General features: G+C 72.1%; 42 protein-coding genes and 1 pseudogene. 24 read left to right on the top strand and 19 right to left on the bottom strand.

Annotation, left to right across the window (positions count from 1 at the left end; all coding sequences use genetic code 11):
• From ACSNN7_RS15245 to valS, 6 genes are all read left to right on the top strand, one after another.
• The coding region (locus tag ACSNN7_RS15245; protein WP_436681435.1) for a DNA-3-methyladenine glycosylase family protein at positions 1-488 on the top strand (488 nt) is incomplete at its 5' end.
• Entirely contained in the window at positions 485-994 is a 510-nt protein-coding gene (locus tag ACSNN7_RS15240; RefSeq protein ID WP_436681434.1) for a methylated-DNA--[protein]-cysteine S-methyltransferase, read from the top strand. The genes ACSNN7_RS15245 and ACSNN7_RS15240, both read left to right, overlap by 4 nt.
• A 37-nt stretch (positions 995-1,031) precedes the next feature.
• Complete coding sequence (locus ACSNN7_RS15235; protein WP_436681433.1) at positions 1,032-2,837, top strand: ABC transporter ATP-binding protein; 1,806 nt, start codon at positions 1,032-1,034, stop codon at positions 2,835-2,837.
• The gene (locus tag ACSNN7_RS15230; protein ID WP_436681431.1) at positions 2,834-4,708 is read left to right on the top strand and encodes an ABC transporter ATP-binding protein; all 1,875 of its coding nucleotides are present in this window, start codon (positions 2,834-2,836) and stop codon (positions 4,706-4,708) included. The genes ACSNN7_RS15235 and ACSNN7_RS15230 overlap by 4 nt, the downstream gene beginning before the upstream one ends.
• Positions 4,709-5,025: 317 nt before the next feature.
• A complete protein-coding gene (locus tag ACSNN7_RS15225; protein WP_436681430.1) occupies positions 5,026-6,567 on the top strand; it encodes a trypsin-like serine protease in 1,542 nt (513 codons plus the stop codon).
• A gap of 56 nt (positions 6,568-6,623) precedes the next feature.
• Positions 6,624-9,188 carry a valine--tRNA ligase gene (gene valS / locus ACSNN7_RS15220; protein ID WP_436681429.1) on the top strand — a complete coding sequence of 855 codons (2,565 nt, stop codon included), beginning with the start codon at positions 6,624-6,626 and terminating at the stop codon, positions 9,186-9,188.
• 79 nt (positions 9,189-9,267) lie between these two features.
• On the opposite strand, the gene ACSNN7_RS15215 is transcribed toward valS, so the two are convergent.
• The 4 genes from ACSNN7_RS15215 to ACSNN7_RS15200 are packed head-to-tail and all read right to left on the bottom strand — an operon-like array spanning position 9,268 to position 12,722.
• Positions 9,268-9,978: an ABC transporter permease gene (locus ACSNN7_RS15215; RefSeq protein WP_436681428.1), complete on the bottom strand. Its 711-nt coding sequence runs from the start codon at positions 9,976-9,978 to the stop codon at positions 9,268-9,270.
• A complete protein-coding gene (locus ACSNN7_RS15210; protein ID WP_436681427.1) occupies positions 9,978-10,937 on the bottom strand; it encodes an ABC transporter ATP-binding protein in 960 nt (319 codons plus the stop codon). The genes ACSNN7_RS15215 and ACSNN7_RS15210 overlap by 1 nt, the downstream gene beginning before the upstream one ends.
• Positions 10,934-11,815 carry an ABC transporter permease gene (locus ACSNN7_RS15205; protein WP_436681426.1) on the bottom strand — a complete coding sequence of 294 codons (882 nt, stop codon included), beginning with the start codon at positions 11,813-11,815 and terminating at the stop codon, positions 10,934-10,936. The genes ACSNN7_RS15210 and ACSNN7_RS15205 overlap by 4 nt, the downstream gene beginning before the upstream one ends.
• Complete coding sequence (locus tag ACSNN7_RS15200) at positions 11,808-12,722, bottom strand: ABC transporter ATP-binding protein (RefSeq protein ID WP_436681425.1); 915 nt, start codon at positions 12,720-12,722, stop codon at positions 11,808-11,810. Before ACSNN7_RS15200 ends, ACSNN7_RS15205 begins: the two co-directional genes overlap by 8 nt.
• A 178-nt stretch (positions 12,723-12,900) precedes the next feature.
• Between ACSNN7_RS15200 and ACSNN7_RS15195 the strand changes: the two genes are divergently transcribed.
• The 4 genes from ACSNN7_RS15195 (at position 12,901) to galT (ending at position 17,093) form a co-directional block, all read left to right on the top strand.
• Positions 12,901-13,479 carry a DM13 domain-containing protein gene (locus tag ACSNN7_RS15195; RefSeq protein ID WP_436681424.1) on the top strand — a complete coding sequence of 193 codons (579 nt, stop codon included), beginning with the start codon at positions 12,901-12,903 and terminating at the stop codon, positions 13,477-13,479.
• A 97-nt stretch (positions 13,480-13,576) separates the two neighbouring features.
• Positions 13,577-15,106 carry an adenylyl-sulfate kinase gene (cysC, locus tag ACSNN7_RS15190; protein ID WP_436681423.1) on the top strand — a complete coding sequence of 510 codons (1,530 nt, stop codon included), beginning with the start codon at positions 13,577-13,579 and terminating at the stop codon, positions 15,104-15,106.
• 107 nt (positions 15,107-15,213) lie between these two features.
• Positions 15,214-16,020 carry a DeoR/GlpR family DNA-binding transcription regulator gene (locus ACSNN7_RS15185; protein ID WP_436681421.1) on the top strand — a complete coding sequence of 269 codons (807 nt, stop codon included), beginning with the start codon at positions 15,214-15,216 and terminating at the stop codon, positions 16,018-16,020.
• Positions 16,017-17,093, top strand: coding sequence for a galactose-1-phosphate uridylyltransferase (gene galT, locus ACSNN7_RS15180; protein WP_436681420.1), 1,077 nt, complete (start codon positions 16,017-16,019; stop codon positions 17,091-17,093). The genes ACSNN7_RS15185 and galT overlap by 4 nt, the downstream gene beginning before the upstream one ends.
• Before the next feature lie 57 nt (positions 17,094-17,150).
• Here galT and ACSNN7_RS15175 read toward each other — a convergent pair whose 3' ends face one another.
• Complete coding sequence (locus tag ACSNN7_RS15175) at positions 17,151-18,194, bottom strand: hypothetical protein (protein ID WP_436681419.1); 1,044 nt, start codon at positions 18,192-18,194, stop codon at positions 17,151-17,153.
• Between the two features lie 503 nt (positions 18,195-18,697).
• Here ACSNN7_RS15175 and ACSNN7_RS15170 point away from each other — a divergent pair.
• On the top strand, positions 18,698-19,111 hold the full coding sequence (locus ACSNN7_RS15170; protein WP_436681418.1) for a hypothetical protein: 414 nt from the start codon (positions 18,698-18,700) through the stop codon (positions 19,109-19,111).
• A 467-nt stretch (positions 19,112-19,578) separates the two neighbouring features.
• On the opposite strand, the gene ACSNN7_RS15165 is transcribed toward ACSNN7_RS15170, so the two are convergent.
• Positions 19,579-20,796: an NADP-dependent isocitrate dehydrogenase gene (locus ACSNN7_RS15165; protein ID WP_436681416.1), complete on the bottom strand. Its 1,218-nt coding sequence runs from the start codon at positions 20,794-20,796 to the stop codon at positions 19,579-19,581.
• Between the two features lie 135 nt (positions 20,797-20,931).
• On the opposite strand from ACSNN7_RS15165, the pseudogene ACSNN7_RS15160 reads away from it, so the two are divergent.
• Positions 20,932-21,696, top strand: a pseudogene (locus tag ACSNN7_RS15160) (MBL fold metallo-hydrolase); the annotation flags it as partial.
• Here the strand turns inward: ACSNN7_RS15160 and mdh are convergent.
• Entirely contained in the window at positions 21,681-22,631 is a 951-nt protein-coding gene (gene mdh, locus ACSNN7_RS15155) for a malate dehydrogenase (protein ID WP_436681414.1), read from the bottom strand. The pseudogene ACSNN7_RS15160 and the gene mdh sit on opposite strands and share 16 nt — an antisense overlap.
• Positions 22,632-22,732: 101 nt before the next feature.
• The gene (locus ACSNN7_RS15150; RefSeq protein ID WP_436681412.1) at positions 22,733-23,593 is read right to left on the bottom strand and encodes a bifunctional methylenetetrahydrofolate dehydrogenase/methenyltetrahydrofolate cyclohydrolase; all 861 of its coding nucleotides are present in this window, start codon (positions 23,591-23,593) and stop codon (positions 22,733-22,735) included.
• Positions 23,594-24,006: 413 nt separating this feature from the next.
• On the opposite strand from ACSNN7_RS15150, the gene ACSNN7_RS15145 reads away from it, so the two are divergent.
• The 5 genes from ACSNN7_RS15145 to ACSNN7_RS15125 all read left to right on the top strand — a co-directional run bounded on the left by ACSNN7_RS15145 (position 24,007) and on the right by ACSNN7_RS15125 (position 29,572).
• Complete coding sequence (locus ACSNN7_RS15145) at positions 24,007-25,611, top strand: peptide ABC transporter substrate-binding protein (protein WP_436681410.1); 1,605 nt, start codon at positions 24,007-24,009, stop codon at positions 25,609-25,611.
• 79 nt (positions 25,612-25,690) lie between these two features.
• Entirely contained in the window at positions 25,691-26,629 is a 939-nt protein-coding gene (locus ACSNN7_RS15140; protein WP_436681409.1) for an ABC transporter permease, read from the top strand.
• Positions 26,622-27,515 (top strand): ABC transporter permease, encoded by an 894-nt coding sequence (locus ACSNN7_RS15135; protein WP_436681407.1) that lies wholly within the window; start codon positions 26,622-26,624, stop codon positions 27,513-27,515. Before ACSNN7_RS15140 ends, ACSNN7_RS15135 begins: the two co-directional genes overlap by 8 nt.
• Positions 27,516-27,519: 4 nt before the next feature.
• Entirely contained in the window at positions 27,520-28,557 is a 1,038-nt protein-coding gene (locus ACSNN7_RS15130) for an ABC transporter ATP-binding protein (protein WP_436681405.1), read from the top strand.
• Entirely contained in the window at positions 28,541-29,572 is a 1,032-nt protein-coding gene (locus ACSNN7_RS15125; protein ID WP_436681404.1) for an ABC transporter ATP-binding protein, read from the top strand. Before ACSNN7_RS15130 ends, ACSNN7_RS15125 begins: the two co-directional genes overlap by 17 nt.
• A gap of 120 nt (positions 29,573-29,692) precedes the next feature.
• On the opposite strand, the gene purH is transcribed toward ACSNN7_RS15125, so the two are convergent.
• Together purH and purN are read right to left on the bottom strand one after the other, a co-directional pair.
• Positions 29,693-31,264 carry a bifunctional phosphoribosylaminoimidazolecarboxamide formyltransferase/IMP cyclohydrolase gene (gene purH, locus ACSNN7_RS15120; protein WP_436681402.1) on the bottom strand — a complete coding sequence of 524 codons (1,572 nt, stop codon included), beginning with the start codon at positions 31,262-31,264 and terminating at the stop codon, positions 29,693-29,695.
• Positions 31,261-31,881, bottom strand: a complete 621-nt coding sequence (gene purN, locus ACSNN7_RS15115; RefSeq protein WP_436681401.1) for a phosphoribosylglycinamide formyltransferase — start codon at positions 31,879-31,881, stop codon at positions 31,261-31,263. Before purN ends, purH begins: the two co-directional genes overlap by 4 nt.
• 178 nt (positions 31,882-32,059) lie before the next feature.
• On the opposite strand from purN, the gene ACSNN7_RS15110 reads away from it, so the two are divergent.
• Both ACSNN7_RS15110 and ACSNN7_RS15105 read left to right on the top strand, forming a co-directional pair.
• Positions 32,060-32,365: a CD225/dispanin family protein gene (locus ACSNN7_RS15110; RefSeq protein WP_436681400.1), complete on the top strand. Its 306-nt coding sequence runs from the start codon at positions 32,060-32,062 to the stop codon at positions 32,363-32,365.
• 26 nt (positions 32,366-32,391) lie between these two features.
• Positions 32,392-33,018, top strand: a complete 627-nt coding sequence (locus ACSNN7_RS15105; RefSeq protein WP_436681399.1) for a DUF4190 domain-containing protein — start codon at positions 32,392-32,394, stop codon at positions 33,016-33,018.
• A gap of 217 nt (positions 33,019-33,235) precedes the next feature.
• On the opposite strand, the gene ACSNN7_RS15100 is transcribed toward ACSNN7_RS15105, so the two are convergent.
• Complete coding sequence (locus tag ACSNN7_RS15100) at positions 33,236-34,618, bottom strand: cell division protein PerM (RefSeq protein ID WP_436681398.1); 1,383 nt, start codon at positions 34,616-34,618, stop codon at positions 33,236-33,238.
• A gap of 156 nt (positions 34,619-34,774) precedes the next feature.
• Between ACSNN7_RS15100 and ACSNN7_RS15095 the strand changes: the two genes are divergently transcribed.
• Positions 34,775-35,041: a DUF4190 domain-containing protein gene (locus ACSNN7_RS15095; protein WP_436681397.1), complete on the top strand. Its 267-nt coding sequence runs from the start codon at positions 34,775-34,777 to the stop codon at positions 35,039-35,041.
• A gap of 138 nt (positions 35,042-35,179) precedes the next feature.
• Here ACSNN7_RS15095 and sucD read toward each other — a convergent pair whose 3' ends face one another.
• The 3 genes from sucD to ACSNN7_RS15080 all read right to left on the bottom strand — a co-directional run bounded on the left by sucD (position 35,180) and on the right by ACSNN7_RS15080 (position 38,160).
• A complete protein-coding gene (gene sucD, locus ACSNN7_RS15090) occupies positions 35,180-36,067 on the bottom strand; it encodes a succinate--CoA ligase subunit alpha (protein ID WP_334449308.1) in 888 nt (295 codons plus the stop codon).
• 2 nt (positions 36,068-36,069) lie between these two features.
• Positions 36,070-37,248, bottom strand: a complete 1,179-nt coding sequence (gene sucC / locus ACSNN7_RS15085) for an ADP-forming succinate--CoA ligase subunit beta (protein WP_436681394.1) — start codon at positions 37,246-37,248, stop codon at positions 36,070-36,072.
• A 507-nt stretch (positions 37,249-37,755) separates the two neighbouring features.
• A complete protein-coding gene (locus ACSNN7_RS15080) occupies positions 37,756-38,160 on the bottom strand; it encodes a cobalamin B12-binding domain-containing protein (RefSeq protein ID WP_154941907.1) in 405 nt (134 codons plus the stop codon).
• Positions 38,161-38,547: 387 nt separating this feature from the next.
• Here ACSNN7_RS15080 and ACSNN7_RS15075 point away from each other — a divergent pair, with 387 nt between their 5' ends.
• Both ACSNN7_RS15075 and ACSNN7_RS15070 read left to right on the top strand, forming a co-directional pair.
• The gene (locus ACSNN7_RS15075) at positions 38,548-39,264 is read left to right on the top strand and encodes a M23 family metallopeptidase (protein WP_436681393.1); all 717 of its coding nucleotides are present in this window, start codon (positions 38,548-38,550) and stop codon (positions 39,262-39,264) included.
• Between the two features lie 261 nt (positions 39,265-39,525).
• Positions 39,526-40,299 carry a M23 family metallopeptidase gene (locus tag ACSNN7_RS15070; RefSeq protein ID WP_436681392.1) on the top strand — a complete coding sequence of 258 codons (774 nt, stop codon included), beginning with the start codon at positions 39,526-39,528 and terminating at the stop codon, positions 40,297-40,299.
• 54 nt (positions 40,300-40,353) lie between these two features.
• On the opposite strand, the gene pcrA is transcribed toward ACSNN7_RS15070, so the two are convergent.
• On the bottom strand, positions 40,354-42,759 hold the full coding sequence (gene pcrA, locus ACSNN7_RS15065; protein WP_436681390.1) for a DNA helicase PcrA: 2,406 nt from the start codon (positions 42,757-42,759) through the stop codon (positions 40,354-40,356).
• A 201-nt stretch (positions 42,760-42,960) separates the two neighbouring features.
• On the opposite strand from pcrA, the gene ACSNN7_RS15060 reads away from it, so the two are divergent.
• Entirely contained in the window at positions 42,961-44,814 is a 1,854-nt protein-coding gene (locus ACSNN7_RS15060) for a bifunctional metallophosphatase/5'-nucleotidase (protein ID WP_436681389.1), read from the top strand.
• A 256-nt stretch (positions 44,815-45,070) separates the two neighbouring features.
• Positions 45,071-45,412: a chorismate mutase gene (locus tag ACSNN7_RS15055; RefSeq protein ID WP_436681388.1), complete on the top strand. Its 342-nt coding sequence runs from the start codon at positions 45,071-45,073 to the stop codon at positions 45,410-45,412.
• A 147-nt stretch (positions 45,413-45,559) separates the two neighbouring features.
• Here ACSNN7_RS15055 and ACSNN7_RS15050 read toward each other — a convergent pair whose 3' ends face one another.
• Genes ACSNN7_RS15050 through ACSNN7_RS15035 form a run of 4 tightly spaced genes read right to left on the bottom strand, consistent with a single transcriptional unit; the run spans position 45,560 to position 49,514 of the window.
• Positions 45,560-46,573, bottom strand: coding sequence for an ABC transporter ATP-binding protein (locus ACSNN7_RS15050; protein WP_436681387.1), 1,014 nt, complete (start codon positions 46,571-46,573; stop codon positions 45,560-45,562).
• On the bottom strand, positions 46,566-47,594 hold the full coding sequence (locus tag ACSNN7_RS15045) for an ABC transporter ATP-binding protein (protein WP_436681436.1): 1,029 nt from the start codon (positions 47,592-47,594) through the stop codon (positions 46,566-46,568). Before ACSNN7_RS15045 ends, ACSNN7_RS15050 begins: the two co-directional genes overlap by 8 nt.
• A gap of 26 nt (positions 47,595-47,620) precedes the next feature.
• Complete coding sequence (locus ACSNN7_RS15040) at positions 47,621-48,595, bottom strand: ABC transporter permease (protein ID WP_436681386.1); 975 nt, start codon at positions 48,593-48,595, stop codon at positions 47,621-47,623.
• A complete protein-coding gene (locus ACSNN7_RS15035; protein ID WP_436681385.1) occupies positions 48,588-49,514 on the bottom strand; it encodes an ABC transporter permease in 927 nt (308 codons plus the stop codon). Before ACSNN7_RS15035 ends, ACSNN7_RS15040 begins: the two co-directional genes overlap by 8 nt.
• Positions 49,515-49,666 lie beyond the last annotated feature (152 nt).

Genomic DNA, 49,666 nt, shown 5'->3' with positions numbered 1-49,666 from the left:
CCCCCCAACTCCCCGTCGATCATGAAGTTGACGGCGATGCCGATCTCCATGACTGCCGTCAACCTCATGATCAACCCGAGGGGTTGCGGGGGTTTCCGCGGGCCGAGGGGTTGCGGGGGTTTCCGCGGGCCGAGGAGGTTGCGGAGATGGGGGATGAGAGGTTCGGGATGCCGGTGGGGCGGCGGGAGACGGTGCGGGCGCTGGCGCGGGCCGTGGCCGCGGGGGAGATCGATCTTGATCCGGGTGGGGATCGGGAGGAGGTCGTGCGGCGGCTGACCGCGTTGCCGGGGATCGGGGCGTGGACGGCCGGCTACGTGGCCATGCGCGCCCTCGGCGACCCGGACGTCCTGCTCCCCACCGACCTCGCGGTACGCCGGGGCGCCGCCGCCCTCGGCCTGCCCACCGACCCGAAGACCCTCGAAACCCACGCCGAGCGCTGGCGCCCCTGGCGCTCGTACGCGGTGATCCGACTCTGGAGAGCAGCATGACCATCGACAGCACCGTCATCGACACCCCCGTCGGCCCGCTGAGCGTCCTCGCCGGCCCGGACGGGGCCGTCCGGGCGGCCGGCTTCACCCCGGCCCCGGAGAACCTGCTCCCGCTGATGCACCCGAGCCTGCGCGGGACGCTGCGGCACCGCGCCGACCTCGGCCCGGTCACCGTCGCCGTCCGCTCCTACCTGGACGGTGACCTGACCGCCATCGACGGGGTGCCGGTGCGGCAGCACAGCGGGGGTGTGTTCATGACCCACGCCTGGGAGGTGCTGCGCGAGGTGAAGCCGGGCGAACCGGTGACGTACACCGGGTTCGCCGGGCTGGCCGGGCGGCCCGCCGCCGTACGGGCGGCCGCCGCCGCCTGCGCCCGCAACGCCGCCGCCCTCTTCGTCCCCTGCCACCGGGTGCTGCGCACCGACGGCTCCCTCGGCGGCTACCGGTGGGGCCTCGATGTGAAGAACTGGCTTCTCGGTCACGAGCGGCGGTTGACGGCAAGCTGACAGCGGCGCGGGCGCCGGCTGACGCTACCGTCGGGTAGTGTCCGCGCAGCGCGACGGCGACCCGGCCCACCGGGTGCACGCCCGACCGCGCCCGCTGCACAATCTCCGCCGACTGCGCCGCTACCTGCGTCCCTACGCGGGCGAGTACTGCTGGCTGCTGCTCGCGGCGCTGGCCGCCACCGCGGCCGGCCTGGCGGTGCCGCTGGTGGTGCAGCGGGTCGTCGACGGTCCGATCGCCCGGCACGACGTGGCCGGACTGCTCCGCCTCGGCGGCCTGGCCCTGCTGCTCGGGCTCGCCGAGGCGGTGCTGATCTTCATCCGCCGGTGGACGCAGTCCTCCTCCTCGGTGGGCATGGAGGCGGCCATCCGCGCCGACATCTACGCCCACCTGCAACGGCTGTCCGCCGGCTTCCACGACCGGTGGCAGTCCGGCCAGCTGCTGTCCCGGGTCACCAGCGACCTGTCGGTGATCCGCCGGTTCCTCTCCTTCGGCCTGCTCTTCCTGGTGCTCAACCTGGTCACCTACCTGGCGGTGGTGGTGCTGCTGCTGAGGTTGCACGGCCCGCTGGGCCTGCTGGTGGCGGCCAGCGCGGTGCCGCTGTTCCTGATCAGCCGGCGGTTCGCCCGGCACTACCACGCCGCGTCGCGCCGGATGCAGGACCAGCAGGGTGACGTGGCCACCCTGGTCGAGGAGACCGCGCAGGGTCTGCGCACCATGAGGGCGTACGGGCGGGGGCCGGAGCTGGCCGCCCGGTTCGACGCGCGGGCGCGGGCGCTGCACGACACCGGCGTGGACAAGGCCCGGCTACTGGCCCGCACCTCCGCGCTGTTCGACCTGGTCCCCAACCTGACCCTCGGGGTGGTGCTGGTCTGCGGGGCGGCGCTCGCCGCCCGCGGCGTGCTCACCATCGGCGAGCTGGTCGCCTTCGTCAGCCTGCAACTGATGCTGATCTGGCCGGTGCAGTCGCTGGGCTGGATCATCGCCAACGCCCAGGAGGCGGCGACCGCGGCCGACCGGATCCAGGAGGTGCTGGACACCTTGCCTTCGATCGTGGACGCCCCGCACGCGGTCACGCTCGCCCCGGCGGCGGTCCGCGGCCGGCTGCGCTTCGAGGGGGTCTCGTTCCGCTACCCCGGCAACCCGGAGCCGGTGCTGCGCGAGATCGAGCTGACCGTCGAGCCGGGCGAGACGCTGGCGCTGGTCGGCGCGACCGGCAGCGGCAAGAGCACCCTGCTCTCCCTGGTCCCCCGGCTGCACGAGGTGACCGGCGGGCGGATCACCCTGGACGGGCACGACGTGCGCGACCTGCGGCTGGCCTCGCTGCGCCGGCTGGTCGGGGTGGCCTTCGAGGAGCCCACGCTCTTCTCCATGTCGGTCTGGGAGAACCTCACCCTGGGCCACCCGGACGCCGACGAGGAGGAGGTCCGGGCCGCCCTGGCGCTGGCCCAGGCCGACTTCGCGTACGACCTGCCGTGGGGCCTGGCCACCCGGATCGGCGAGCAGGGGCTGTCGCTCTCCGGCGGGCAACGGCAGCGGCTGGCGCTGGCCCGGGCGGTGCTCGGGCGCCCCGCGCTGCTCGTGCTCGACGACCCGCTCTCCGCGCTCGACGTGCACACCGAGGCACTGGTCGAGGGGGCGCTGAAGCGGGTGCTGCGGGACAGCACCGCGCTGCTGGTGGTGCACCGCCCGTCGACCGTCGCCCTGGCCGACCGGGTGGCGCTGCTGGACGGGGGCCGGATCGCCGCCGTGGGGCGGCACTCCGAGCTGCTCGCCACCGTGCCGGCGTACCGGGCGGTGCTCTCCGCCGAGCCGTCCTCCGCGCCCGGCCTGGTGCGCTCGTGACGCCCCGGGTGCCCCGGCAGCGGGCGGAGCCACCCGAGGAGTCCCGCTGGCGGGGGCTGGCCACCGACCCGGACGCCGACCGCAGTCGCGCCGAGGACACCGCACCCGAGGCGGTGGCCCGGCTGCGCGTCCGCAGCCGGGTGCTGCTGCGCGAGCTGCTGCGCCCGCACCGGGGCCGGCTGGGCCTGGCCGTGGCCCTGCTGCTCGCGCAGAACGCCGCCGCCATGTCCGGGCCGTACCTGGTCATGCTCGGCATCGACCGGGCCATCGCGCCGCTGCGGGCCGGCGACGCCCGCCCGCTGGCCGCCGTGGCCGGCGCCTTCGCCGTCGCGGCCGTGACCGAGTACGCCGCCCGGCGCGGCTTCCTCACCCTCTCCGCGCGGATCGGCCAGGCCGTCCTGCGGGAGCTGCGCCGCCGGGTGTACGGGCACTTCCTGCGCCTGTCGGTCGGCTTCCACGAGCGCTACACCTCCGGCCGGGTGGTCTCCCGGCTCACCAGCGACCTGGACTCCATCGCCGAACTGGTGGACGGGGGCGTCGACAGCTTGGTCACCGCCGCGCTGTCGGTGCTCTCCGTGGCCGCCATCCTGCTCTGGCTGGACCTGCCGCTGGCCGCGGTGACCCTGCTCGCCTTCCCCTTCCTCTACCTGCTGTCGCGCTGGTTCGCCCGTGCCTCGGCCGACGCGTACCGGCGCAGCCGGGAGGCGGTGGCGCTGGTCATCGTCCACTTCGTGGAGTCGCTGCGCGGCATCCGCGCGGTGCAGGCGTACCGCCGCGAGCCGCGCAACCAGCAGATCTTCGAGGCGGTCAACGACGGGTACCGGCGGGCGAACCTGCGGGCGTTCCGGCTGATCGCCACGTACTCGCCGGGGATCAAGGTGATCGGCAACGTCACCGTGGCGGTGGTGCTCGGCTACGGCGGCTGGCGGGTGCTCGACGGCGCGACCGAGGTGGGCGTGCTCGCCGCCTTCCTGCTCTACCTGCGCCGCTTCTTCGAGCCGATGCAGGAGCTGAGCCAGTTCTACAACTCGTTGCAGTCGGCGACGGCGGCGCTGGAGAAGCTGGCCGGGGTCCTCGACGAGCGGCCCGACGTGCCGGAACCGGCGCGGCCGGTGCCGCTGCCGGCCGGGCCGGGGCGCGGGACGGTGGCGTTCCGGTCGGTCTCCTTCGGCTACCGGCCGGACACCCCGATCCTGGTCGGGCTGGACCTGCACGTACCGGCCGGGCAGACGGTCGCGTTGATCGGGCCGACCGGCGCGGGCAAGTCCACCGTCGCCAAGCTGCTGGCCCGGTTCCACGACCCGGACAGCGGCACCGTCGAGCTGGACGGGGTCGACCTGCGCGACCTGGCCGACCCGGAGCTGCGCCGGGCGGTCGTGCTGGTGAGCCAGGAGAACCACCTGTTCAGCGGCACGGTGGCGGAGAACGTCCGGTTCGGCCGCCCGGACGCCGACGACGCGGCGGTGGAGGCCGCCGCGCGGGCGATCGGCGCGCACGACTTCATCGCCGCGCTCCCCGACGGGTACGCCACCGAGGTGCACCGGCGCGGCGGCCGGCTCTCGGCCGGGCAGCGGCAGCTCGTCGCGTTCGCCCGGGCGTTCCTGGCCGACCCGCGGGTGCTGATCCTCGACGAGGCGACCTCGTCACTGGACGTGCCGACCGAGCGCCTGGTGCAGCGGGCGCTCGCCACCGTGCTGCGGGACCGCACCGCGCTGGTGATCGCGCACCGGCTCTCCACCGTGGAGACCGCCGACCGGGTGCTGGTCCTCGACGGCGGCCGGGTGGTGGAGGACGGCCCGCCCGCCAAGCTCGCCGCCGACGGCGGCCGGTACGCCGACCTGCACCGGCGGTGGCGCGAGTCGCTGGTCTGACCGGCGCGGCCGGCGCGCTCCCGTCGGCGCGTCCGGCCGGCAGCGGACGCACAGCGTCGATGACGACCCAGGCGGGCCGTGGCCGACGCCGCGCCGCCGGTCGCCCCGGTCGCCGCCACCGCCGGGTCGCCGCCCCGGGTCGCGACGGGGCGCCGCGTGCACCGGGCGCCCCGCTAGACTGCCGCTCGTCGATCGGTCCCGGACCATCGCCCGCGGGGCGGCGTCCGACCGGTCGGGCACCGCCGAACACACGGGGAGGTTGCGGCGTGCAAATCCGACGACGAGTGGTTGTCGCGGCAGCGTTGGTCATCAGCACGGTGGGCGCGGGGACGGCCGCGCTGGCGCGGCAGGGCGACGCCGGTCCGGCGCCGGCTGCCGTGACGGCGGGCGCGGTCGGATCGGCCCCCGCGGACGCCGCCTCGGCCGATGCGGCGCCCAGCGCGGAGAGCGGGCTCGGCAGCCGAGCCGGCGCGCGCGGCTCCACCGTGGACGCCCGGCCGGTCAAGGCCGTGGCGCGGCCCGCCAAGGAGGTGGCGAAGGACGCCCCGGCCTCGGTGAGTTACCTGAGCGACCGCTACCGGATCACCCCGGACGAGGCGGCCCGCCGGGTCGCCCTCCAGGAGCTCTCCGCGCCGCTCGCGGCCACGCTGGCGGCCCGCTTCCCGGACGAGTACGCCGGCATGTGGCTGGACCAGGCCGGCGGCGGCGTGCTGACCGTCGCGGCCACCGACCCGGCCCCGGTCGCCAGGGCGGTCGCCGGGGTACCGGACGCCGCCCACGTCAAGGTCGTCCCGGTCCGCCACTCGCTGCGCGGGCTCACCGAGGCGGCGGCCCGGGTGGCCGGCGCGCTCGGGGCGACCGCCGGCACCGACGTGGTGGTCGACGAGCAGGCCAACGAGATCCTGGTCCTCACCGGGCACGCGATCGCGGCGGACGACGCCCGGCTGGCCGGTGCGATCGAGGCCGCCGGGGTGCCGGCCCGGGCCCGGCAGCTCCCGCCCTCCATCGAGAAGGCATGCGACCCGCGCTACTGCGCCCAGGTTCCGATGCGCGGCGGCATCCGGCTGGACGTGCCCCGGGACGACGGCACGGTCGGCGGCTGCACCAGCGGGTTCAACCTGCGAGCGAAGTCCGGGCGGTACTACGTGCTGACCGCCGGGCACTGCGTGGTCGGCGGGCGGCATCAGAAGCTCGACCGGACCTGGCACCAGTTCCTCGGCCCGAAGGTGCCGGTGGGCGTCGAGTCCACCAGCCCGGTGCTGGCCGAGAACGTTGCCGACACGCCGTACGACTACGCGGTGATCCCGTACCAGGACGGCGCGATCGGCCGGTGGGCGTACCCGCGGCGCAGCGGCGGCGACCAGGCCAGCCTGGTCAACTACTGGTGCGTGACGGGCAACCCGGCCCCGGCCTGCGCCACCAGGGGCAGCCGCGACGTGAAGATCACCGGACACACCCCCTACAGCGCAGTGCAGGTCGGTTGGGTCGTCTGCGCGACCGGCTCGGCGTACACGCCGAAGGCGGGCGAGGTCTACGTCGACTCGGGGGCGGGCGCCGGTTACGTTCCCGGCACCCGCTGCGGCACGGTCAGCAGCAAGACCGACGGCCGCATCAACGTGCGGGTCTGCGCCCGTCCCGGTGACAGCGGCGGCCCGCTCTTCACCGAGTCCGACGGCCGGGCGCTCGGCATCCTGCACGACGGCGACCCCGGTCAGGGTGCCTGCACCAACCCGGACGAGGAGAACTACTACACCCCGGTCTCCACCATCCTGGACCGGGTGAACTCCCGTACCGGCCTCGGCATGCAGGTCGCCACCCGTGGCCCGCTGCTCACCCCGATCGGCTCCACGAACCGTTAGGCGACACCCGCGGATAAGCCGTGGGCAGGCCGACACGGGCTGCCTACGATCGACGGATGACTGATACGGCGAGGACGGCCCGCACCGGCGTCCCCGAGCGTCCGACCCTGGACGGGCTCGAGGAGACCTGGGCGCGCCACTGGCAGGAGGAGGGCACGTACGCGTTCGACCGCTCGAAGAAGCGGTCGGACGTGTACGCGATCGACACCCCGCCGCCGACCGTATCGGGCGAGCTGCACATGGGGCACGTCTTCTCGTACACGCACACCGACCTGGTGGCCCGGTTCCAGCGGATGCGCGGCCGGACGGTCTTCTACCCGATGGGGTGGGACGACAACGGCCTGCCCACCGAGCGCCGGGTGCAGAACGTGTACGGGGTGCGCTGCGACCCGTCGCTGCCGTACGACCTGCACTGGCAACCGCCGGCGACCCCGGTGAGCGAGGAGCGGCGCAAGGACCCGACCCCGATCGACCGGCGCAACTTCGTGGCGCTGTGCGAGCGGCTGACCGCCGCCGACGAGCAGGTCTTCGAGGCGCTGTGGCGGCGGCTCGGCCTCTCGGTGGACTGGTCCCTGACGTACACGACGATCGGGCGGGTGGCGCGGGCGACCAGCCAGCGCGCCTTCCTGCGGAACCTGGCCCGGGGCGAGGCGTACCAGGCGGAGGCGCCGACGCTCTGGGACGTCGGCTTCGCCACCGCGGTGGCGCAGGCGGAGCTGGAGGACCGGGAGCGGCCCGGGGCGTACCACCGGCTGCGCTTCACCGCTCCGGGCGGGCGCGAGGTGCTGATCGACACCACCCGGCCGGAGCTGCTGCCGGCCTGCGTGGCGCTGGTCTGCCACCCCGACGACGAGCGGTACGCGGACCTGGTGGGCACGCTGGTGCGTACCCCGGTCTTCGCCGTCGAGGTGCCGGTGCGCGCGCACCCGCTGGCGGACCCGGCCAAGGGCACCGGCATCGCGATGGTCTGCACCTTCGGCGACCTGACGGACGTGACCTGGTGGCGGGAGCTGCAACTGGACACCCGGGTGGTGATCGGCCGCGACGGCCGGCTGCTGCCCGAACCGCCGGCCGGGGTGCCGGCCGAGCCGTACGCGGCCCTGGCCGGGCAGAGGGTCAACGGCGCCCGGCGGACGCTGGTCGGCATGCTCGCCGACGCCGGCGACCTGGTCGGCGAGCCGCGCGAGATCACCCACCCGGTGAAGTTCTACGAGCGTGGCGACCGGCCACTGGAGATCGTCTCGACCCGGCAGTGGTACCTGCGCAACGGCGGCCGGGACGCCGGCCTGCGGGAGGCGCTGCTGGCCCGGGGCGGTGAGCTGCGCTGGGTGCCGGAGCACATGAAGCACCGGTACGACCACTGGGTGGGCGGGCTGACCGGTGACTGGCTGGTCAGCCGGCAGCGCTTCTTCGGCGTGCCGGTGCCGGTGTGGTACCGGCTCGACGACGCTGGCGAGCCGGACTGGTCCCACCCTCTCACACCGGACGAGGCGATACTGCCGGTCGATCCGTCCAGCGATCCGGCGCCCGGTTTCGACGAGTCGCAGCGCGGCCTGCCGGGTGGCTTCGTCGGCGACCCGGACGTGCTGGACACCTGGGCCACCTCCTCGCTGACCCCGCAGATCGTCGGCGGGTGGGAGACCGACCCGGACCTGTTCGCCCGGGTCTTCCCGATGGACCTGCGCCCGCAGGGGCAGGAGATCATCCGGACCTGGCTCTTCGCCTCGGTGGTCCGCGCCCACCTGGAGCACGGCGTGCTGCCCTGGCGGGACGCGGTGCTCTCCGGCTGGATCCTCGACCCGGACCGGAAGAAGATGTCCAAGTCCAAGGGGAACGTGGTCACCCCGATGGGGCTGCTGGAGCAGCACGGCTCCGACGCGGTGCGGTACTGGGCGGCCAACGGCAAGCCCGGCATGGACCTGGCCTTCGACCCGGCGCAGATCAAGGTGGGGCGGCGGCTCGCCACCAAGCTGCTCAACGCCTCCCGCTTCGCCCTGGGGCTGGGCGCCGCGGACGCGTTGCGCGCCCCGGCGACCGCGCCGCTGGACACGGCCATGCTCACCGAGCTCTCCGGCGTGGTCGCCACCGCGACGACCGCCTTCGACTCGTACGACCACACGGCGGCGTTGCAGGCCACCGAGGCGTTCTTCTGGCGGTTCTGCGACGACTACATCGAGTTGGTGAAGGAGCGCGCCTACGGCTCCGGGCCGGGGGCCGAGTCGGCGCGGGCGGCCCTGGCCACCGCGCTCTCGGTGCAGCTGCGGCTCTTCGCGCCGGTCCTGCCGTACGTGACCGAGGAGGTCTGGTCCTGGTGGCGGTACGGCTCGGTGCACCGGGCCACCTGGCCGACCACCTACGAGGTGGGGCGGGCGGTCCAGGGCCCGGCCGACCCGCAGCTGCTGCGGCTGGCCTCGGACGCGCTCGGCCAGGTGCGCCGGGCCAAGTCGGAGCGGAAGCTCTCCATGAAGGCGGAGGTGCCGCTGGCCGAGGCGCTCGGCCCCGCCGCCCTGCTGGAGCAGCTCACGGTGATCGCCGACGACGTCCGAGCCGCCGGCCGCATCACCAAGCTGGACCTGCTCCCCGACCGCACCCCGGAACTGGTTATCGCCTGCGCCTTCTGACCCCCGGTTGCAGAGAGAGAGTGGCCTCAGCGCGCTGAGGCCACTCTTTCTCTGGACGTGCATCCGGTGGTGGGGCGGGTCAGCTGGTTTCGCCGGCCATGCTGAAGGAGCGGAGGCGGTCGATCGCCAGCACCGTGGAGCCGACGGCGACGACGGCGGTCAGCACCGCCGCGACCGGCACGGAGACGGTGGTGGAGAGCAGGTCGGTGGGGGCCATCCGGTCGGCCATCGCCACCACCCACTGCTGGATCGAGAGCACCTTCGTGCCGCTGACGAAGTTGCCCAGCAGCCCCTCCCAGATCAGCACGTAGACCAGTCCGAGCAGGACCGGCCGCCGGGTGAGCAGGCTCAGCGCCAGGAACAGCGCCGAGTACGCCAGCGCACCGAGCGCCGACGCGGCGGCGAGGGCCGAGCCGAGGCGTACCGAATCGGCGAGCACGCCCGCGACGAAGATCGGCACGGCGACGGTGGCCGCACTGACCACGGTGGCCACCGCGAGCTTCGGCAGCACGATCTGCCAGCGCGGCAGCGGCTTGGTGAGGATGTGCACCACCGTGCCGTCGTCGATCTCGGCCCCCAGCACGCCGGTGCCCACGATCAGGGAGACCACCGGCAGCACCACGGCCAGGCCGAGGCCGACCAGCACCGGCGGGCCCCAGTCACTCGGCTGGACCCCCAGCGACCGGCAGAGCATCGCCAACCCCAGCAGCAGGAGCGGCAACGGCAGCAGGATCAGGAACCGACGCCGGCCGAACAGCCCGCGCGCGGTGATCCAGGAAACGGTCGACATCAGGCCTCCACCAGGTAGGAGAAGACGCTCTCCAGGGACTCGTCCTCGGGCAGCAGCTGCCGGACCCGGACGCCGTGGGCCAGCGCGATCTTCGGCAGCGCCCGGGTGAAGGCGCCGTACTCGCCGGCCTTGACGGTCAGGCCGGTGCGGTCCAACTCGACGCCGGTGACCGAGGGCTCGGCCATCAGCGCGACGGCCAACGCCCGGTCGTCGGTGGAGCGGACGGTGAACACGTGCGGCCGGTTGGTCATCAGCCGGCGGATGGTCCGGAAGTCACCGGAGGCGGCGAGCCGGCCGGCCACCATCACCTGCACGGTGCCGGAGACCTGCTCGACCTCCTCCAGGATGTGCGAGCTGAAGAGGATCGTGCGGCCGGCGTCGCCCAGGGAGTGCAGCAGCCCCATCATGTGCAGCCGCTGGCGCGGGTCCATCCCGTTGAACGGCTCGTCGAGCAGCAGCACCTGCGGGTCGTGCACCAGGGCCGCAGCGACCCGGGCCCGCTGCCGCATGCCCTTGGAGTACGTCCCGATCCGCCGGTCCTGCGCCCCCTCCAGCTCGACCAGGGCGATCGCCCGTCGGGCCGCCGCCGCCGGGTCGGGCAGCCGGTGCAGCTTCGCGCTGGCCAGCACGAACTCGTACGCGGTGAGGAAGGTGTGCACCGCCTCCCGCTCGCTGACCAGCCCGAGCCGGCGGTAGACCTCCGGATGGCGCCAGGTCGGCTCGCCGTCGAGGGTGACCCGGCCCCGGGACGGGGCGAGGAAGCCGGCCATCATGTGCAGCAGGGTGGTCTTGCCGGCCCCGTTCGGGCCGAGCAGGCCGGTCACCCCGGGGCCCAGCCGCATGGTGATGTCGTTGACCGCCACCACGTTGCCGTACCAGCGGGACACGCCGGCGAGGTCGAGGGTGCTGGTGGGGGCGGTCGGGGCGCTCGCCCGGGTGTCGGCGCTGATCGTGGTCATCGGGCGGCCACCTTCCGGTATCGCAGCAGCAGCAGGGCGACGCAGGCGGCGACGAGCAGCACGGCGGCGAGGGCGTACACCGGGCCGAAGGCGCCGATGCTCGCCCCGCCCTGCTCCTCGGTGATCAGCAGGTCGCCCAGGGACCAGATGCCGACCCCCTGCACGATGGTGGACGGCGAGCCGAGTCCGGCCAGCTCGTTGACCGTGCGGGACGGCAGGATGGACAGGGTGCCGACGATCGGGGTGGTCATCAGGAAGACCGCCACGATCCCGCCGGCCGCGAACGCCCGCTTGCCGGTGAGCGAGGCGACCAGCAGCCCGACCGAGGCGAAGACGACCGCCCAGAGGCCCGCGTAGAGCAGCCCCGGCAGCAGGTCGAGCAGTTCGTTCCAGACGCCGCGCATCCCGTCGCCGGTGGTGAACGCCGCGCCGAGGAACATCACCAGCTGGGGCCCGCCGAGCAGCAGCCAGAGCGCGCTGACCAGGGCCAGCAGCTTGGCCAGGGCGTAGTCGCCGCGGGGCAGCGGCCGGGAGAAGTACAGCGGCAGCACGCCGCTGCGCAGGTCACGGGAGACCAGCTCGGGGGCGGCCACCGCGGCGAAGAAGATGACCAGCCAGCTCATCGAGTCGGCGAACTGGGCGTACGTCATCACCACCTCGCCGATCTGGCTGCGGACCGCGGTGACACCGGCGGCGACCAGGGTGACGATGCCGACCACCAGCCAGGGGAAGATCTTGGCCTTGGCGCTGCGGCCCAGCCCGAAGGCGGTCCGCACGCCGTGCAGGTAGAGCGCCCCGAAGACGTGCCGGCGGCCGAGCCGGGGGCCGGTGTAGCGCTGGTAGCCGATGTCGTGGATGACGCCGGTCGGCTCAGACATGGCTGGGCTCCCTCGTGGCGAAGAGTTCGGCCACCCGGTGTCGCCGCTGGTCGAGCCGGTGCAGCGGCAGGTCCAGCTCGGCGACCGCGCCGAGGATCAGGTCGTAGGTGGCCTCGTCGGCGAGCGGGACGAGCAGCATCCGGCCGTCCCGGGTGACCGGCAGGTCGAGCGCGGTGAGCCGGGTGGCCAACTCGTCCGTACCCTCGCTGACCTCGACGGCGAGCACGTCGGTGGCCGAGGTCATGGCGGCGATCCGGCCGGCGCGCAGCAGCCGGCCGCCGTCGATCGCGACCAGGGTGTCGCAGATCCGCTCCACCTCGCCGAGCAGGTGCGAGCAGACCAGCACGGAGATGCCGAACTCGGTGCCGATGCGGTGCACCAGGGCGAGCATGTCGTCCCGGCCGGCCGGGTCGAGGCCGTTGGTCGGTTCGTCGAGCAGCAGCAGGTCCGGGTCGTGCACCAGGGCCTGGGCCAGCTTGACGCGCTGCTTCATGCCGGTGGAGTAGCCGCCGACCGGGCGGTAGCGCTCCTCGTAGAGGCCGACGTGCCGCAGCGCCTCGGACGCCCGTTCGCGGGCCGTCGTCTTGGGCAGTCCGCTGATCCGGCCGAGGTGGGTGACCAGCTCGGCGGCGGAGAGGTCGGGCGGCAGCGCGTCGTGCTCGGGCATGTATCCCACCCGGGCGCGCACCGCCGCCGGGTCGGTGGTCGGGTCGAGGCCGAGCACGGAGACTCGGCCGCTGGTCGGGGCGATCAGGCCCAGCAGGATCTTGATCAGGGTCGACTTGCCGGCGCCGTTCGCGCCCACCAGGCCGACGATCCCGGGCTCCACCGCGACGGTCAGGTCGGCCAACGCGGTGACCCGACCTCCGTACGTCTTGGTCAGCGACTCGGTCGCTATCAGTGTCACGACCGCCAGCGTAGGAAGGGGACGCCCGTCCGGGTATCAGGAATCGCCCGGGGTCGCCCCTGAGAACCCGTCCGGGGGACCCGCCGGACTCGCCGCCGGCGCAGCGCGGGCCGCCGGTAAGGGTTTCGTAACCCGGCCGCGGGGTGACCGGCCGGCCTCGCCCGGACAGACTGGACGCGTGCTGAACCGCCTGTTGCGTACGCCACTGACCTGGGCCGCCGTCGTCGTCCTCGCCGCCGGGGCGGCCGTCGGGCTCTGGTGGTTCCAGCCCTGGAAGGCGGTCACCGACAACCGGGTCGACGAGCGGCTGTCCGAGGTGGAGGTGGCCGCCCCGCCGTCGGCCGGTCCCGTGCCGACTCAGGGTGCGACCCCGGCCGGGCCGACGGCGACCCCGGCGGGGCCGACGCTGGTCAGCCGGGGCGAGTTCGTCACCCACGAGCACGACACCTCGGGCACCGCCCGGATCGTCCGCGCCGCCGACGGGCGCCACCGGCTGGAACTGGTGGGCCTGGCCACCTCGAACGGCCCCGATCTGCGGGTCTGGCTGACCGACCAGCCGGTACGCACCGGCCGCGCCGGCTGGGGCGTCTTCGACGACGGCCGGTGGGTCGAGCTGGGCCGGCTCAAGGGCAACCGGGGCGACCAGGCGTACGACATCCCGCAGGGCACCGACCTGGCCGGACTCGGCAGCGTGTCGATCTGGTGCAAGCGCTTCTCGGTGTCCTTCGGAGCCGCCCCGCTGGCCCCGGCCGGCTGAGGCGTGAGCACCCTCGCGGACCGCAGTGGAGTGGCGCTCTCGACCGATCGCCGGTCGGCTGCGAAACTGTGTGCCGGTCAGCGAGTGAGGGGTGCGGATGAGCAACGGGTGGGTGCTGCCCGACGAGGTGCTTCGGGACGCGCCGGCGTACACGCCGCGCCCGGGTGAGCTGGCCGATCTGGAGCTGTTGCTGACCGGTGCGTACGCGCCGCTGACCGGCTTCATGACCCGCGCCGACCTGGCCTCGCTGCACCGGCGGGGTCGGCTCGCCGACGGCACGCCGTGGCCGGTACCGGTGGCGCTGCAGGTGCCGGCGGCGCTGGCGAACGGGTTGAACCCGGCCGACCCGGGGCGCCGCACGCTGGTGCTCGCCGACGGCGAGGGCGCGCCGGTGGCAGCGCTGGAGGTCGCCGACGTTTGGACGGCCCGCGAGGGCGTGGCCGGGGTGGGCGGCACGGTACGCCGGCTCGGCGACGGCGGGCACGGCCCGTTCCAGCGGCTGCGCCGCACCCCGGAGGAGGTCCGGGCGCTGCTGCCCCCGGGCCGGGTGCTGGGTGTGATCGCCGACCGGCCGCTGCACCGGCCGCAGCTGGCCCAGATCGCGCACGCCGCCCGGACCCTGGGCGCGCACCTGCTGGTGATGATCCCGGTGGGTGAGGACGGCAACGGCGGCCTGCCGCCGGAGGCCCTGGTGCGCAGCGTCTTCGCCGCCCGGGACCGGATGCCCCCGGCGACCCTGATCGCCGTGCCGATCCCGCGCCGCCGCGACGAGATCAGCGACGCCCTGCTGCGGGCCCGGATCTCCGCCGCGTACGGGGTGACCCACCTGCTCTCCACCGGCGACATGCTCTCCGGCGCCGGCCTGCGGGTGCTGGTCCCCCGCGAGCTGGCCTACGACAACCGGGACGGGCAGTGGCGCTGGCGGGAGGACATCCCGCCGCGCAACCGGCGGCTGGCGCTGAGCCAGGAGGAGATCGACGACCTGCTGGACCGGGGCTTCCCGCTGCCCGAGTGGCACACCCCGCCGGCGGTGGCCAAGGAGCTGAGCCGGGCCCGTCCGCCACGGCGGCACCGGGGCCTGGTGGTCTTCCTGACCGGCCTCTCCGGCTCCGGCAAGTCGACCATCGCGCGCGGGCTGGCCGACGTGCTGCGCGAGCAGGGCGACCGGACGGTGACCCTGCTCGACGGCGACGTGGTGCGCCGGGAACTGTCGGCGGGGCTGGGCTTCAGCAAAGCCGACCGGGACGCCAACGTCCGCCGGATCGGCTGGGTGGCCGCCGAGATCGCCCGGCACCGGGGGGTGGGCATCTGCTGCCCGATCGCCCCGTACGCCCAGGCTCGGGCGGCCGCCCGGGACATGGCGCTGGCGGCCGGGGCCGGTTTCGTGCTGGTCCACGTGGCCACCCCGCTGGAGGTCTGCGAGCGGCGCGACCGCAAGGGCCTGTACGCCCGGGCCCGCGCCGGCCTGCTCACCGGGATGACCGGCGTCGACGACCCGTACGAGGAGCCGGTCGACGCGGAGATCGTGGTCGACACCACCGATCTGAGCGTCGACGAGGCCGTGCTGTCGGTGATGAACCACCTCACCGAGACCGGCTGGGTGGAGCCCCGCCTCCAGTCCACCTGATTCCCGCCAGGGCCGCCTTCCGTCGCTGCCCGCTGCGCGCTAGTGTTCATCTTTGTTGGAACACGTTCGAGCGCGTGAGAGTGCGTGGGAGCCGGAGGTGCGGGCGGATGCTGGCGCGGCAGCGGCAGGCGGCCATCCTGGACCGGGTCCGGACCGCCGGTGGCGTACGGGTCACCGACCTGGCGGCGGAGTTCGGCGTCTCCGACATGACCATCCGGCGTGACCTGGAGACGCTGCACGAGCAGGGCCTGCTGGCCAAGGTGCACGGCGGCGCCACGATCCCCGGCACCGGCTCCACCGACGAGCCGGGCTTCCACGCCAAGTCGGTGCGGCAGCTCACGGAGAAGGCGGCCATCGCCGCCCGCGCCGCCGAGCTGGTCCGCCCCGGCGCGGCGGTCGCGCTGTCGGCCGGCACCACCACCGCCGAGCTGGCCTGCCGGCTGGTCGACGTGCCCGGGCTGACCGTGGTGACCAACTCGCTGCCGGTGGCCGAGATCCTGCACGCGCAGGGCCGCCCCGACCAGACCGTGGTGCTCACCGGCGGCGTGCGCACCCCGTCCGACGCGCTGGTCGGCCCGCTGGCCGTGGGGGCGATCCGCTCGCTGCACCTGGACCTGCTCTTCCTCGGCGTGCACGGGATCACCGAACGGGCCGGCTTCACCACGCCGAACCTGATGGAGGCGGAGACCGACCGGGCCCTGGTGGCCGCCGCCGACCGGCTGGTGGTCCTGGCCGACCACACCAAGTGGGGCACCGTGGGCATCTCCTCGATCGTCGGCCTCGGCGCCGCCGACGTGCTGGTCACCGACGACCGGCTGGCCCCCGAGGCGCGCCGGGTACTCGAGGAGAACGTGGGAGAGCTGGTGGTCGTGGCGAGCACGGGCCGGGAGACGACGGAGGGGACGGCGCGGTGAAGCGTACGGCGATCGAACTGGCGGACGGCCGCGAGCTGATCTACTTCGACGAGCGGGACGACGCGGTCCGCGACCAGCCGGACCGGCGCGACCTGCCTCCTCCCCCGCAGGCCTCCCAGCTGCGCTACGACCCGCTGACCGACGAGTGGGTGGCGGTGGCGGTGCACCGGCAGACCCGCACCTTCCTCCCCCCGGCCGACCAGTGCCCGCTCTGCCCCACCCGGGGCGACCGGCTCAGCGAGATTCCGGCCCCGGACTACGACGTGGCCGTGTTCGAGAACCGGTTTCCCTCGCTGAGTCAGCGGGTCGCCGAGGAGCCGGCCGAGATCACCCCGTTCACCCCGGTACGCCCGGGCCTGGGCCGCTGCGAGGTCGTCTGCTTCACCGACGACCACAACGCCTCGTTCGCCGGCCTGCCGCCGCGCCGGGTGCGCACCGTGCTGGACGCGCTCGCCGACCGGACCGTGGCGCTCGCCGAGCTGCCCGGCGTCGAGCAGGTGTTCTGCTTCGAGAACCGGGGCGTGGAGATCGGGGTCACCCTGCACCACCCGCACGGGCAGATCTACGCGTACCCATTCGTGACGCCGCGGACCCGGTCGCTGCTGGCCGCCGCCCGCCGGCACGCCGAGCGCACCGGCGGCGGCAACCTCTACGCCGACGTGCTCGCCGCCGAGCGGGCCGCCGGTGACCGGGTGGTCACCAGCAACGAGCACTGGACGGCGTACGTGCCGGCGGCGGCCCGCTGGCCGTTCGAGGTGCACGTGGCCCCGCACCGGCCGGTGCCCGACATCCCGGCCCTGACCGACGCCGAGCGGGACGCGTTCGGGCCGCTCTACCTGGACGTGCTACGCCGCTTCGACGGGCTCTTCGACCTGCCCATGCCGTACATCGCGGCGTGGCACCAGGCGCCGGTGCGGATCGACCGGGAGCTGGGTCACCTGCACCTGCAGCTGTTCACCATCCGGCGGGCGAAGGACAAGCTGAAGTACCTGGCGGGCTCGGAGTCCGGCATGGGCGTCTTCATCAACGACATCGCGCCCGAGCGGGCCGCGGAGCTGCTGCGCGCCGCCTGAGCGGGCGAGCGGGGTCTGATCGGGGCGGTGCAGGGTGCCGGCGGCGCCGTCCTCTGGTCAGCGGAAGTGGTTCTGGTCGTCGTCGTCGTCACGCATCCAGTCGTACTCAGGTCCCCGCCGGCCACCGTGACCCGGCTGCCGAGGCTTCGGCGTATCGGCCACCGGAGGCCGGGGCGAGGGCGGTGACGGGTTCGGCGTCCGGGAGTCGAGCCCCCGAAGCCGCTCGCGAAGTTCGATCATGTCCCGCTCCAGACTGACGATCTGGTTGCGGAGTCGTTGCTGAGCCTCGTCGGACTCCTGCCGGTAGCGATCGAGGTCGTGGTAGCGCTTGTCGGCGATGTCGCGCGCTTCGGCGAGATCCACCCGGGTCCGGGACTCGCGCTGCTCGAGCTCCTCATACTCGCGCTTCTTCTGCTCGAGCGCCGCTTGGCTGTAGTTCGCCTCTTCATGTGCGTTGCGTACGCGTCGCTCCAGCAACTCGGCGGTCTCTTCGGCGGTCCGGACACGCTCCTGAAGCGTGGCGACCAACCCGTCGAGTTCCTGCTTCGTCTGACGGATGAGGTGGTGCGCCGACTCGAGGGTGGCGTAGTCCTTCTGGAGCGAGTGGAGTTGGCCCTGAAGGCCGGCAGCTTGATCACGAAGCCGGGCGGAGAGCTCCTCACCGCGTTCGAAACTCTCCTGGAGCCGCGCGATCTCCTCCTGCAGCAGCAGGACGCGAGTGGTGGGGTCACGAGCCTCTTCCGGTGAGGAGATCGCCTCTTCCACGGTCACCCCGTCGACGATCAGCCTGCCGGGATAGCGAGGCGGTCTCTCCCGGTGCACCGAGTAGTAGAAGCCGGCAAGGCGTTCGGCCTGGTGCGCGCGCCAGCCCTCTTCGGCGTCGTCCGGGGCGCAGTGGTCGAGCACCCATTCCACGAGTTGCCATCTGGGCCTGCCGTCGAGCTGACGACTGATCGTCTTGTAGGGATCTGGGCACTTGGTAGCTTCCTGGACCTTGTCCGCCAGACGCCGCATCGAGCCGTACCCCTTGCCATGCCGGCTCTCCATGAGCTCGCGCAGCGCCTTACTCAAGGGATTCGCGGGCTGCCTCAGGGTGTTCACGGATCGAATCTTTTCAGGGTGATCCGGGTGGAGGGAGTCAACTTCCGGCCACAAGGAAGTGTTTGGGCGCGCCGATTGCCACAAAACGGGCAACGTCTATCCACTGGGGAAGTCCGAGCCGACGGGGGGCTGGTCGGCCGGACGACAGGAGCCACTTCCCGGCGGAGGGAATTGAACCTCTCCGAGCATTTCCCGGGCATGAAAAGTTCGGCCATCAAGATCATGTGACGGCACCGCTGACAACGAGTGTCCTGACAGGTCAGCGAGGAGACCCGGGCGAATTTCCCGCTCGTCGCACCGCAGGGAACTTCCGATCAGTCCGGCCGGGCGTCGGGAAGTTCGGCACCCGCACACTTTCACGTCTTCTGGAGATCCATTCGGACGTGGTGCCATTTCCAGGCCGGCGCAACCACGTCGGCAAGGTTCAGGGGCGTCTACCGCTTCGCGCTCACGATGGAGGTAGACGCCCCTCCTGGAATCCCGAGGGGACTCACATGGCGAGTATGGCCGAACCACCGGCCGGCACAGAAGACCTGTCGCCTTACGACTCGGTGTCGAGCCGGCACACGCCGGTCCAGCGCAGCGGCGGCACCTGGACCGGGGTTGCCGCGGTCGTTCTGGTGCTCGGCGGTGCTGCCGGGCTCCTGCTGACCGGTCACACCCTGCAGGAATCGCTGATCGGTGCGGGCGGTCTCGCGCTCATCGGCGGTCAGGTGGCGCGGCGCATCGTCGCCGACGCCGGTCCGCTGCCGACGATCGTCGTGGCCTTCGCCGTCACCGCGTTCGGCGCGGTGATCCACCTGCAGGGTGCCACTCTCACGGAGGCCGTTGCGGGCGCCGGCATCGGCGGCTTCGCCGCCGGAGAGATCGCCGCCCGCATGTTCGGCACCGATCCGCGGCCGCAGCGGAAGGTGTAGCGCCGATGGTCACCGGGTCGGCTTCGTCCCCTGCTGTCGCACCGCGGCGGGCCGCCGGAGCCGACCAGCCCACCTTTGCGGCCGACCAGGTCGGACTGGCCCCGGCCCGGAACAGGGCGCGGGGGGCCCGGGACAGGGCCCCCCGCAGGGAAGGGACGGCTGGCTGTGCGCGACAGCCGGGAAGGCTGGCTGGTCGGCACTCGTGCCGCGAGGCGACCGCGGTCAACCTTCCTCAGACGCGACTGGCATCACGTCCACCCACTTCAACGACCCACGCCCACCCCGGTGACGCCGCCGGCGGCCGGCCCCGGCGGGCTCCCACCACCGTTTGCGGCGTGTCGGGCGATCCCCTCGCGCGGACACCCCGACCCGCCGCAGACCGGGTGCGACGACCAACCCCGGCCCCGGGTACGACGGAGCCCGCCGGCGGAACGCCGGCGGGCTCGATCGGTGGACCGGTACGCCGATCAGGCGCCGAGCCGGCGCGCCAGGTTCTCGTCCAGGGCGGCCATGAACTCGTCGGTGGTCAGCCACGGGGCGTCCCGCGAGATGAGCAGCGCGAGGTCCTTGGTCATCTGGCCACCCTCGACGGTGTCCACGATGACCTGCTCCAGGGTGTTGGCGAACTCGGTGACCGCCGGGGTGCCGTCGAGCTTGCCCCGGTGGGCCAGGCCCCGGGTCCAGGCGTAGATGGAGGCGATCGGGTTGGTCGAGGTCTTCTCGCCCTTCTGCCACTGCCGGTAGTGCCGGGTGACCGTGCCGTGCGCGGCCTCGGCCTCGACGGTGCGGCCGTCCGGGGAGAGCAGGACCGAGGTCATCAGGCCGAGCGAGCCGAAGCCCTGCGCGACGGTGTCGGACTGCACGTCACCGTCGTAGTTCTTGCAGGCCCAGACGTAGCCGCCCTCCCACTTGAGCGCGGCGGCGACCATGTCGTCGATCAGCCGGTGCTCGTAGGTGATGCCGGCGGCGTCGAACTCGGCCTTGAACTCGGTCTCGAACACCTCGGCGAAGATGTCCTTGAACCGGCCGTCGTACGCCTTGAGGATGGTGTTCTTGGTGGACAGGTAGACCGGGTAGTTGCGGTCCAGGCCGTACCGGAACGAGGCCCGGGCGAAGTCCCGGATCGACTCGTCGAAGTTGTACATGCCCATGGCGATGCCGCCGCCGGGGAAGTTGGCGACCTCCATCTCCATCGGGGCGCCGCCGTCGGCCGGGGTGTAGGTGATGGTCACCGTGCCCGGGCCGGGGACGACGAAGTCGGTGGCCTTGTACTGGTCACCGTGGGCGTGCCGGCCGATGATGATCGGCTTGGTCCAGCCGGGGACGAGCCGCGGCACGTTGGACATGATGATCGGCTCGCGGAAGACGACGCCGCCGAGGATGTTGCGGATGGTGCCGTTCGGCGACCGCCACATCTTCTTCAGGCCGAACTCCTCGACCCGGGCCTCGTCCGGGGTGATGGTCGCGCACTTGACGCCGACGCCGTGCTCCTTGATGGCGTTGGCGGCGTCGACGGTCACCTGGTCGTCGGTCTCGTCGCGGTGCTGGATCGAGAGGTCGTAGTAGTGCAGGTCGACGTCGAGGTAGGGCAGGATCAGCTGCTCACGGATCTGCTTCCAGATGATCCGGGTCATCTCGTCGCCGTCGAGCTCCACGACCGGGTTGTTTACCTTGATCTTCGCCATCGACCGGCGCTCCTCTCGGGGGACACGTGCTCAAGCAGTACGAGCGTACTGGAAACTGACCGGCGCCCCCCATCCGGCCTCGGTCGGCCGGATAACCGGGTGCCCGGCAGGGAAGATCACTGGCACCATGTCCCGATGCCACTGAGCCGTACCCTCGGGTCTATCACGGTCACCGCGCTCACCGACGGCGAGGGGCCGTTCTTCCAACCCCGTACCGAGGCCTTCCCCGACGCCACGGCGGCGCACTGGCGCGAGGCGGACCGGCGCGACCCCACCTCGGTCACCGCCGACGGCCGCTGGTGGCTGCCGTTCCGCAGTTTCGCGCTCCGCGACGGCGACGGACCGGTCACGCTGGTCGACGCCGGCATCGGGCCGGCCGACGCCCCGGCCGCGAGCTGGGCGCCGGTGCCGGGGCGGCTCCCCGCCGAGTTGGCCGCGGCCGGCATCGAGCCCGCCGACGTCGGCACCGTGATCCTCACCCACCTGCACAGCGACCACATCGGGTGGGCGGTCACCGGCGCGCCCGGCCGCCCGTACTTCCCGAACGCCGACTACGTGGTGCAGCGGGCCGAGCTGGACGCGATGGAGACGATCAACCCGGGGCTGCCGGCCGACCTGGTCGCCCCCTTGCGCGCCGCCGGCCAGCTCCGGGTGGTCGACGGCGACACCCCGCTCACCCCGGGGGTACGCCTGCTGAGCACGCCCGGGCACACTCCCGGCCACCAGTCGGTGCTCATCGACGCCGGCGACGAGCGGCTCCTGCTCACCGGCGACCTCCTGGTGCACACCGTGCAACTCGTCGACCCCGAGCTGGCGTACGCCCACGAGGAGGACCCGGACACCGCCCGCACCTCCCGCACCACCCTTCGGGTGGTGCTGGTGGATCACATGTTGGCGACGTCGGCCTGCTTGGCGCGGACGGCCTCGGCGGCCTCCTTCAGGCTGGCCAGCTCGTCGGCGTCCAGGTCGGTCTCGACGACGCGGCGGACGCCCTCGGCGCCGATCTCGGCCTCGACGCCCAGGTAGACGCCGGAGATGCCGTACTCGCCGTCGACCCAGGCGCAGACCGGCATGACCTCGCCGGAGTCCTCCGCGACGGCCTTGGCCATCCGGGCGGCGGCGGCCGACGGGGCGTAGTACGCCGAGCCGGTCTTCAGCAGCGCCACGACCTCGGCGCCACCGTTGCGGGTCTTGACGACCAGCTCCTCGATCTGCTCGGCCGGCATGGCCTCGCGCAGCGGCTTGCCGTTCACCGTGCTCTTCGACGGCACCGGCACCATGGTGTCGCCGTGCGAGCCGAGGGTCAGCGTCTTCACCGACTTCACCGGTACGCCGAGCGCCTCGGCCACGAAGTTGGTGAACCGGGCGGTGTCGAGCATGCCGGCCTGGCCGAGCACCCGGTTCTTCGGGAACTGGGTGGCGAGCTGGGCCAGCGCGGTCATCTCGTCGAGCGGGTTGGAGACGACGATGACGACGGCGTTCGGGGCGTACTTGGCGACGTTCTCGGAGACCTGGCGGACGATCTTGGCGTTCGTCTCCAGCAGGTCCATCCGGCTCATGCCCGGCTTGCGCGGCAGGCCGGCGGTGATGACGACGACGTCGGAGCCCTCGATGGCCTCGTAGCCCTCGCCGGCCGGGCCGGTGGTGACGCCGACGACCTTGGTCTCGAAGCCCTCGACCGCGCGGGACTGGTTGAGGTCGAGCGCGAGACCCGCCGGCTTGCCCTCCACGATGTCGGTGATCACGACGGTGTCGAAGACGTCGTACTCGGCCAGGCGCTGTGCGGTGGTGGAGCCGTAGAAGCCGGCCCCGACGACAGTGACCTTCTTACCCATGGTCGTCCCACTCCCTGATACCAGTCGGTTTTCCGGACCGTATCAGCCATCCTGGCACTCGACCGGCCAGGGGCGGACGGTTATGACACCGATGGGCGCGCTCAGCCCCGCTCCGCCCGTTCGACCACGTTCGTCAGGAGCATGGCCCGGGTCATCGGGCCGACGCCGCCGGGCATCGGGACCACCTTGCCGGCCGCCTCGGCCACCTCCGGGTCCACGTCCCCGGTGTAGCGGCCCTTGCCGTCCGCGCCGATCACCCGGGTGATGCCGACGTCCACCACGGTCGCGCCGGGAGTGATCATGTCGGCGGTGAGCAGCCCGGGTACGCCCGCCGCGACGATCACGATGTCGGCGGCGCGGGTGTGCGAGGCGAGGTCCAGGGTGCCGGTGTGGCAGAGCGTCACGGTGGCGTTCTCGCTGCGCCGGGTGAGCAGCAGGCCCAGCGGGCGGCCGACGGTGTTGCCCCGGCCCACGACGGCCACGGTCGCGCCGCGCAGCGGCACGTCGTACCGGCGGAGCAGCTCGACGATCCCGCGCGGGGTGCAGGGCAGCGGGCCGTCGTAGCCGAGCACCAGCCGGCCCAGGTTGACCGGGTGCAGGCCGTCGGCGTCCTTGTCCGGGTCGATCATCTCCAGCGCACGCTGGGTGTCCAGGTGGGCCGGCAGCGGCAGCTGGACGATGTAGCCGTGACAGGCCGGGTCGGCGTTCAGCTCGGTCAGGACCGCGTCGACCTGCTCCTGGGTGGCGTCGGCGGGCAGCTCGCGGCGGATGGAGGCGATCCCGACCTCGGCGCAGTCGCGGTGCTTGCCGTTGACGTACGCCTGGGAGCCGGGGTCGGCCCCGACCAGGACGGTGCCGAGACCGGGGGTGATGCCCCGCTCGGCCAGGGCCTTGACCCGCGTCCGCAGTTCGTCCTTGATTTCCGCCGCGGTCGCCTTGCCGTCCAGGATCGTCGCCGTCACGTCCAGATCGTCTCATGGCGACCGGCGACGGTTGGGACGACGGCAAACCGTGACCTTCCGTTAGGTGTGCTTCATCACTCAGAGTCACGGTATGTGGATCCGGCCACAGACCGGGGCGGACACCGGATCATCAGTCGGCACGGAGCGGACAGCGGGAAGACAACCGCGCAGGCCGGTCCGGAGTCGTCGGCAGGCCCGGGAAGCCGCTCCTTGAAAGCGACATTGAGCAGCAGATTCTCCACCCGCCCTAACAGAGGGGCCGGGAGCAGACAAGATGATGGCGGACTATCCGTTACTGGTTCGCAACGCTCTCGTTGCCGAAGCGGCCGGGGTCGACCTACCGTTGCCCATCGTTGCGCAGCGTCACCCAGCACCGGGCCTGACTGCGCAGCGTGAGGAGACGAGGAGACTCAATGCGAGTTCGTAGGCTTGCCGCCTGGACCGCTCTCCCGCTCGCGGTGACGCTTGGCCTGGTGGCCTGCGGCTCGGGCGGCGACAGCGGATCAGGGCAGAGCGACCCCAACGCGGCCGTGCGGATCGAGATCGCCGAGCCGCAGCACCTGGTGCCCACCAACACCAACGAAACCAGTGGTTCCCAGGTGCTCGCCGCCCTGTTCAGCCCGCTGGTCGACTACGACGAGGCCAACAAGCCGTACGAGGTGGCGGCCGAGTCGGTGACGTCGTCGGACAACAAGGTCTGGACGGTCAAGCTGAAGGACGGCTACACCTTCCACAACGGTGAGAAGGTCACGGCCGACAACTACCTCGACGCCTGGAACTACGGCGCGTACGCCCCCAACGGCCAGAACTCCAGCTACTTCTTCGAGAAGGTGGCCGGCTACGAGGACCTCCAGGGCGAGAAGCCGGCGGCGAAGACGCTCTCCGGGCTGAAGAAGGTCGACGACCTGACCTTCACCGTGACGCTGACCGAGCCGTACAGCGAGTTCAAGACGATGCTCGGCTACACGGCCTTCTACCCGCTGCCGAAGGCGGCCTTCTCCGCCCCGGGCGTGCTGGCCGAGGGCTACGAGCAGGCGCCGATCGGGCAGGGCCCGTTCAAGATCAAGGGCACCTGGCAGCACGACGCCAAGGTCGAGGTCGAGAAGTACGACGCCTTCCCCGGCGAGAAGCCGAAGGTGGCCGGCGTCGAGTTCCGGATCTACCAGCAGCCGACCGCGGCGTACGCGGACGTGCTCTCGGACAACCTGGACGTCATCAAGACCATCCCGACGGAGAACCTGTCGACGGCCGCCACCGACCTCGGTGACCGGTTCCAGCAGAGCCCGGCGTCGTCGCTGCAGGTGCTGGCCTTCCCGACGTTCCAGAAGGAATTCAGCAGCCCCGAGGTCCGCAAGGCGATCTCGATGGCGATCGACCGGGACGAGATCACCAAGTCGATCTTCAAGGACTCGCAGCAGCCGGCCCGTTCCTTCGTCTCGCCCGTCGTGGCGGGTTACCGGGAGAACACCATCGGCGCGGCGGGCGAGTTCGACGCGGCCAAGGCCAAGGCGATGTACCAGGCCGCGGGTGGCCCGTCCACGATCGAGCTGTCGTACAACGGCGACGGCGGCCACAAGGACTGGGTCGACGCGACCTGCAACCAGCTCAAGGCCAACCTCGGCGTGGAGTGCGTCGGCACCGCCGAGCCCAAGTTCGCGGACCTGCTGACCAAGCTCAAGGCCAAGCAGCCGGTCGGCCTGTTCCGGATGGGCTGGGTCATGGACTACCCGTCCATGGAGAACTACCTGGGCCCGCTGTACAGCAGCAAGGGTTCCTCGAACTACTACGGCTACAGCAACCCGGAGTTCGACAAGCTGCTGGCCGAGGGCGCCAAGGCGCCGAGCGAGGACGAGGCGATCAAGAAGTACCAGGCCGCGGAGGACCTCCTGGCCGAGGACCTGCCGGTGATCCCACTCCGGTACGGCCAGAACAACTTCGGCCACTCGACCAAGGTCAAGAACGTGGAGATGGATCTCTTCGACCGGGTCGACCTGCTGAAGCTCGAGGCCGTCAAGTAACAGCGCTCGACGGGTCGGGTCACCGTGCGGTGGCCCGGCCCACCCGCGCCCTTCGCCCCTTGTCAGAGAGATTCCACGTATGTTCCGCTTCATTCTGCGGCGACTGCTCCAGATGGTCCTGGCCTTCTTCGGGACCACGCTGATCGTCTACGCACTGATGTTCGCCGGTCAGGGCGACCCGATCCAGGCGCTCGCGGGCGAGCGTCCGGTCACCGCCGCCCAGCGGGCATACCTGACGCAGAAGTTCCACCTCGACCAGACCGGGGTCGGCGGCTTCTTCTACCGCTACTTCGACTACATCTCCAACCTGCTCCGGGGTGACCTGGGGCAGTCGCTGACCGGCCGGCAGATCAGCGACATCCTCGCCGCCGCCTGGCCGGTGACCGTCAAGCTGGCGCTCATCGCGATGGCCGTGACGATCCTGTTCGGCGTCACCGCGGGGGTGCTCGCCGGCATCCGCCGGGCCAGCATCTTCGACAACTCCACCCTGGTGCTGACCCTGCTGGTGCTCGGCATCCCGACGATCGTGCTGGCCCCGCTGGCGCAGTACTTCCTCGGCGTCAAGTGGCAGCTCTTCCCGCCCACCGCCGGCGCCGAGCCCGACCTGTACGCGCTGCTGCTCCCCGGCATCGTGCTCGGCTCGCTCTCGCTGGCCACCGCGCTGCGGCTGACCCGCACCTCGGTCGCGGAGAACCTGCGCGCCGACTACGTCCGGACGGCCCGCTCCAAGGGCCTGGTCAAGCGGCGGATCGTCAGCGTGCACGTGCTGCGCAACTCGCTCATCCCGGTGGTCACCTTCCTCGGCGTCGAGCTGGGCAACCTGATGAGCGGCGCGATCATCACCGAGGGCGTGTTCAACATCCCCGGCGTCGGCTTCAACCTCTTCCGGGGCATCCGCACCGAGGACGGCCCGCTGGTGGTCGGCATCGTCAGCGTGCTCGTCGTGGTCTACCTCCTCTCCAACCTGGTGGTGGACGTCCTGTACGCCGTACTCGACCCGAGGATCCGCTATGAGTGAGCGCAGCGAACGAATCGGCGCGCCGCAGAAGGCCCGCAGCCTGGCCGGCGACGCCTGGCGCGACCTGCGCCGCAACCCGATCTTCTGGATCAGCCTCACGCTGGTCGTGGTGGTCGCCGCGATGGCGGCCGTACCCTCGCTCTTCACCGCCAACGACCCGCGCGACTGCCTGCTCTCCCGGCAGCACGACCCGGCGTCCGGCGGGGCCGTCTTCGGGTACGACTTCCAGGGCTGCGACACGTACGCCCGGGCGGTCTACGGCGCCCGCGCCTCGCTGCTGGTCGGCGCGCTCTCCGCGCTGCTCACCGGCATCGTCGCGCTGGTGGTCGGAATGCTGGCCGGCTACTTCGGCCGCTGGGTCGACGCGGTGCTCTCCCGCGTGATCGACATCGTGCTCGGCATCCCGCTGCTGCTCGCCGCCATCGTGCTGCTCAAGCGGGTCAGCACCAGCAGCGACAACGTCCGGCTGTTCGCGGTGATCTTCGTGCTGGCGGTGCTCGGCTGGACCACCGCCGCCCGGGTGGTCCGCTCCTCGGTGATCACCGCCAAGGAGCAGGACTACGTGGCGGCGGCCCGGATGCTCGGCGCCGGCAACGGCCGGATCATGTGGCGGCACATCCTGCCGAACGCGCTCGCCCCGGCGATCGTGGTGCTCACCATCGCGCTCGGCTCGTTCATCGCCGCCGAGGCGACGCTGAGCTTCCTCGGCATCGGTCTCAAGGCCCCGACCATCTCCTGGGGCATCGACATCGACGCCGGCCGGGTGCACATGCGCGAGTCGGCGACGCCGCTGGTCGTACCGTCCGCCTTCCTCGCGCTGACCGTCCTCGCCTTCATCATGCTGGGCGACGCCATCCGCGACGCCTTCGACCCGAAGCTCCGGTGACCCGATGACCCAGTCCGCTGTCCGTCCGATGCCCGCCTCCCCCACGCCCGAGGGTGGCCACCTGCTCGACATCCGGGACCTGCACGTCGAGTTCCGTACCAACGAGGGCGTCGCCAAGGTGATCAACGGGGTCTCGTACCACCTGGACGCCGGCGAGACCCTCGCGGTGCTCGGCGAGTCCGGCTCCGGCAAGTCGGTCACCGCCCAGGCGATCATGGGCATCCTCGACACGCCGCCGGCGGTGATCCGTTCCGGTCAGATCCTCTACCAGGGCCGGGACCTGCTGAAGCAGCCGGAGGAGCAGCGCCGCCAGGTGCGGGGCAAGGAGATCGCGATGATCTTCCAGGACGCCCTCTCCGCGCTGAATCCGGTCTTCCCGGTCGGCTGGCAGATCGGCGAGACGCTGCGCCAGCGCGAGGGGATGTCCAAGGCGGACGCCCGCCGGCGCGCCGTCGAGCTGATGGACCTGGTCCGCATCCCGGCCGCGGCGAAGCGCCTCGGCGACTACCCGCACCAGTTCTCCGGCGGCATGCGGCAGCGCGTCATGATCGCGATGGCGCTGGCCATGAACCCGAAGGTGCTGATCGCCGACGAGCCCACCACCGCGCTGGACGTGACCGTGCAGGCCCAGATCATGGACCTGCTGGCCGACCTGCGGCGAGACCTCGACATGGCAATGATCCTGATCACCCACGACCTCGGCGTGGTCGCCGGCGTCGCGGACCGGATCGCGGTCATGTACGCCGGCCGGATCGTCGAGCACGCCGACGTGCGCTCGCTGTACCGCACGCCCGCCCACCCGTACACGAAGGGGCTGCTGGAGTCGATCCCGCGCATGGACGTGCGGGGCCAGGAGCTGTCGACGATCAAGGGGCTGCCGCCGAACCTGATGCGGATCCCCTCCGGCTGCCCGTTCCACCCCCGGTGCCCGTACGCGCAGCAGGTCTGCGTGGACGAGGTGCCGCACGACCTGGTTCTCGGCGACGGCCGGACCAGCGCGTGCCACTTCGCGCAGGAGGTCCGAGATGACAGCGCCCGCTAGCCCCGCCAAGCTCCGGGGCGAGACCATCCTCTCCGTCGACAACCTGGTCAAGCACTTCCCGATCAGCCAGGGCGTGCTGTTCCAGAAGCAGACCGGCGCGGTCCGGGCCGTCGACGGGGTGAGCTTCGAGCTGCGCCGGGGCGAGACCCTGGGCATCGTGGGCGAGTCCGGCTGCGGCAAGTCGACGCTGGCCCGGCTGCTGATGCGGCTGGAGACGCCGACCTCCGGCCGGGCCACCCTGGAGGGGAAGGACCTCTTCTCGGCGTCCGGGGGCGAGCTGCGCCGGCTGCGGCGCAACATGCAGATGGTGATGCAGGACCCGTACACCTCGCTCAACCCGCGGATGACGGTCGGCGACATCATCGGCGAGCCGTTCGACATCCACCCGGAGGCGGCCCCGAAGGGCAGCAAGCAGCGGCGGGTGCAGGAGCTGCTGGACGTGGTCGGGCTCAACCCGGAGCACGTCAACCGCTACCCGCACCAGTTCTCCGGTGGCCAGCGGCAGCGCATCGGCATCGCCCGGGCGCTCGCCCTGCGCCCCGAGGTGATCGTCTGCGACGAGCCGGTCTCCGCGCTGGACGTCTCGATCCAGGCGCAGGTGATCAACCTGCTGGAGCAGCTCCAGGACGAGTTCGGGCTCTCGTACATCTTCATCGCGCACGACCTGTCGGTGGTCCGGCACATCTCGGACCGGGTCGCGGTGATGTACCTCGGCAAGATCGTCGAGGTCGGCACCGAGGACGAGATCTACGAGCGCGCGACCCACCCGTACACCCAGGCGCTGCTCTCGGCGGTGCCGGTGCCGGACCCGGAGGTCCGTAACGACCGGACCATCATCCGGCTCACCGGCGACGTGCCGAGCCCGGCCGACCCGCCGTCCGGCTGCCGCTTCCGCACCCGTTGCTGGAAGGCGCAGGAGGTCTGCGCCCGCGAGGAGCCGCTGACCATCGCACGCGCCGCCGACCCGCACCCCTCGGCCTGCCACTTCGCCGAGGTCCGCCCCGCGGCGGCCTGACCCTGCCCGGTCCCGCCCCCGTACGGACCCGTACGGGGGCGGGACCGTTGTTGAAGCCGATTTCGCAGGGCCGGCTGTGCGGCCGAGGGAGCGGGCAGGCCGCCCCCTCGGCCGGCGCGGTCAGTGGAAGAAGTGGCGGGTGCCGGTCAGGTACATCGTGACGCCGGCCTCCTTGCAGGCGGCGATGGTCTCCTCGTCGCGGATGGAACCACCGGGCTGCACGATCGCCCGCACGCCCGCCTCGATGAGGATCTGCGGGCCGTCGGCGAACGGGAAGAACGCGTCCGAGGCCGCCACCGAGCCGCGCGCCCGGTCCGCGCCGGCCCGGCTGACCGCCAGCCGCGCCGAGTCCACCCGGTTGACCTGGCCCATGCCGACGCCGACGGAGGCACCGTCCTTGGCCAGCAGGATCGCGTTGCTCTTCACCGCGCGGACCGCCCGCCAGGCCAGGACGAGGTCCCGCAGGGTCGCCTCGTCGGCCGCCTCGCCGGTCGCCAGGCGCCAGGTGGCCGGATCGTCGCCCTCGGCGTCGATCCGGTCGCGCTGCTGCACCAGCACGCCACCGGTGACCTGCCGCCACTCCGCGGGCAGCGGCCGGAACTCCGGGGCCCGCAGCAGCCGGATGTTCTTCTTGGCCTGGAGGATCTCCCGGGCGCCTTCCTCGAACTCCGGCGCGACCAGCACCTCGGTGAAGATCTCCGCGACCTGCCGGGCCAGCTCGACGCTGACCGGCCGGTTCACCGCGATCACCCCGCCGAACGCGGAGACCGGGTCGCAGGCGTGCGCCTTGCGGTGCGCCTCGGCCACGTCCGCCCCGACCGCGATGCCGCACGGGTTGGCGTGCTTGATGATCGCCACCGCCGGCTGGTCGGCGAAGTCGTTCGCGGCCCGCCAGGCCGCGTCCGCGTCGAGGTAGTTGTTGTAGGACATCTCCTTGCCGTGCAGCTGCTCGGCCTGCGCCAGACCGGCCGGGCTGGACGGGTCGGCGTAGACGGCCGCCGCCTGGTGCGGGTTCTCCCCGTAGCGGAGCACCGCCTGACGGCGCAGGCTCAGCCCGGCGAACTGCGGCCACCCGTCGGCGGCCGGGGCCAGGGTGCCGGCGAACCACTCGGCGACGGCGACGTCGTACTCGGCGATGTCGGCGAAGGCGCGGGCGGCGAGCGCCCGGCGCTGGGCGAGCGTGAAGCCGCCCTCGGCGAGGGCGGCCACCAGGGACGGGTACGCCGCCGGGTCGGTCACCACCGCGACCGAGGCGTGGTTCTTGGCCGCGGCCCGGACCATCGCCGGCCCGCCGATGTCGATCTGCTCCACGCACTCGTCCTGGCTCGCGCCCGAGGCGACCGTGGCCTGGAACGGATAGAGGTTGGAGACCAGCAGGTCGATCCCGGCGATGCCGTGCTCGTCGAGCTGGGCGGCGTGCGAGTCCTTGCGCAGGTCGGCGAGGAGACCGCCGTGGATCTTCGGGTGCAGGGTCTTCACCCGGCCGTCGAGGATCTCCGGGAAGCCGGTCACCTGCTCGACCGGGGTCACCGGCACACCCGCGCCTGAGATCGTCGACGCGGTGCTGCCGGTCGAGACGATCTCCACCCCGGCGCCGTGCAGGGCCCGGGCCAGCTCGACCAGGCCGCTCTTGTCGTAGACGCTGACCAGTGCCCGCCTGATCGGGCGACGCCCGTCCTCAGTGGAACTCACGGAACCGTGACCTTTCTTCCGGTGATCGTCCAACCTTCACGGACCAGCCGCCCGACCTGCTCGACGAGCTGACGCCGCTCGGCTTCCTTGATGCGCTCGGTGAGCGTCTCCTCGTCGTCGTCGTCGTGCACCGGCACGGCGACCTGCGCGACGATCGGGCCGGTGTCCATCCCGGCATCGACGAAGAAGAGGGTGGCCCCGGTGACCTTGACGCCGTAGGCCAGCGCGTCACGGGGGCCGTGGATGCCGGGGAACGCCGGCAGCAGGGTGTTGTGCGTGTTCAGGTAGCGGTCGCCGAAGGCGGCCAGGAAGTGCGGCCCGACCAGCTTCAGGAAGCCCGCCGAGATCACCAGGTCGGGCCGGTGCTCGGCGACGTGCGCGGTGAGCGCGGCGTCCCAGTCCTCCCGGGTCGGGTGGTCCTTGACGCGGTCGACGAAGGTCGGCACCCCGGCGGCGGCGGCCCGGTCCAGGCCGGCGATCCCGTCGCGGTCCGCGCCGACGGCCACCACCCGGGCCCCGTACGCGGGGTCGGCGGCGGCGTCGAGCAGCGCCTGGAGGTTGCTGCCGGAACCGGAGACGAGGACGACGAGGCGGGCGACGGACGCGGGCTCGGTCACGCGGCCACCCTATCGGGCAGGTCAGGACTCCCAGCGGTCGGGCAGCGGCGATTCGGGTGATCACGCGGGTGGCACGCACGCGATACGCTGCCGGTCGCTCGGTGGCCGGCCTCATGCTCGCCGCCGCACCCTTCACCAATGATCAGGCACGGACAGTGCCGACGGAGCGAGGAGCACCATGCAGCCCGGTTACCCCAACCCTGCGCAGCAGCAGCCGATCAACAACAACATGACGATGTCCATCGTCGCCATCTTCTTCTTCTGGCCGCTGGCCATCCCGGCGATCATCAACGCCTCCAAGGTCAACCCGCTGCTCCAGCAGGGCGACTACGCGGGCGCGCAGGCCGCGGCGAACGAGTCGAAGAAGTGGTCGAAGTGGGCGATCATCATCGGCGCCGTCTGGCTCGTGATCGTTCTGCTGTGCTGCCTCGCCGGCGGCCTGGCCGGAGTCATGGGTTCCGACACCAGCAGCAGCAGCTACTGACGACCCCCGACTGAGGAGCACCCGCCATGCAGCCCGGACACCCCGGTCAGGACCCGTACGGCCAGCAGCCGCCACACGACCCGTACGGCCAGCCCGCCTCCGGGCAGCCGTACGGGCAGCCGCAGGACCCGTACGCCCAGCCTCCGCAGGCGCCGTACGGGCAGCAGCCGCACGACCCGTACGCCCCGCCGCCGCAGGCCCCGTACGGCCAGCAGCCCACCTCGGGCCAGCCGTACGGGCAGCCGGTCTCCGGTGACCCCTACGGCCAGCCCACCTCGGGCCAGCCCTACGGGGCGCCGGGTCAGCCGTACGGGCAGCAGCCGTACCAGGATCCGTACGGCCAGCAGCCGTACGGCATGCCGGCCTACCCGCACGCGGGCTACCCGCAGCCGCAGGGCCAGCAGAACACCCTCGGCCTGGTGTCGATGATCCTGGGCATCGTCTCGATTCCGATGGTCTGCTGCTACCTCGGCATCCCGCTGGGGATCGCGGCCCTGATCACCGGGTGGCTGGGGCGGCAGAAGGCCGGCCAGGGGCTGGCGAGCAACGGCGGCCAGGCCCTCGCGGGTCTGATCTGCGGAGGGATCGGCCTGGCGCTGGGCATCCTGCAGATCGTGTTTCTCATCGCCGGCATCGCCATGCCGAACTCCTGAGTCCACTCGACGGAAGGGGCGTCCCGGATCTCCGGGGCGCCCCTTCCGTCGTTCCGGGCCGGACGCTTCTCCGGTTCGCGCCGCAGTCAGGGGACGGCGGGTCAGGTGCCGAGGTCTTCGGACGGCCGAGCGCTCAGGCGGCGGCGGTCGGGCGCGGGGTCGGGTCAGGCGCCGGGTTCGGGCGAGGGGGCGCCGGCTCGGCCGACCAGGCGTCGGGTCAGGCGCGGGAGCCGGTGCGGGCGAGCACCTTGGCGGCGGCGGCGCCCAGCAGCGCGCCGATGGTGACCACCGCGGTGGAGACGGCCGCCACCTGCCAGGGCACCGGGCCGATCTCGGCCAGCCGGCCGCCACCCAGCGGCCCGCCGGAGGCCGCGGCGGCCAGCCCGGCGAGCACGCCGACCACCGGGCCGGCGAGCGCCGCCGAGCCGAGCAGCGCGACCCGGTCCGGCGTCGCGCGCTCCTCGGTGTCGCGCAGCAGTCGCCGGGCGAGCAGCCAGCCGGCGGCCATCCCGGCCAGCACCGGCACCGCGAGCAGCGCCGCGCCGAATCCGTCGACCGGGCCGCTGGGCACGCCGGCGAGCAGGGGTACGGCCGGCAGCGCGCCCACGGAGACCTCGCTGGTGCGTACCGCCGTGCCGGTGCCGACGGCGAAGCCGGGCCCGAGCAGGTAGGCGGTCGACCAGACCGTGGCGTTCGGCGCGTACGCGAAGCTGACCAGGGTGATGCCGGCCTGTCCGGCCACTCCGGTCCGGTACGCACCGATCATGTCGGCGGCGTCGCCCCCGCCGGTGGCCACCGCCAGCCCGGCCGCGCCGGCCCCCGCCCCGAGCAGCAGCAGCCCGGCGACCAGGCCGGTGCGCACCCCGTCGCGGAGCACCGCCGGCGCGCGGTCGGCGAGCGCGCCGGCCACTCCGGTGGTGCGCAGCGCCCCGACCAGCGCGCCGAACGCGCCGAAGATGGCGAGGGTGACTCCGGCGCGGACCGGGGAGACCCGCAGGTCGCCGGTGCTCACCAGCAGCGCGGCGAGGGTGCCGAGCAGCCCGTACCCGAGGCCGACCGCGCCCGCGGCGGTGAGTGCCTGCCGGGGGGAGCGCCCGCCGCGGGCGCCCATGGCCCGGCTGGTGTGCACGCCGGCTCGGGTGAGCCGCCAGAGCACCAGCGCGGAGAGGAGCAGCGGGACGAGGCCGAGCGGGCCGGCGGCGGTCTGCAACGGCACGCCGTGGCCGAGCAGCCAGCCGGCCAGCCCGGCGCGCAGCGCACCGGCGAGGGAGCCGGCGCCCTCGCTGAACTGGGACAGCCCCAGCACCAGGGCGACCGGCAGGTACGAGGTGAGCGCCGCCCAGCCCGCGGCCACCCCGGCGGCGACGACGAGCGGCGCCCGCCCCCGGGTCGGTTCCGAACGGCGGGGCGCGGGCACGCGGGCACCCGGTGCCGGCCGGCCCTTCGGCCGGGCGTCCTCGCGGCGGGCGTCCTCGCGACGGGGCTCCGGCCGCCGGACGTCCTCCCGGGAGGCGTCGGCCGGACGGGCATCGTCCCGGCGGGCGTCGGCGCGGACGCCGGCGGCGGGACGGCGGGGCTGATCAGGGGTGACCGAGGACATCGGCTCTACTCTGGCACGCCGCGCGGCCGGCGGCTGCCCGGCGGCCCCACCTGATCCCGGCGAGTTCCGTGATCCACCGGTTTCCGGGCCCCGATCCGGTCTAGCCTCGGCCCAGGACGCGACTGCAGTCGCGGCACGATGCGCTGGGAGGAAGCCGTGAACGCTCCGTACCCGCCGCCCCCGCCACCGCCAGCCGCCGGTAAGGACCGCACCATGCTCTGGGGCATCCTCGGCATCATCCTGGGTCTGGTCTGCTGCGGCATCCTGGGCATCATCTTCGGTTACCTGTCGATCCGCGACGCGAAGCGGTACGGCCAGTCCCCGGTGCTCGGCTACCTGGCGATCGCCTTCGGCGTGCTCAACATCATCGGTACCGCGATCTGGCAGGCCAGCGGGACGTACCCGCTCTGGGACAACAACTGAGGGGGCCGACCGTCCCCGGTCGACCCCCTCGATGTCGCACCCGCCCGCCCAGCGGCCGACGGTGACGCTTCCGCCCGCTCAGCGGCCGGCAGTCACGCTTCCGGCCGTTCAGCGGCCGACAGTCACGCTTCCGGCCGCTCAGCGGCCGGACATGATCTCCCGCATCAGCTTGGCGGTCTCGGTCGGCGTCTTGCCGACCTTGACGCCGACGGCCTCCAGGGCCGCCTGCTTCGCCTCGGCGGTACCCGCCGAGCCGGAGATGATCGCGCCGGCGTGCCCCATGGTCTTGCCGGGGGGCGCGGTGAAGCCGGCGATGTAGCCGACCACCGGCTTGGTGACGTTGGCCTTGATGAACTCGGCGGCCCGCTCCTCGGCGTCGCCGCCGATCTCACCGATCATCACGATGGCGTCGGTCTCCGGGTCGGCCTCGAACGCGGCGAGGGCGTCGATGTGGGTGGTCCCGATGATCGGGTCACCGCCGATGCCGACGCAGGTCGAGAAGCCGATGTCGCGCAGCTCGTACATCATCTGGTAGGTCAGCGTGCCGCTCTTGCTGACCAGGCCGATCCGGCCGGAGCCGGTGATGTCGGCCGGGATGATGCCGGCGTTGGAGGCGCCCGGCGAGGCGATGCCGGGGCAGTTCGGCCCGATGATCCGGGTCCGCTCGCCCTTGCTGACGTTGTACGCCCAGAAGGCGGCGGTGTCGTGCACCGGCACGCCCTCGGTGATCACCACGGCCAGCGGGATCTCGGCGTCGATCGCCTCGACCACGGCGCCCTTGGTGAACTGCGGCGGCACGAAGATGACCGTGACGTCCGCCCCGGTCTCCTTCATCGCGTCCGCGACGGAGGCGAAGACCGGCAGCTCGGTGCCGTCGAAGTCGACCGTCTGGCCCGCCTTGCGCGGGTTGACGCCACCGACCACGTTGGTGCCCGCGGCGAGCATCCGCCGGGTGTGCTTGGAACCCTCGGAACCGGTCATCCCCTGGACGATGACCTTCGAGTCCTTGGTCAGCCAGATAGCCATGCTCAGACCCCCGCAGCTGCCAGCTCGGCGGCCCGCTCGGCCGCGCCGTCCATGGTGTCGACCCGCTGCACCAGCGGGTTGTCGGCCGCGTCGAGGATCGCCCGACCGGCCTCCGCGTTGTTGCCGTCGAGCCGGACGACGAGCGGCTTGGTGACCTTCTCGCCGCGCTGCTCCAGCAGGGCCAGCGCCTGCACGATGCCGTTGGCGACCTCGTCGCAGGCGGTGATGCCGCCGAAGACGTTGACGAAGACGCTCTTCACCGACGGGTCGGAGAGCACGATCTCCAGGCCGTTGGCCATCACCGCGGCGCTGGCGCCACCGCCGATGTCGAGGAAGTTCGCCGGCTTGACGTTGCCGTGCCGCTCGCCCGCGTAGGCGACCACGTCGAGCGTGGACATGACCAGGCCCGCGCCGTTGCCGATGATGCCGACCTCGCCGTCGAGCTTGACGTAGTTGAGGTCCTTCTCCTTGGCGGCCTGCTCCAGCGGGTCCACCGCGGCCTGGTCGACCAGCGCCTCGTGGTCCGGGTGCCGGAAGCCGGCGTTCTCGTCGAGGGTGATCTTGGCGTCGAGCAGCAGCAGCTTGCCCTCGCCGGTCTTGGCCAGCGGGTTCACCTCGACCAGCGTGGCGTCCTCGGCCACGAAGGCCTTCCACAGGCCCACCGCGACCTCGACGACCTGGTCGGCTACCTCGGCCGGGAAACCGGCGGCGGAGACGATCTCGCGGGCCTTGGCCTCGTCCACGCCCTTGACGGCGTCGATCGGGGCCTTGACCACCTTGTCGGGGGTGTCCGCGGCGACCTGCTCGATGTCCATGCCGCCGGCGACGCTGGCGATGCAGAGGAAGGTGCGGTTCGCCCGGTCGAGCAGGTACGAGAAGTAGTACTCCTCGGCCACGTCCGCGGTCACGGTGATCATGACCTTGTGGACGGTGTGACCCTTGATGTCCATGCCGAGGATGTCGGTGGCGCGGGCCACCGTCTCCTCCGCGCCCTCGGCCAGCTTGACGCCGCCGGCCTTGCCTCGGCCGCCGACCTTCACCTGCGCCTTGACGACCACCCGACCGCCGAGGCGTTCGGCGATCGCGCGGGCCTCCTCCGGGGTAGTGGCGACGCCGCCGGCGAGCACGGGCAAACCGTGCCGCTCGAACAGGTCCCGCCCCTGGTACTCGTACAGGTCCACGATTGCGCGTCCCGTCCCGTCTCCGCGGCGCGCCGTCGCGCCGCCACCAGCGTTGTGGAAACTCCGTTGACGCCCGTCATCAGTTGAAACGGGCCGTCGGCCGCAGCCTAGCGAGATGAGCACCAGCGGCAACCGAGCGGGTGCGCGGTGTGCGGTAATGCACAGCGCGCCGTCCGCGACTCGCCGGTGCGCGGGCCGGACCGGCGGCCGCCCCGAAGGATGTCGTCGAGGACGCGTAACCCCCTGGTGAGGGCGTCGTTGAGTCTGATGTCGGAGCGCTGATTCAGCGCGAGGACGGGAGCGGCCGATGCCCTGTCGGTCGAGGGGTGGCGGCGGGGCATCGTGCATAGAAGGGCCGGGCGTGTGAGGGGTGCGTCCGGCCCTTCCCCCGTGCCCGGATTCCGCCGACCGATCCACTCCGGTACGCCGCACGGCGGCATCCGGGTCACCGGATACCGCCGTGTGCAGAAGACTGCAGTGGGCGAAGCCCGAGTGTCGCGCCGGCCGTCAGGCGACGGACTGGGCGACGTTCCCCCGGACCCACTCGACGATCGACTGGGTCGTCGCGCCCGGGGTGAAGATCTTCGCCACGCCGAGCTGCTGCAGCTCGGGGATGTCGGCGTCCGGGATGATGCCGCCGCCGAAGACGACGATGTCGCGGGCGTCCCGCTCGGCGAGGAGTTCCAGCACCCGGCGGAAGAGCGTCATGTGCGCGCCGGAGAGCACGGAGAGGCCGACCGCGTCGGCGTCCTCCTGGATCGCGGTCTCCACGATCTGCTCCGGGGTCTGGTGCAGGCCGGTGTAGATGACCTCCATGCCGGCGTCCCGCAGGGCGCGCGCAACGACCTTGGCGCCGCGGTCGTGGCCGTCGAGGCCCGGCTTCGCGACGACGACCCGGATACGAGAGCTCATCAGCGCACACCTTTCACGGGCTCCGCGGCTATCACCTGAACGAACGGTAACCCGCCCCGGCGGAGGCGGGAAATCCGGGCCGACCCCTACTGCCCGGCGACCCCCTCCGCAAAGCCGGACGCCTCCGCCGATCGGTCACTCTGCGCGACGAACGGGCAGTAAAGGGGGCGGCCATCCGGCGTCCCGAGCTATGACAATGATGGACGGAAAGGGACAGAAAGACTCGCCGATTCGGCGCTTCCGCTTGTGACCGGCGCGGCGGAGGGCTAACGTGTCCACGGTTGTCATCAGGTCCACGGACGGGTGACGACGCGGCCAACGGACGTTCGACCGAGCTTTATCGAACGGCCGGCGGTCGCTTCGGATCCCCGACAACGGAGGGTGTGCGTGCGCCAGCGCCTGTCGTCTGAGCCCGATAGATATCGCGGCCGCCGCCGCGTACCCACCCCCCCACGCAGCCGCTACGCGGCAGTCGTCACGACCGCGTTCGTCGGCGCCGGCATCGTCGCCCTGGGTGCGAACGCGCTGCCGGACGCCAAGAGCGTCAGCCCGTCGGTCCTCGACGAGCTCAAGCAGGCCTCGATCACCAGCCAGGACGCGGCGGCGCGCGCCGACGCCGCGGACCGCGCCTCCCGGGACACCGCCCGCGACGCCGAGGTCAGCGCCAGCGACCAGGACCCGTGGCTGCTGCCGCTGCAGGGCTACGACTTCAATTCCCCCTACGGGATGCGCTGGGGCAAGCTGCACACCGGCATCGACCTGGTCGCCGCCGAGGGCACCCCCTACGTCGCCATCCACTCGGGCACCGTCACCAAGGCCGGCTGGTTCGGCGGGTACGGCTACGCGGTGATCGTCCAGCACGCCGACGGCAGCGAGGCCATCTACGGCCACTCCTCCTCCGTGAACGTCAAGGAGGGGCAGCAGGTCAAGGCGGGCGACCAGCTCGGCCTGGTCGGCAACACCGGCCACTCGTACGGCTCTCACCTGCACCTGGAGATCCATGTCAAGGGCGAGCCGCGGGACCCGGTGCCGTGGCTGCAGGAGCGCGGAGTGGACATCAAGCTGCAAGTCGAGGCATATTACAGCGAGGTAGCGGGTTCCTGACGCTCCGTATCGCCCGTTGACCGCCCGGATCATGCGATCCGGGCGGTTTTTCGTGGCCGGAAGTCTGCTGGGTCACACCCGAGACTGTGACCGACGCCACCGATTAACAAGATCAGTTATCGGGGCAGATCCGGTCAGGCCAGCACAAGTGCGGACAGTTGCCCCGCCCGCCACGGGCGGCCCCGTGGTACCGGTACCCACCAGTGACCCGCGCGACACCCAGGATGGGCAGGTCCCAGCCCCTGAGTGTGAAGGTCAGCCGTGCAGGAAGACACCCCCACCCAGAACGAGAAGACCGTGGCCGCCCCGGCCCGGCACCGGCTGCGGAAGCGTCGCAGCGGACGGGCGCTCCTCGTCGGCGCCGTCGCGCTGGCCGGCCTCGGCCTCGCCGGCGCCTCCGCCGTCGCGCTCGACCGCGACGACGCCCCCGCCACCACCGCCGTCTCGCTGGACGCCCAGTCACGCGCCGAGGCCGCCGCCCGCGCCGACCGCTCCACCCGCGAGTCCCCCACCCCGGCCGGCCCGTCGGCGAGCGCGACCACGACCGGCCCGGCCGCGAGCCCGTCGGCCACGCCGACGCGCAAGGCCACCCCGAAGCCGAAGCCGACCGCCACGAGGACGGCGAAGCCGAAGCCGTCCTGGGTCAATCCGATGAAGGGCGCGCAGATCACCTCCTGCTACGGACAGCGGTGGGGGACCCTGCACGCCGGCATCGACTTCGCGATGCCCGCCGGTACGCCGGTCCGCGCCGCCTTCGGCGGCACGGTGGAGAAGGCCGGCGACGTCGGCGACGGCTACGGCATCTCGGTCGTGGTCAACCACGGCAACGGCTACCTGACCCACTACGCGCACCTGAGCACCACGAAGGTGAGCGTTGGCGAGAAGGTCGGCGCCGGGGAGACCCTCGGCCTGGAGGGCTCGACCGGCGACTCGACCGGCCCTCACCTGCACTTCGAGGTGCACCAGGGTCAGCTGTGGAACCAGATCGACCCGGCGCCGTTCCTGCGCGCCCGGGGCATCACCGTGGCCTGCTGAGCCCGTTCACGACAACGGCCCGGTCCGGCGATCCGCCGGGCCGGGCCGATGTCGTCAGAGCTTGTCGATCGGGGCGTGCCGGAGCACCAGCCACATCGTCTGCTCGCCGAAGTCGATCTGCGCGCGGGCGCCCGGGCCGTGCCCCTCCACGGCGAGCACCCGGCCGAGACCGTAGCGCTGGTGGTTGACCCGGTCCCCGGCCGACACCTTCGGCCCCTGCGGCAGCTCGCTGGCGGTGGCCAGCCGACTGCCGTCCACCCCGAGTCGCTTGGCCAGCTGCGCCGCCTTCGGCGTACCCCCGGTGAAGCCGCCCCGCGCGCCGGGCGCGCGGTCCGCGCGTCCGCCGACGCCGCCGCCCCCGCCGGCCCACGAGGTGTACGACCCCTCGGTGCGCTCCCAGCGGACCAGCTCCGGTGGCAGCTCCTCCAGGAAGCGCGACGGCGGGTTGTAGGCCGGCTGCCCCCAGGCCGAGCGGGTGACCGCGCGGGACAGGTAGAGCCGCTGCCGGGCGCGGGTGATGCCCACGTACGCCAGCCGGCGCTCCTCCTCCAGCTCGCGGCTGTCGCCCAGCGAGCGCAGGTGCGGGAAGACGCCGTCCTCCAGGCCGGTCAGGAAGACCACCGGGAACTCCAGGCCCTTCGCCGTGTGCAGCGTCATCAGGGTGACCACGCCCTGGTGGTCCGGGTCGTCGGAGGGGATCTGGTCGGCGTCGGCGACCAGCGCCACCTGCTCCAGGAACCCGGCCACCGTGGCCCGTTCGCCCTCGGCGCCCAGCGCCTCGATCCGCTCGGTGTACTCCCGGGCGACGCTGACCAGCTCCTGGAGGTTGTCGACGCGCCCGGCGTCCTGCGGGTCGAGGCTCTCCTCCAGCTCGGTGAGGTAGCCCGAGCGGGTCAGCAGCGCCTCCAGCACCTCCTCCGGGGTGCCCGTCTCGGCGAGCTCCCGCGCGCCGTCGAGCAGCGCGACGAAGTCGGCGATGCCGTTGGCCGCCCGGGTGGAGATGCCCGGCGCCTCCCGGGCCCGGCGCAGCGCGGCGCCGAACGAGATCCGGTCGCGGCTGGAGAGCGCCTCCACGCACGCCTCGGCACGGTCGCCGATGCCCCGGCGCGGGGTGTTCAGCACCCGGCGCAGGCTGACCGTGTCGTCGTCGTTGACCACCGAGCGCAGGTAGGCCAGCGCGTCGCGGACCTCCTTGCGCTCGTAGAAGCGCACCCCACCGACCACCTTGTAGGGCAGGCCGGCGCGGATGAACACCTCTTCGAAGACCCGGGACTGGGCGTTGGTGCGGTAGAAGACGGCGACGTCGCCGGGACGGGTGTCGCCGGCGTCGACCAGCCGGTCGATCTCCCGGCCCACCCAGTCCGCCTCGGCGTGCTCGGTGTCGGCGACGTAGCCGACGATCTGCTCACCGGCCCCGGCGTCGCTCCACAGCCGCTTCGGCTTGCGGGAGGTGTTCCGGTCGATCACGGCGTTGGCGGCGTTGAGGATGGTCTGGGTCGAGCGGTAGTTCTGCTCCAGCAGGATCGTCCGGGCGTCGGTGAAGTCCCGCTCGAACTCCAGGATGTTGCGGATGGTCGCGCCGCGGAACGCGTAGATCGACTGGTCGGCGTCGCCCACCACGCAGAGCTCGGCCGGCTCGATCCCCTCGGTGCCGGAGACCAGCTCCTTGATCAGCGTGTACTGCGCGTGGTTGGTGTCCTGGTACTCGTCGACCAGCACGTGCCGGAACCGGCGGCGGTAGCTCTCGGCGACGTGCGGGTGCGACTGGAGCAGGTGCACCGTCGTCATGATCAGGTCGTCGAAGTCCAGCGCGTGCGCCTCGCGCAGCCGGCGCTGGTAGAGCGTGTACGCCTCGGCGAGCGCCCGCTCGTTCGGGCCCTTGGCCCGGGCGGCGAACGCCTCCGGGTCGACCAGCTCGTTCTTCAGGTTGGAGACCTGGGCGGCCAGCCCGCGCGCCGGGTAGCGCTTCGGGTCGAGGTCGAGCTCCCGGGTGACCAGCTGCATCAACCGCCGGGAGTCGTCGGCGTCGTAGATCGAGAAGGTGGACTTCAGCCCGGCGTGCTCGTGCTCGGCGCGCAGGATCCGTACGCAGGCGGAGTGGAACGTCGACACCCACATCAGCCGGGCGCGCGGGCCGACCAGGTGGGCCACCCGCTCCTTCATCTCGCCGGCGGCCTTGTTGGTGAAGGTGATCGCGATGATCTCGCCGGGGTGCACGTCCCGCGCGGCGAGCAGGTACGCGATCCGGTGGGTGAGCACCCGGGTCTTGCCGGAGCCGGCGCCGGCCACGATCAGCAGCGGCGCGCCGGCGTGGGTCACCGCGTCCCGCTGGGGACCGTTGAGCCCCTCGACCAGGGCCTGCGGATCGAGGTGCACGGCGGAGGACCCGGGCCGGCGCGCCGGCGCGCGGGCAGGCTCGGGCGCGGGCGGGGACGCGGGGATGTCGAAGAGAGGATGCATCGCAGGCCGAGTCTATGCCGCCGGCCGGACACTTCCCGCCCACGCATGCCCGGGGCGCGAGCGCGGTCACCGCGCCGACGGGCGCCCGGCGCGGTGAGACGAACCTGTCACCGGGTCCCCCCTGGCGCCTTCGTCCCCGAAGCGCAACGATGACGGTGAAATCCCCGACTACTCCCCCGCATCCGACTTGGGAGAACAACCATGACTGCACCGCGCTCGCGCGGTCGGGCCCTGCTGCGTCACCTCGCCGCACCGGCCCTCGCGCTGGCCCTCGTGGCCGGCCTGCCCGCCACCGGACGGCCCGGACCGCAACCGGCCGCCACCGACCCGACGGCCGGCCTGGCCCCGGTCGCCGTCTCCTACGCCACGCCCACCCGCGGCGAGGTCAAGGGCAACTTCCTGAGCTACAACGACTTCCACGGCGCCATCGACCCGCCCGGCGGCAGCGGGGCCGCGGTCAACGGCACCCCCGCCGGCGGCGTGGAATACCTGGCCACCTGGCTGAAGAAGCTGCGCGCCGACGCCGCGGCCGAGGGGCGCCGGACCACCACCGTCGGCGCCGGCGACCTGATCGGCGGTACGCCGCTGGTCAGCGCCGCCTTCCACGACGAGCCGACCATCGAGCTGATGGACGAGGTCGGGCTGGAGATCAGCTCCGTCGGCAACCACGAGTTCGACGAGGGCGTCGCCGAGCTGATCCGGATCAACAAGGGCGGTTGTCACCCGGTCGACGGCTGCCAGGACGGCGACGGCTTCGCCGGCGCGAAGTTCACCTACCTCGCCGCCAACACGATCAGCCGGAAGACCGGCCTGCCGATCCTGCCCCCGGTCGACGTGAAGTTCGTCGGCGGCGTACCGGTCGGCTTCGTCGGCGTGACCCTGGAGGGCACCCCGGGCATCGTCAACCCGGCCGGCATCGCCTCGGTGCGGTTCGCCGACGAGGTCGAGACCGCCAACAAGTGGGGCGGGCTGCTCAAGCTCTTCGGCATCCGGGCGATGGTGCTGCTGGTGCACGAGGGCGGCGCCCAGTCCCCGCCGCCGGCCACCCCGGGCGTCTCGGACTGCGCCAACTTCTCCGGCCCGGTCGTCGACATCGTCCGCGGCCTGCGGCCGGAGTTCGGCCTGGTGGTCTCCGGGCACACCCACCGCTTCTACTCCTGCTCGCTGCCGAACTCCTCGGGCGCGCGGAGCGTGGTCACCAGCGCCGGCAGCAACGGGCAGCTGATCACCGACATCGACTACTCGCTGGACCGGGACACCGGCCGGTTCACCGACATCTCGGCGCGCAACGTGGTGGTGGAGAACGGCGTGCGCAACCCGGACGGCACCTGGCAGCAGAGCGCCCCCGGCGTCTACGTGCGCAACCCCGGGCTGGTCGACGCGGGCGCGAAGGCGCTGGCCGACAAGTACCGCAAGGCGGTCGCCCCGATCGCCAACCGGGTGGTCGGGCGGATCGCGGCCGACATCGTCCGGGACGCGCGCCCCAACGGCGAGAGCCCGCTCGGCGACGTGATCGCCGACGCGCAACTGGCGTACACCAGGGGCGACGGGGCGCAGCTGGCGCTGATGAACCCGGGCGGCGTCCGGGCCTCCCTGTCGTACGCAGCGTCGGCCGGCGGCGAGGAGCCGGGCGAGGTGACCTACGGCGAGGCGTTCACCGTCCAGCCGTTCAACAACCTGGTGGTCACCCAGACGCTGACCGGCGCGCAGCTCAAGAGCGTGCTGGAGCAGCAGTTCGTCGGCTATCGGGGGCAGAGCACCCAGCGGATCCTGCAGGTCTCCGCGGGGGTGACCTACTCCTACGACAGCACCGCGCCGGCCGGCTCGCGGGTCAGCGCGCTGGCGCTCGGCGGTGTGCCGGTCGATCCGGCGGCGAGCTACCGGGTCACCACCAACGACTTCCTCGCCAACGGCGGAGACGGGTTCACCGAGCTGACCGTGGGCACCGGCCGCACCACCGCCCCCGGCTTCGACGTGGACGCGCTGGTGGCGTACCTGGGCGCCGGCGCGCCGGTCGCTCCGGGCCCGGCGGACCGGATCACCCGGCTGGGCTGAGCAGGAGGTCGCCCGGCCCCGGCGCCGGGCGACCTTCCCAACTGTTGGCGGAATCCTTGCGCGGCCACCCTCGCGGTCGGCATACTCGATTCCGTGTTCGGTCAGCGCCTCTACTTTTACTACGGCACCGGGAGTCCGGCAGCCGTGGGTCGCGCCTGATCACACCAGACCTACGAAAGCCCCGGGCTCCTGGAGCCCGGGGCTTTTCGCGGTCCGGGTTCCCGACACCGGGCACGACGTCAGAGAGGTACGACCGATGATGACAGACGTGGCGGAACAGAGCGGCAACACGGCACGCTCCCGGGCGGGCGACGGCCGGAACGCGGCACCCGGCTTCGGCACCGACGAGCCCGCGGCGGCGGCCCGGATCGCGAACATCCGGGAGCGCATCGACGAGATCGACCGGACGCTGATCGGGCTCTGGCAGGAGCGGGCCGAGCTCTCCCAGCAGGTCGGCGCCACCCGGATGGCCTCCGGCGGCACCCGGCTGGTGCTGTCCCGGGAGCGGGAGATCCTGGAGCGGTTCCGGCAGGCGCTCGGCGCCGACGGCACCCAGCTCGCCCTGCTCCTGCTCCGCGCCGGTCGCGGACCGCTGTGACGGGTGCCGCGGGCGCGGGAGCCGGGCGGGACGCCCGGTCCGCCGTCGTGCGGCGTACCCCCTCGAAGCCCTGACCGGCGCGCGGGCCCGGATACGACGAACCGCCTGCCGGCGTCACGCGGACGCCGACAGGCGGTTCGGACCGGCTCACGCCTCGTGGGTGGCGACGATCTCCCGCTTCTCCGCGAAGTGGCAGGCGCTCGGGTGGTCCGAGCCCGGCCGGATCTCCAGCAGCGGCGGCTGCTCGGCGCAGATGTCCTGCGCCTTCCAGCACCGGGTCCGGAACCGGCAGCCCGAGGGGGGCGACACCGGGGAGGGGACGTCACCAGTGAGCCGGATGATCGTCTTGTTGTCCCGCAGCGTCGGGTCCGGCACCGGCACCGCCGAGAGCAGTGCCTGGGTGTACGGGTGGGTCGGCCGCTCGTAGATCTCGTCCTCGGTGCCGATCTCGACGATCTTGCCGAGGTACATCACCGCGACCCGGTCGGAGAGGTGACGCACCACCGACAGGTCGTGGGCGATGAAGACGTACGACAGGCCGAACTCGCTCTGGAGCTTCTCCAACAGGTTCATCACCTGCGCCTGGATCGAGACGTCCAGGGCCGAGACGGGCTCGTCGCAGATGATGACCTCGGGCCGCAGGGCGAGCGCCCGGGCGATGCCGATGCGCTGCCGCTGACCGCCGGAGAACTGGTGCGGGTACCGGTTGATGTGCTCCGGGTTGAGGCCGACCAGGTCGAGCAGTTCCTTGACCTTGTCCCGGCGGCTGCCCTTCGGCGCCACCTCGGAGTGGATCTCGAAAGGCTCGCCGATCAGGTCACCGACCGTCATCCGCGGGTTGAGCGAGGTGTACGGGTCCTGCATCACCAGCTGGATCTGGCGACGCAGCCGGCGCAGCGCGCCGCCGGACAGCTTCGAGATGTCCTGACCCTTGTAGAGCACGTTGCCGGCGGTCGGCTTCTCCAGGTTCATCAGCACCCGGCTCAGCGTCGACTTGCCGCAGCCCGACTCGCCGACCACGCCCAGCGTCTCGCCGGCCCGCAGGTCGAAGGAGACGCCGTCGACGGCCTTGACGTGACCGATGGTCTTCTTGAACACCACACCCCGGGTCACCGGGTAGTGCTTGACCAGGTCACGTACCTCGAGGATGTTCTCAGTCACGGTTCACCAGCTCCTCGGCGAAGTGGCAGGCGCTGGCCCGACCGGCGCCGATCTGCAGCAACGGGGGGAGCTTCTCGCGGCACACCGGCTGCGCCATGGGGCAGCGCGGGTTGAACGGGCAGCCCGGCGGGATGTTCATCAGGTTCGGCGGGAGGCCCTTGATGGTGCGGAGCTGCTGCCCCTTCTCGTCCAGTCGCGGGATCGAGTCGAGCAGGCCGAGGGTGTACGGGTGCGCCGGCTTGGCGTACAGGTCGAAGACGTCGGATTCCTCGACGATCCGCCCGGCGTACATGACGGCGATCCGGTCCGCGACGTCGGCGACCACGCCGAGGTCGTGGGTGATCAGGATCAGGCCCATCCGCCGCTCCCGCTGGAGCTCGCCGAGCAGGTCCATGATCTGGGCCTGCACGGTCACGTCCAGCGCGGTGGTCGGCTCGTCCGCGATCAGCACCTCGGGGTCGAGAGCCAGCGACATCGCGATCATCGCGCGCTGCCGCATGCCGCCGGAGAACTGGTGCGGGAAGTTGCTGAACCTGCCCTTGGCGTTCGGGATCTTGACCTGGTCGAGCATCTCGATCGCGCGCTTCTTGGCGTCCGCACGGCTCATGCCGCGACGGATCCGGAACTGCTCGGCGATCTGGAACCCGACGGTGAAGACCGGGTTCAGCGCGGAGAGCGAGTCCTGGAAGATCATCGCGATGCCCTCGCCACGGATGCGGCGGCGCTCCTCGGCGGACATCTTGAGCATGTCCTTGCCGTGGAAGCGGACCTCACCACCGGTCACGTGCCCCGGCGGCATGTCGAGGATGCCCATGATGGTCTGCGCGGTGACGCTCTTGCCGGAGCCGGACTCGCCGAGCACGGCGAGGGTCTCCCCCGCGTCGACGTGGTACGTGACCCCGTTGATGACCTTGGCGACGCCGTCCCGGGTGCGGAACTCCACCCGCAGGTCGTCGACCTCGAGCAGCCGGCCGGAGGGGCGACCGGATCCGTCGGCGCCCGGCGCGGACTGCTCGGACACGAGAATGTCGGACAACTCAGTCTCCCCTATCGGAGCTTCGGGTCGAGGGCCTCGCGGACGGCCTCACCGAGCATGACGAAGCTCAGTACGGCGGTGACGAGGAACGCGGAGGGGAAGAAGAGCAGGAACGGCGACGGCCGCAGGTACTGCTGCGCTTCGTTGATCATGATTCCCCAGGAGACCACCGGGCTCTTCAGGCCGATGCCCAGGAAGGAGAGGGTGGCCTCGGCGCCGATGAACGAGCCGACCATGATCGTGCCGTACACCAGCAGCGGCGCCAAACAGTTCGGCAGCAGGTGCTTGAGGATGATCCGGCTGGTGCTGGCGCCCATCGCGCGGGCCGCGACGATGTAGTCGGCCTCCTTGTTGGCCAGCACCGAGGAACGCATCAGCCGCATGACCACCGGCCAGCCCAGCAGCACCAGGGACGCGATGACCAGACCCTTGATCTCCCAGGCGCTGTTCTGGCTGCCGGCACCGTTGAAGGTGGTCAGGATGACGATGGCGCCGAGCACGAACGGCAGGCCGAAGAAGATGTCGGCGATGCGGGAGAGCACCGCGTCGATCCAGCCGCCCTTGTAGCCGGCGATGATGCCCATCGTCCCGCCGATCAGCATGACGCCGAGCACGGAGAGCAGCGACACCACGATCGAGGCGTTGGCCCCGTGGATCACCCGGGCGAACACGTCCTGGCCCTGCACATCGTAGCCGAACCAGGCGTCACCCGAGGGCTCCACCCGGCTGCGGGACAGCGCGCCGGCCGTCGGGTCGACCGAGGTGAACAGCGACGGCCAGACCGACATCAGCAGGAAGATCAGGATGAAAGTCGAGGAGATCCAGAACAGCGGCTTGCGTCGCAGGTCGCGCCAGGCGTCGCCGAGCAGACCGCGCGGCTTCTCCTGGCGGGCGTTCTCCGGCTGGGCCGGGTTCGACGACACCATCTCGGTCGGGTTCTCCGGCCGGGGGGTGCTGACCATGGAGGCGGTGGAAGGGTCACTCATAGCGAATCCTCGGGTCCAGGGCGGCGTAGAGCAGGTCGACCAGCAGGTTCATCAGCAGGTAGACGAGCACCAGGACCACCACGATGGAGACAACGGTAGCGCTCTCCTTGGTGACGATCGCCCGGAGCACGGCCCTACCGATGCCGTTGATGCCGAAGATGCCCTCGGTGATGATCGCGCCGCCCATCAGGGCGCCGAGGTCGGTGCCGAGCAGGGTCACCACCGGGATCAGCGAGTTGCGCAGCAGGTGGATGCCGACCACCCGGCGCATGGGCAGGCCCTTGGCGATCGCGGTACGCACGTAGTCGGCGCGGCGGTTCTCCGCGATGCTGGTGCGCGCCACCCGGGCGACGTACGCCATCGACGCGCTGCCGAGCACGAAGCCCGGGAGGATCAGTTCGGTGATGCGCATCTCGCTGGAGACGGTCGGCTTGACGATCCCCCACTGCACGCCGAAGAGCCACTGGAGCACGAAGCCGATGACGAAGACCGGCAGCGCGATGAGGAACAGGGTGCTGATCAGGACCAGGTTGTCCAGGAAGCCGTTGCGCCGCAGACCGGTGAGCACACCCGCGGTGAGGCCGATGACGGCCTCGATGATCAGGGCGACCGCGGCCAGCTTCAAGGTGTTCGGGTACGACGTCGCGATGATGTCGTTCACGGCGCGACCGGACCAGGTGGTGCCGAAGTCCCCCATGAACAGGTTCTTCATGTAGATGGCGTACTGGACGAGAAATGGGTCGTCCAGGTGGTACTTCTCGGTCATCATGGCGACGTAGTTGTCGGGGCACGCCCGATCGCCACACTTGCCGGCGAACGGGTCACCCGGCACCTTCCAGACCAGGAAGTAGATCATGAACGTCGTGCCGATGAACACCGGGACGAGTTGGAGCAGCCGTCTCAACAGATAACGGCCCATGGGGTGGTCCTCCAGACAGGGGGCGCGTCGGACGGCCGACACGGATGGTGACAACGTGGCGAGGGAATGTTGTAGCACCCCTCGCGGAACGGCCCCGGGGGGGGGGGGGGGGGGGGGGGGGGGGGGGGGGGGGGGGGGGGGGGGGGGGGGGG

It is taken from the genome of Micromonospora sp. URMC 105 (genome assembly GCF_051386295.1).
Classification (GTDB): Bacteria; Actinomycetota; Actinomycetes; order Mycobacteriales; family Micromonosporaceae; genus Micromonospora.
This window is presented reverse-complemented; position numbering and strand designations above follow the sequence as displayed.

What these genes read in the sequence shown, in the direction of transcription:
- ACSNN7_RS15170 (WP_436681418.1), top strand. Translation starts at nt 18,698, where the DNA reads ATGGCCGAACCACCGGCCGGCACAGAAGACCTGTCGCCTTACGACTCG.
- ACSNN7_RS15060 (WP_436681389.1), top strand. Translation starts at nt 42,961, where the DNA reads ATGACTGCACCGCGCTCGCGCGGTCGGGCCCTGCTGCGTCACCTCGCC.
- ACSNN7_RS15140 (WP_436681409.1), top strand. Translation starts at nt 25,691, where the DNA reads ATGTTCCGCTTCATTCTGCGGCGACTGCTCCAGATGGTCCTGGCCTTC.
- ACSNN7_RS15165 (WP_436681416.1), bottom strand. Translation starts at nt 20,796, where the DNA reads ATGGCGAAGATCAAGGTAAACAACCCGGTCGTGGAGCTCGACGGCGAC.
- ACSNN7_RS15130 (WP_436681405.1), top strand. Translation starts at nt 27,520, where the DNA reads ATGACCCAGTCCGCTGTCCGTCCGATGCCCGCCTCCCCCACGCCCGAG.
- ACSNN7_RS15135 (WP_436681407.1), top strand. Translation starts at nt 26,622, where the DNA reads ATGAGTGAGCGCAGCGAACGAATCGGCGCGCCGCAGAAGGCCCGCAGC.
- mdh (WP_436681414.1), bottom strand. Translation starts at nt 22,631, where the DNA reads ATGGGTAAGAAGGTCACTGTCGTCGGGGCCGGCTTCTACGGCTCCACC.
- ACSNN7_RS15110 (WP_436681400.1), top strand. Translation starts at nt 32,060, where the DNA reads ATGCAGCCCGGTTACCCCAACCCTGCGCAGCAGCAGCCGATCAACAAC.
- ACSNN7_RS15215 (WP_436681428.1), bottom strand. Translation starts at nt 9,978, where the DNA reads ATGTCGACCGTTTCCTGGATCACCGCGCGCGGGCTGTTCGGCCGGCGT.
- ACSNN7_RS15035 (WP_436681385.1), bottom strand. Translation starts at nt 49,514, where the DNA reads ATGGGCCGTTATCTGTTGAGACGGCTGCTCCAACTCGTCCCGGTGTTC.
- pcrA (WP_436681390.1), bottom strand. Translation starts at nt 42,759, where the DNA reads ATGCATCCTCTCTTCGACATCCCCGCGTCCCCGCCCGCGCCCGAGCCT.
- ACSNN7_RS15125 (WP_436681404.1), top strand. Translation starts at nt 28,541, where the DNA reads ATGACAGCGCCCGCTAGCCCCGCCAAGCTCCGGGGCGAGACCATCCTC.
- ACSNN7_RS15055 (WP_436681388.1), top strand. Translation starts at nt 45,071, where the DNA reads ATGATGACAGACGTGGCGGAACAGAGCGGCAACACGGCACGCTCCCGG.
- ACSNN7_RS15100 (WP_436681398.1), bottom strand. Translation starts at nt 34,618, where the DNA reads ATGTCCTCGGTCACCCCTGATCAGCCCCGCCGTCCCGCCGCCGGCGTC.
- ACSNN7_RS15105 (WP_436681399.1), top strand. Translation starts at nt 32,392, where the DNA reads ATGCAGCCCGGACACCCCGGTCAGGACCCGTACGGCCAGCAGCCGCCA.
- ACSNN7_RS15145 (WP_436681410.1), top strand. Translation starts at nt 24,007, where the DNA reads ATGCGAGTTCGTAGGCTTGCCGCCTGGACCGCTCTCCCGCTCGCGGTG.
- ACSNN7_RS15040 (WP_436681386.1), bottom strand. Translation starts at nt 48,595, where the DNA reads ATGAGTGACCCTTCCACCGCCTCCATGGTCAGCACCCCCCGGCCGGAG.
- valS (WP_436681429.1), top strand. Translation starts at nt 6,624, where the DNA reads ATGACTGATACGGCGAGGACGGCCCGCACCGGCGTCCCCGAGCGTCCG.
- ACSNN7_RS15205 (WP_436681426.1), bottom strand. Translation starts at nt 11,815, where the DNA reads ATGTCTGAGCCGACCGGCGTCATCCACGACATCGGCTACCAGCGCTAC.
- ACSNN7_RS15240 (WP_436681434.1), top strand. Translation starts at nt 485, where the DNA reads ATGACCATCGACAGCACCGTCATCGACACCCCCGTCGGCCCGCTGAGC.
- sucD (WP_334449308.1), bottom strand. Translation starts at nt 36,067, where the DNA reads ATGGCTATCTGGCTGACCAAGGACTCGAAGGTCATCGTCCAGGGGATG.
- cysC (WP_436681423.1), top strand. Translation starts at nt 13,577, where the DNA reads ATGAGCAACGGGTGGGTGCTGCCCGACGAGGTGCTTCGGGACGCGCCG.
- ACSNN7_RS15080 (WP_154941907.1), bottom strand. Translation starts at nt 38,160, where the DNA reads ATGAGCTCTCGTATCCGGGTCGTCGTCGCGAAGCCGGGCCTCGACGGC.
- ACSNN7_RS15185 (WP_436681421.1), top strand. Translation starts at nt 15,214, where the DNA reads ATGCTGGCGCGGCAGCGGCAGGCGGCCATCCTGGACCGGGTCCGGACC.
- ACSNN7_RS15210 (WP_436681427.1), bottom strand. Translation starts at nt 10,937, where the DNA reads ATGACCACGATCAGCGCCGACACCCGGGCGAGCGCCCCGACCGCCCCC.